Source organism: Paenibacillus sp. NMA1017, assembly GCF_058895805.1.
Map to the genome: position 1 here is coordinate 403,701 of NZ_JBZXYR010000002.1, position 57,671 is coordinate 461,371.

The following is a 57,671-nucleotide window of genomic DNA, read 5'->3' on the forward strand; positions in this document are numbered from 1 at the left end:
AGTTCAGCTGTCATTGGAAGCCGCAGCTCCACACAATCGACCTGAGCGATCCAGCCCTGTCGCTCCAGTTCCTTCCACGGCATATCATACCGTTTGGGTCCAATTAAAGAGAACACATCTCGTTCACAACCATCCTCTCGAACCAGCGTGGCTGTTAACCCCAAACGACGGGTAGCCTGAATGTCAGCCGTCGCCCGGAATACTGGGGCGGGCAGCAAATGAACTTCATCATAAATAATAAGTCCCCACTTCCGCTCACTCAGCAGTTTCATATGCTCAAAATCCCCATCTTTGGTGCGGCGGTGTGTCAGAATTTGGTAGGTTGCCACCGTAATCGGGCGAACCTCTTTTTTCTGACCACTATATTCCCCGATGGAATCGGCAGGAATATCCGTCTTTTGCTTTAACTCTTCTACCCATTGCCGTACAGAAGTAGTATTAGATGTTAGAATAAGCACCTCGCACTGAAGTCGATTCATCACCGCCATGCCTATCACTGTTTTTCCGGCTCCGCATGGAAGCACCAGTACACCACTACCCCCTAAGCCGTCCGCTCCTTCAAACGCATCAGCGGCCTTTACTTGATAATCTCGAAGCTGCAACTTCGTTTGTCCCTTTCCCAAGGTAAAACTAAGCTGATTCCCTTCAAGATAGCCTGCCGTATCCACAACGGGATATCCCAAGCGCGTTAATTCCTGCTTGAGCAAGCCCCGATTTTCGGGCGGGACCGATGCGCTTACCTCATCAAGTGGAAGTAAACCAAGCTGTTTGAGCTCTTCCTTGGTCAGTAGCTCATACAGTAAAGCGGGGGTGTCTGCTGCCAAGATCAAGCGATCACCCATTGTATAGCTGTTGCCTTTCCCTGTCTTTATACCTCCGTCTGGCTTATGTTTAGCACGGTATGCGTCAGTAGTATCTGTGCTATAAGTTCGCTCTTCTTTCGTACCCTCCCGTGAAAGCGTCAACGTCCCATAACGAGAAACGAGCTGTTCAATATCCTTCAACAAATCACGTGGAATATCCCAACGAGACATGGAGTGCAAACTATTTTGAATGTCCTTAGCACTCCATCCGAGGGCAGCTGCGTTCCACAAAGACAGTGGGGTGAGATGATATGTATGAAAAGCGGACGGACTTTTAACCAGCTCCGCATAAATTTGCAACTGTGAACGAGCCCATTCTGAACCGGGCAAGCCCATTTCCAGCAGAACGGTAAAATCACGTTGTACAATACAAGGATGATCTGGATTCATAACTACCTCCTGATAATCTAACCATATATCATTTTAAAGTTGAATCAATTTCATAACTCATTAAAGTTTGGTGGTTGTAACTAGATACAGACAAATCGAATCATTTTGATCTATATCTAGTTTTGATTGAAGCAGCTAAAGGTATTATGAAATTGATTCAGTTATATAATAAATAGCTTATCCGTTTATTCGCATATCAACCAGAATAGCAAGGAGCCCAACCCATATTCGGGTTGAACTCCTGATTAGAAGCTCGGGGTAAAGGCCTCCCCAAACTAATGCCTATCTTAATTATTCTTCTAGTGGACCTGCTCGGAAATATGACTAAGCGCCTCTCCAGCGTTGTCTGCAAAAATATTACGAACAGCTAAATCCCCGATCGAGACAATCCCGATCAGACGGTCTCCTTCCGTCACGGGCAAACGACGGATTTGCTGCTCTGCCATCAGTTCAGCTGCTTGATCCACCGACATGTCCGCACTGGCTGTACGAATACCTGTCGTCATAACCGTATCGACTGAACCCGAACCCGAATTTTTAGCCGCATAACCGCGAACGACAAGATCACGGTCCGTTACTACACCGATCAACTTATCACTGCCTTCGCTTTCCACAACCGGAATAAAACCAGTATCATTGTCCTTCATTTTGACCGCAATTTCATAAATATTATCCTGCGGGGTAACCGTTACGCATTTTTTAGTCATAACTTCCTGAACTTTTTTCATGGGTACTCCCTCCTTTTCAAGAGTAGGGTACCCCATTTCATTCAGCTCATACTACAGATTGAACCGTTCCCAATTCAACTCATTTTAGCCTTTAATTGCCCCTGCTTTTCCTTCCGCAGCGTATCCCGTAGACATCGCAATAAACAAACGAACCGCGTTAATCATAGCATCCTCATCAAAATCAAATTTCGGATGATGGTGTGGATAAACTGCTCCTTTAACTGGGTTACCCGCTCCTACGAACATGAAGCAACCTGGCACACGTTCCAAATAATACGCAAAATCTTCAGCAGGCATCAGCTTCGACGCTACCTGTACATTCTCCTCGCCGAAAACAGATTTTGCTTCATTAAAGAAACGAGATGCTTCATGTGCGTCATTGACAACTGGCGGGTATCCCATAATATAGCGAACCTGTGCTGTTGTACCGTATGTTGCGGCTGTAAGCTCTGTCACCTCATGCAGTCGCTCCTTCATTACCGTTCGTGTCTCCTCATCAAACGTACGAATCGTCCCACTCAAGCGACACGTTTCTGCGATCACATTTTGCGCAGAGCCCCCTTGGATGGTTCCCACCGTAAGCACGGCAGGTCGCAAAGGGTCGACTGAACGGCTTACGACACTTTGCAGTTGCATGACAAGAGCTGAACCCGCCACCACACTATCATTAGTGGACTGGGGCATACCACCATGTCCACCCTTACCTGTGATTTCAATATAAAAATCATCCGCCGCCGCCATCAGCGGCCCTGCGCAACTCGCAGCCGTCCCGATCGGAAATGGTGTCCATAAATGGATGCCATAAATGACGTCCACACCTTCCAATATACCATCCTTTATTACACTGACCGCTCCGCCAGGCAGCAATTCCTCGGCAGGTTGAAACAACAAGCGAATTTCTCCTTGCAATTCCTCCCGGTTCAGACTAAAATAGTAAGCCGTTCCAAGCAACGCGGATGTATGTCCGTCATGGCCGCAAGCATGCATGGCTCCGTCCACGCTGGAGCGATATTCACATTCCTTTTCATCCTGAATCGGAAGAGCATCCATATCGGCGCGGAGCATGACGACAGGCCCGGGTTTAGCACCACGAATGGTACCTACAACACCGTGTCCCCCTACCTGACGGCGAATCTCGATTCCCCAACTCTCCAACTTAGCCGCTACAAAAGCTGCGGTTTTGCTTTCCTGAAAAGAAATTTCGGGATTCTTATGTAAATGTCTACGCCATTCCACCATGTTTTCTTGCAAACGATCAAACCAGGTCTCGTCTATCACATGTTGTGTCATTCTGCTCCACCTCTCCTTTTAAAGCATCGGGCAAGTTCCCGATTCATCATGCAGCGTCACCACGTATGCACCGCTGCTCTCAAGTCTTCATTTTTATCCTATTGTAGCAGATATGGAATTGTTGCGATATCTGTTGCTCCAGGGAGGTTGCAGAAGCCCAACAAACATAATATGATAAAATGGATAAACGATAAAATGATAACCGTCTGCGAGGAATATACCTTGTGGCGAATACCGGGGGAAGCTGATATGAGAAATACGAAGCCGGAGACTCGAAGAAGAGGCACACCGGATTTCCAATTGCTGATCCTCACTTTGTTACTGGTTGGATTCGGTGTAATTATGGTATTTAGCTCCAGCTCCAGCGTAGCTCTGCTGAATAAAGAATACAATTTTGACTCTTTATATTTTGTGAAGCGCCAATCTGCATTTGCTGTACTTGGACTTTTTATTATGTTGGTAGCTATGAATATTAAGATGGAAAAATATAAAAAGCTTTTTGTACCTTTATTTTTCATAACTATATTACTGCTAATCATCGTTCTTTTTACAGGCTCACTTAACGGCGCAAAAAGCTGGCTCAGGTTTGGTAGTGTTGGCTTCCAGCCAACGGAGCTTGCGAAAATTTCCATCATTCTTTACTTATCCGCACTGATTGTCAAAAAAGGAGATCGCTTTAGAGATCTGCGGACCGGCTACATACCTGTAACCGTCATTGTAGGCTGTGTTGCAGGACTCATCATGCTTCAACCTGATTTAGGCTCCTGCTTCATTTTGGTTGCTACGAGTGGTCTGATTATTTATGCCGGGGGAGCCAGTGTCAAGCATATTACAGCATCAATTGTTCTGCTCGTACTAGGCGCCTCCATTGTATTTGGTATTGGGTCGTTGTTTGGAGGAGATTCTGGAACCACAGATGGACAAGCTGCTGCCAAGCAAGATTACAAAATCGGACGCTTTCAGGCCTTTCTTAATCCCGAGAAATATAGACAAGGAACGGGATACAATCTGGTACAGTCCTTGCAAGCTATAGGTGAAGGCGGCTTAAACGGGTCAGGATTTGGTAAAGGTATTATCAAGCTTCACTATCTTCCTAATTCATTTAATGATTTTATCTTTTCTGTAATTGGTGAAGAATTCGGATTTATCGGAACAGCCATATTCCTGATGCTATATTTGTACTTCATTTGGCGAGGCATGATCATTGCTCTGCGTTGCCATGATCCGTTCGGAACGTTGGTAGGCACCGGTATCATGGGTTTGATCGCCATTCAGGCCTTCATTAATATCGGCGGTGTAACCCAAACGATTCCAATCACTGGCGTAACGCTTCCATTTATCAGCTTTGGTGGCTCCTCCCTACTTGTCATGATGTTTTCCATGGGCATTATGCTCAGTATTTCTCGTGAGAACACCAAACAAGCGGTGCAGGAACGCACCACAGGGGTAGCTGTCCGTAATGAAGTACCCAACCGCTTTCAAACTCGTAGAACCAACCGTTTTCGCTAAAAAAAGAACTTCCAAGGACCACTTACAACGGTGGCTTTGGAAGTTCTTTTGGTTATGTATAAGAGACGGGAACCCTCTTCAAAAATGGCTATACTGTTGATTCACAAAACGAAAACTGGCGATTCTATAACCACCAGTTTTCGTGTTTTTATTCGGGTTATCCCACGGAATTCCCGGCATGTATAAAGTTGGTTAAAAATGTAAATTTATCGGTTCCTGATTCTTTTACACTGTGTCGTCCTTGAACGCGACACCTTCCACTTTTACGTTCACTTCCACAACCCGCAAACCCGTCATACTTTCGACGGCTTCTCGCACATTTTGCTGAAGAATTCGGGACACCTCATGAATAGGTGTTTCGTAGATCACGATAATACGTAGATCAATGGCAGCTTCCAGCTGTCCAACCTCCACTGATACGCCTTTTTGCACATTTTTACCGCTCAGCCTTTTGGCCCAGCCTTCCGATAAGCCGCCTGACATTGCAGCAATGCCCGGTGTCTCTAATGCGGCCATCCCGGCAATTTTACCTACGACATCGTTGGAAATCTTGATGTTTCCTGCTTCCAGTTGTTGAATTTGCTCTGCCATGACCTATGTCCCCCTTCATCCATCCTTTATTTGTATTGTAAAGCCTCAGCCACTCCAAATGCAAACCCTACGTATGAAAAACAACTTTCGTTTACAACCTATATCATTTTGGGTATATTAATTTAGAAAATCCATACAAGTGAGCATTTTGCATAAATCCCAAGAGTGTTTTCCAATCAGCAATATATAGATCGAAACGCTTTAGTTCGTCTATATATTGTACTTATGAGCGTTGGGAATCAAATTATGCAAAATGCTGAAGTGACAGCTTTCACCAAAACTTGTACACATCTATTGATATCGAGGTGCTCTTCATTGAAAAAATGGTTATCTCCCGCTTTGCTTATAGCGACATTTGCTCTTAGCGCAGTCGCTCATTACACGCATTGGAACGCTATAGCCCAATTTGTCGTTTGTGCAATTTCTGTTGTATTCGTAGCCGGTTTTCTCGGTAGGGCGACCGAAAGTGTCGCGCATTATGCTGGCCAACGTTTAGGTGGATTTTTAAATGCCACCTTTGGTAACGCAGCCGAACTGATCATCGCCATCTTTCTTGTTAAAGAAGGTCTTTACGATATGGTAAAGGCCAGTCTTACCGGTTCCATCATCGGTAATCTGCTGCTGGTTCTCGGAGCAAGTCTGTTCGCAGGCGGTTTGAAGTACAAAGTGCAAAATTTCAATGTATCGCTGGCTGGATTAAGTGGTTCTCTGATGATTGTGGCTGTTATTGCCTTATTCGTTCCAGCTGTCTTTCTGAACACACACGTTATCACGGATAGCGAATCAGATACGCTCAGCCTCATTGTCGCAGGCACGCTCATTGTCGCGTATATTGCGTGGCTTATTTTTTCTATGATTACGCATAAGGACTATTTAGCTGACGTCACCGAACAAAAAGATGAAGAATTGCCACATGAGCATGCCCCTGTGTGGTCCAGAAACAAATCCATTACCTATTTGGTACTCGCTACCGTCATGGTCGCTTTTGTCAGCGAATGGCTGGTAGGTACACTGGAGGTGTTTACAACCCAATTTGGGCTCAGCGAATTGTTCGTAGGTGCCTTCCTCGTCGCTATTATTGGTAATGCAGCCGAACATAGCGCTGCTATTTTACTGGCGATGAAGAACAAAATCGGTGCATCAGTCGAAATAGCTGTCGGCAGCAGCTTGCAAATTGCGCTATTTGTTGCACCTGTGCTGATTTTTGTCAGTTACTTTATGGGAAACACGATGAATATTGTTTTCACCACTATTGAGCTGGTCGCCATTGCTGTCGCTGTATTTATCGCCAAATCCATCACCCAGGACGGCTCAACCAACTGGTATGAGGGACTCATGCTACTGGTAGTGTATGTATTGTTAGGTGTATCCTTCTTCCTTGTGTAGCTTTTAAGGTTTTAAAATGTGCATTAGGATGGTGGAAGGGCGATGCGCTTTTACCATCCTAAAAGAACATTTTTATAAAAAAAGGCATCAAAAAAAGCATGCTCTCAAACTCCGCATGCTCTCATCAATTCAACCGTCTTCCTAATTGGCCTTATTATTCATGGCCTCATATAGAATAGCCAGATTGCGTTCCAGCTCACTGACCAGCTGTTTACCTACCATTTCCGGAAGAAGTCCGGCGCGAACCGCAAAATCCACTTCCTTGGAAAATCCGTACATCTGAGTATCCAGCACTTCCTCATAGAGAGGGCAATAACGGGTTGCCAGATTCTCCATCTGTACTTCAATAAGCTTCTTTATTTTATCTGCATCTTCCTGAAGCAGATTAATAGCCTTGATATTCAATTGTTCCTGCAAATCAGATGAAGTCATGGATTCTTCCCCCCTATGTCTCAATGTCGCACAAGACGTCCTATCCTTAATATTAGACCAAATTGCAGGCTAATACAAGAACCTGACAAAAAAAGCATCCCTACAGTTACAGGTAGGGATGCTTTTGCTTCAAGAATAAAGTTAGCTGGCTACTGAAATATGAAGTCCGTGCTTCTCGAACAACTCGATGATCGCTTTCTTAGCTTCCTCCGCATCTGGTCCATGAACGTGTAGTTCATAGCTATGGCTGCTGACTAGGGTCGTAAACAAGCCCAGTATACTTTTCACATCAATATACTTATTTTCGGAATGAAGGACGATGGAAGAGGTGAACTTGCTCGCCGTCTGTGCAATTTCAACAACCGCCGCGTTATTATTGGACATAGAGATCCCTCGCTTTACTGAATTGTCATGTATCGTTACTCATCCATAATAATACATTGAAATCGCTTTCTCAGCAAGAACGGATATCGTTATTTTAAATTTTCAGGGTTTAATGGCTCCAGCTCAGGCAGTACAAAGATGCCGTCTTTACGAATCAAAACATCGTCAAAATAAATTTCACCACCGCCATATTCTGAACGCTGAATCAACACCAAATCCCAGTGGATCGATGAACGATTACCGTTATCCGCTGTTTCATAAGCTTGACCCGGTGTAAAATGTAAGCTGCCGGCGATTTTCTCATCAAACAAAATATCCTTCATTGGATGTAAGATGTGCGGATTAAACCCGATGGCAAACTCGCCAATATAACGTGCTCCCTCGTCAGAATCGAGAATATCATTCAGCCGCTTCGTATCGTTACTCGTCGCTTCCACGATCTTACCATTTTCAAAACGGAATTTAACATTTTCAAAGGTAATACCATTATACAGGGTTTGTGCATTGTAGCTGATCGTTCCGTTAACGGAATCACGTACAGGCGCGCTGTATACTTCGCCATCCGGGATATTGCATTGACCTGAACACTTGATCGCTCCGATTTGCTTAATAGAGAAATTCAAATCCGTACCCGGTCCACTGATCCGTACCTTGTCCGTCCGATTCATCAGGTCTGCCAATGCATCTTGAGCTTTGTCCATTTTTGCATAATCCAGATTACACACATCGAAATAAAAATCTTCGAACGCTTCCGTGCTGATATTCGCCAATTGAGCCATGCTGTCATTCGGATAACGCAGCACTACCCATTTGGTGTGCTTCACCCGTTGTTCGCTATGTACCGCATGCTGATAAATGGAATTATACATTTTCATTTTATCTTCCGGCACATCTGACAGATCATTTACATTTTCACCTGCACGTATTCCGATATAGCAGTGCATTTGCTTCATCCGGTTAAGGTCAATCTCAGCCCAGGTCTCCAGCATTTCCTTTGTCGCGTGGCGAAGCATGGCGCTCTGTACCTTACGGTCTGTAAGCTGTACAAAAACATTTCCACCTTTTTTACCAACTTCATGAATGATGGCGTTAAGCAAGTCGCGCTCTGTACCAATCATTTCGATCAATACATTTTCTCCAGGCTGCACTTCAACAGAGTAACCTACCAGATTTTCCGCCAGCTTAAGTATTCTAGGATCTTTCATGTAGTGTCTCTCCTTCTCTATTTCATTCTTTTTGAACAATGGTTAATTCAAAATTCATTGTATCACGCCCGCCACGTTACTTGTAGTCCTCAAAAGTAACTCTGGTTATCAAAGCCTCTTGATGCAGCTCTGCATTCGCTCCCTGTCGGGAAATCCGGCATTCCGATGAAAGCTTTAAGGGTAAACCTGTTTGGCGATCTATGGTCAAATGATACACCGTATGCACAATGGATTGCTCCAGCTGGTTGCTCATCTCCTCACAACTTTGCGCCCATATTAGGCTCAGCTTCTTTTGCAGCTCTCGATTCGTTCCTGTATGCTGCGTTTTTAATATCCCGATTTGAGGGTTTAAAGTATTCATTTCTTTTATTAAACGATCTTTCAACCAGCGCTTTGCCGAAGCAGATTCCGGTTCAATCCTCAACACCCAAGTTCCCCGGGCAGCTCCCGTTTCCATACGAATGCTCTTATTCAGTGTATTTAATTCCTCAAGCTCCTGAATCGGATTGAAGCGATTTAACATACCATTTCCAACCACAGGAGGATAACCGGATGTCAGCGCAACCCATTTCCCACTCTGACGAAGAAAACGTTCCTGTGTAACATCATGCTCGGACTTACCTTGTTTCAGAGCTGCGTAGCCACCTTGCTTACGGAAAGCCTCTGCAGAGCCCCAGTGCATGGTCAATTCATCGTGATTTTTTAGCCTACCGCGATATTCAAACTGCTTATTCGCTGGCAGACCACTGTCTGCTCTAATTGCAGTCCGTCCAGTAAACGTTACCATCTCTTTGCCAGCCATTCCTGCAACAGCTCTCTTAAAAATCTGCTCAGGCGTATATTGTCGATCCAGTGCACAACCACTTAACACACCTATTACAAGCAACACACCACAAACCTGCATCACCCATTGCTTTCTCCAATGCATCCCATCATCCGTCCTATCCTGAACATAACTGTACTCATGAGCAATAATCCTGCTTCAAGGCAGTTATGCTACCTGGTTCACTTCATCGCGTTATCCCTATAGTTCAATCATACACACGATATAGTACGTTTAGGATTTACCTGTCTGCAATGGGTTATGCAAGACAAAAAGAGAACATTCCCTAAGGAATATTCTCTACACATTGGCTACATGATCAACAACTATTCGATTGCGTCCTTCATTTTTTGCTTCGTACAAGGCCATATCAGCCCTATAAAATAAAGATTCAATACTGATCTGCTCATCCAGCCAGTTCCATTCAGCAATCCCGCAAGAAACAGTCACCTGAGGCTCGGTTTCATGCTGTACACGGTAACGTATTTTTTCTGCATATCCGAGCGCCTGCTGCACCCCCAGCTGCGGTAAATAAATGGCAAGCTCCTCGCCGCCCCATCTGGCACATACATCCTCATCGCGAGTCGCCGAACGAACGATATTGCTGACGCTTTTCAAAATTTCGTCACCCGTCTGATGCCCATGTGTATCATTCACCTGTTTGAATTGATCAATATCTACCAAAATAAGTGAGCCACAGAAATCCTTTTCCTGATGTTGCTGAATGATTTGGTCCACATAGTGACGTACATAAAGACCTGTTAACATATCCATATTAGCCAACCGCCGCACTTCAGCGTGCAGCATAGCATTGGTTACCGCCAACCCGATATGAGGGGCTAGCATTTGCAGCATTTTATAATTATCGTAAGAGAAAAAGTGTGGAAGCTTGCTGGACAATAGTATAACTCCTTTAGGAGTACCGCTGGTCTTCATAGGTACAGCCATCAAAGACTGGGAGTGCGTCGCATCCATAAAATGAGAGGATATCTTTCCATCCTTTCTATAGTCCGACACAATCACTGGTTCTCCTGTTAAACGTATTAGTCCAGCAAATCCATCTTCAAGAGGGTAACTTTCCAGTCTTAAGCTTTCCACATTACTCGACATAACCTTAAAACAGTTTCCATCCTGATCAAGCTGTACAATACAACAAAAGTCCGCCATGAACATTTTCAATAACTCCTGAACGGCAAATTCAAATATTTCATTTAACTTCAGGCTCTGATTCAAGCGCTGAACCAGTTCATTAATGAGACGCAATTCATGGATAAGTACATTCGATTGCTCAAGCAGCTTTGCATTTTCAAATGCAGTGCCAGCCGTATCCGCCATCATGGCAATCAGCTCTACATCCACTTTTTTCATACTATCCGCACCCGATGGAAGAATCATATGGAAAACACCGTATACACCCTGCTTGCCACGTAATGGGATGCCGATTTCAGTCATCTCATCTTGTGTACCGACTGGCTCATTCACAGCCATTTGCCCTTTCATAAATGCACGTACGCATACATCTTCGTCCCGTTCATGCAGCAGCAAAGGTTTGACCTGCGGATTGCGACTATGTCGATCCTGACTCATGTACAGGGTGATATCTACATGGGGAAACAAATAGGCGATGCTTCCGAATACCTCATCTAGCACGCCTTCCACGTCAATTTTGTCATGCATCCGTTTTACAATCTGAAATAAAATAGAACGGCGGCTACCTTCACGATCGCTTCGATTCTGCATCCCAAGGATATCTTCCATAAATATGTACTCAAACTTCGAGTAAAAGCTGGATTTAAAATGTAAAGCAGCTGCTAACAATGTGTCCTGATTTGAGACAGAATGTTGAGCAGGCCGTGTAAAACGAAGAGCGGCAAAGGGCTCCCTCTTGTAGTTACGGCATAGTATGGGAACCATATACACAAACGCAAGGCTTCCATCACGAAGTTTGCGCTGGCTCACTTCCATCTCTCTAGATATGCAACAACGTTCGACCAAATCCAAATCCTCGTCATCATCTTCTTCCCTACCAGCAACACGAACACCTATAAAATTAAACACTGCAGTATATTCTTCGTTAATCCAGGATATACCATTGCTCTGCTGTAACCAACTCCGATATCCTTGTACAAGCAGCTGGTTAATATAGGGGAAATCATAGGGTGTCATATCCATGTTCTGGAGCCAGGCAAAAGACGTATATCCTTTATCATCAAACAGCGGAGCACCGCTAGCCTGGACCGTTTTACTGTCAAGCATTTGCTGATCCGTTGTTGAAAATTCCGACATATTAAGGCGCTCCTTCACAGCAAAATTAGCTGTACCAAGACAGCGGCTATACACCACTATAGCTCATAATATGATCTATTTTACTCCCAACTCTAGAAATTTGCATCCATTTTCCAGAAATTCGTCCCACTTTTTTAGTTCTAAAGCCCTATCGACAAAATTTGACGATTTCATTCTTTTTCTCTTCTTGACATTGACCTACTCTTACATATAGTATATATTATTGAAAAAGACTGTACGGCAGAACTATCTACTGTGCGGATCTTAAATTTTGGGCGTAACAGTTTGTGTCACCCTCATCTTTTTTGTTGCTGACAGGACAGCGGCTGAACTTTTCTGTCAGTAGTGCGTCTCACCTTAATAGGTAGCGCCGAACAAATTGGAGCGCAAAGAGAGCCCCAACTCAAATTTTAATTATGAAGGAGTTAACTCTATAATGGCACGTTACACTGGTCCTAAATTTAAATTGAGCCGTCGTCTTGGTATTTCCCTGAGCGGCACAGGTAAAGAATTGAAACGCCCTTTCCCTCCGGGACAACATGGTGCAAACCAACGGAGAAAAATCAGCAACTACGGTATGCAGCTTCAAGAGAAACAAAAGCTGCGTCACATGTACGGCTTGGGTGAAAAACAATTCCGTACCCTGTTTAACAAAGCTCAACACATGCACGGTATCGCTGGTGAAAACTTTATGTTCTTGCTGGAAAGCCGCCTGGACAACCTTGTATTCCGTCTTGGCTTTGCTAATTCCCGTGCAGGCGCACGTCAATTGGTAGCTCACGGTCACGTTACTGTGAACGGTAAAAAAGTTGACATCGCTTCTTACCAAGTAAGCCCTGGCGACGTGATCGGTCTTCGTGAAAGAAGTCGTTCCCTGTCTTCCATCAAAGAAGCTTTGGAAAACCGCAACCACTTGGTAGCTTACCTGGAGTACAATGACGCAGCTCTGGAAGGTAAATTCATTCGTTTGCCTGAGCGTGGCGAATTGTCCCAAGATATCGATGAAAAACAAATCGTCGAATTCTACAACCGCTAATCCTTGTATTAGCACCAAAAAGCACCCGAATTTATTCGGGTGCTTTTTTTATACTCCCTATGCACGAGGCTGAGAGTTTTATTCAATGGGGATGTACACCTTCATACTCAAATGATCTGGATAGGAGGAATTCATCACGTCCGTAATTTCAAAATCCGGCCCCTCCCTCCGTTCAAAATTAGAATTAGGAAGCCATGTGCCATAGATAAAGTCTCGTATATTCTGAACTCGTCCATCTAAACCCGAAGCGTCAAACTCAGCATACTTCCCTGCTGGAATCTCCATATATATGAAACCCTCTGCCAGTTCTTTTGACTCTTTTCCAACTGCCTCGCCCACCACAAATGAAAATGCACCGTTGTCTTCAAATCGACAGGCAACCCCATATGACATTCCCGGTGCAATCTTGTTCGGGATACACATAAAATATTCATTGGCTCCAAAGTGCCCATAAAATTCTGGGATTTCTTTATAGTGCAGCTCATTATTCAAATTTGTTTTATATTCATATCCTATAATTTTGGTCGTTTCGAGCTGCAATATCACCGGCTTGTTCACATCCAAATCCCCCTTCGTATTTTTTTGGTAATCCAGAAAATTGATTTTACTTTGCCTAGGAAGCTCAATATCACCATTACGATACTTCCCAGGGGGGATCCCAAAATTCTTTTCAAAAGCGCGGGTAAAAGCTTCTTGTGAGTTGTACTGATACTCAATAGCAATATCCAACACTTTTTGATTGGATTGTTTCAGCTGTTCAGCCGCCTCGGACAATCTTCTCCTTCTTATATATTGTTGAACCGTAAAACCCGAAATAGCCTGAAAAACCCGCTGGAAATGAAAAGCTGAAAAGCATGCCTGTGAAGCAATCTCGGCAATTTTTAAATCCTCCCGCAGATTCAATTCAATAAACTCAATCGCACACTGAATTCGTTTAAAATAGTCCATATAATCCTTCCCCACACTCGTAATTGTTCTAGTTATCTATCCTACACCCAAATTGTGCAACCCACGTTTTCATTATGTATAACTCTTTACCTACTTGTTTGATTATTTGTGCTAAGTTTACCATGACTTTTCACTTGGCAGAAACAAAAAAGCAACGCTGAGATCGATACAATCTCAGCGCTGCTTTCGAATATATTTTCATTATCCAAGCTTTATTTTAGCAAATTTCCGTTTACCTACCTGCACAATGTCGCCTTCCTTCGGCGTGTATGCTTCGTTCACATCGGTCCATTTCTCTTCGTTAATTTTGACTGAGCCCTGCTGAATACTGCGTTTGGCTTCACCGTTAGATGCTGCAAAGCCCAGATGAGTCAGCAACTGGATCACACGAATGCCACCTTCTTCTAACTGATCAGCCGTCAAGGTGAACTCTTCAATATCGTCAGGCAGCGCACGTTGCTGAAATACGGTCACAAAATGCTGCTTCGCTGCTTCCTCTGCTTCTTCACCGTGGTACATGCGCACTAACGTTCCAGCCAGCTTCATTTTGGCATCACGTGGATGTACTGAGCCGTCCTTAACACCTTTCGCCAGCTCTGCCAGCTCCTCGTTGTTGATATCCGTTGCAAGCTCAAAATATTTCAGCATCAGCTCGTCAGGAACGGACATGGATTTCCCGTATATTTCGTTCGGCTCCTCATCAACACCAATGTAGTTCCCCAAACTTTTGCTCATCTTCTGGACGCCATCCAGGCCTTCAAGCAATGGTAATGTAATCGTAGCCTGCGGCTCAACTCCGTATTCCTTTTGCAAGGTTCTGCCCATCAGCAGATTAAACTTCTGATCCGTTCCCCCCAATTCAATATCGCTTTGGAGAGCCACGGAATCCATGCCCTGCATCAGTGGGTAAAAGAACTCATGGATGCTGATCGGCAATCCGTTCTGGTACCTTTTTGTAAAATCATCCCGTTCCAACATGCGGGCAACCGTTACTTTGGCCGACAGGGTTACTACATCAGCAAAAGACATTGGCCCTAACCATTCGGAATTGTAGAATACCTTTGTTTTTTCAGGATCAAGAATTTTAAAAATTTGTTCCTTGTACGTTTGTGCATTACGCTGCACATCTTCCTCAGTCAGTTGCTTACGAGTCTCTGATTTACCTGTCGGATCACCAATTCTGCCTGTAAAATCTCCGATAATCAGTTGCACTTGATGGCCTAATTCCTGGAACTGGCGCAGTTTGTGCATAACAACCGTATGTCCGATGTGAATGTCGGGCGCAGAGGGATCAAGACCCAGCTTAATTTTAAGCGGCTCGCCGCTAACGACCGATTTGATAACCTTACGCTTCAGCTCATCCTCCGGTACAATTTCCGCCACACCCCGCTGTATCACCTCTAGCTGTCGCTCTACCTCTACCTGTTGCTCTGGCTTCAATTCTTCCCACTTCATCCTGTATACCCCCTATTTTTATCCAAAATATTATATATTAGACAAACCAAAAAGCCCCTTTCATCCCAAGGGACGAGAAGGAGCTGCTCGCGTTACCACCCTAATTAAAGAAACGCATGTCAAAGACGGACATTTCTTTCACTTCATTCCTATAACGGGCCTACACCCGGTACCGGATTACTACGTTAGCTTCGCAAACCTGCAAAGTTTTCCATTCATCCAGACAGCTCCAGACGGTAATTCAAAGGAGGGACGCTACCGATTTACACCACCCATCGGCTCTCTGCACAACGTGATTCCGCCTTCTACTGAAGTCTTTCTCAGCTTTTCACGATATTTACTTTGACCTATTTATAACACATTGCTTTTATGTAGTCAACGACACCAAAAGACAGGCTTTTTAGCATATGGGTTCATTTTGTAATTTTATGCTATAATAATGGCTGTTATAAAGGAGGAAGACTTAATGGTTGAAGAAAAAAACAATGTATCAGAGCCAAAGCCTTCCCGCTTGCGGATAACCATGCGAAGGCTCGGCCGTGTCATAAAGTGGGTCGTCATCATCGGTTTTATGGGGGCACTATTTGCAGGAGGGGCCGCCGCCGGCTATGTTGCTTCTATTGTAAAAAGCGAACCCGTGCGTTCCAGATCCATGATCCTACAGGAAGTAGATAAGAATGCAATTACAGGCTTCGCTTATTTCAATGACGGCTCTCCCATCGGACAACTCCGGACAGAAGAAGATCGAAGACCTGTCACGTTTAAGGAGATTCCACAACTCGTCATTGACGCAGTCATTGCCATTGAAGATAATCATTTTTACGAGCATAAAGGTGTCGATCTGTCGGGAACGCTGCGTGCTGTGAAGCAAAAGGCGCTGCATGAATCCGTACAAACCGGGGGGAGCACCCTCACCCAGCAGCTCGCGCGTCGTGTCTTTCTAAATCTCGATCGCACGGATGACCGCAAGGTCAAAGAAATTTTGCTGTCTCTGCGCCTTGAGCGCTTCCTGAGCAAGCAACAAATTATTACGGCCTATCTCAATAAAGTACCTTTTGGTAACGGTTCAAGCGGTTACAACGTCTTTGGCATTAAAGCCGCGGCCAAAGGTATTTTTAATGAGAATGATCTGAACGAGATTAATGTAGCCCAGGCCGCCTATCTGGCAGGTTTGCCACAGCTTCCTTCTTCTTATTCTGCTTACAACGGTAAGGGCGAGTTTAATGAAGCTGGTTTTAAAAGAGCCATCAACCGCCAGCACCTGGTGCTCAGTCGAATGCTGGAGGAGAACAAAATCAATAAAGCACAGTATGATGAAGCGATGGCTTTTGATATCAAAAAATCTCTCTCACCACGCACTGTTAAAGCTTATAACACCTATCCATATCTTATGATGGAAACAGAACGACAGGCTGCGCAGGCACTCATGTCTGTCACCAATCCGGGTCAAGCAGCTAATGCCAGTGCAGATACCAAAACCAAGGACGATAACGATTTACTCAAAGAAGCAGAACAGCAGCTTCGCACAGGCGGTTATATGGTGTACACCACCATTGATAAGAGCGTATACAAATCTATGCGTCAAGTTGCAGAAAATAAAAACAACTTCTCTGCCACTAGTAAAACCAAGGGTGACGAACAAGCAGCAGCTATTCTGATTCAGCATAAAACAGGCGCCATTCTAGGAATGATGGAAGGTCGGGACTTCCAAAAGGAGCAGATGAATTATGCCACCCAGATGGTTCGTCAGCCGGGTTCGGCAATGAAACCGATTGCTGCCTATCTCCCTGCATTGGACAGCGGTCTTGTGCAGCCTGGTAGTATCGTGGATGATGCCCCTATTATTTTGAAAGATGGCAGTAATGGGTATCACATTCCGAAAAATTCTAACAACCGCTATCAAGGATTGGTCACGGCGCGTTATGCACTGAATCAATCGCTCAATACGATAGCACTCAAGCTGTTTAACGAAAAAGTAGGGATCAGCAAAGCCTGGGCTTTTGCCAAGAAGCTGGGCATCACCACCTTGGAATCCAGTGATAACAACGCCCAAACGGGTGTACTTGGCGGCTTGGCCCACGGGGTGACCGTCGAGGAGCTCACGAATGCATATGGAGCCATTCCAAATGGCGGTGTGTTTAATGACGCCTATATGATCGAAAAGATTGTGGATTCGCAAGGCAATATTGTATATAAGCATCAGGCTAATCCTGTGCAGGCCTTCTCACCTCAAACCGCCTACCTGATGACAGATATGTTGCGTACCGCCGTGTCAGAAGGCACTGGCAGACTGGTGAAGCGGAACTTTGATCAATCAGGCAAGATTCCGATTGCCGGCAAGACAGGCACTACGCAATCCTACACTGATGTTTGGTTCGAGGGCTTTACGCCTGACGTCACGCTGGGTGTATGGGTTGGTTACAAGCAACCTGTCAATAAGCTTGAAACGAAAGTCCAAAAAGAGCGGGCTCGTCGCCTGTGGGCTCTAATCATGAATGAAGTAACAGCTCAAGATGCTCAACTGTTCCAAACGGACAGTTTCAATAGACCTGACGGCATTGTAAGCCGTACAGCATCCGCGTATGGTTCGGACATTTATAACAGCAAGTATCCACCTAAAAACAGTGAAAATGGTGTGACCCGTGCGAAATATATTACCTACCAAGGTGTGAATTATATTCCACGCGATGGTACACCGGATGATATGTTGTATGAACGGACCGTTAGGAAACGGGAAAAGCCAATCTCAGAATTGATTAAAGAGCTTCAGCAAGCCTTTAAGGTGATGAGACGACATAATTCGTTGTCCTACTATCTGCCTCAGGATGCAGATAAGGAAGCTCCTACTCAGATTGATCCACGCAAGGACGATGGAGCAGCTCCTAGCGCTCCATCCAGCGTCAACGTAAGCTATAGTGACGGTAAAGCCATAATCAGCTTTAGCCCAAGCGGAAACAGCGACGTCGTAGGATACCGTCTGTATCGTTCTACAGATGGGGGTAGCTTCCAACGACTTGGCAAGGTCGTTATGGCTGACGGCTCCAAGGTGTTCTCTGACAGCCCTGGGGGCAGCAGCTCCAGCTACTACGTGACCGCCGTTGATGTAGGCGGCCATGAGTCCGGCCCAAGCACGAAAGCAAGCGCAGCACCTGTGGTACCACCTGCAGATTCTGAGTCTCCAGCCGTTCCGGGCGAAGGAGATGGAACAGGTGCGCAGCCTACTGAGGTTCCTACTGCCCCTGGACAGCCTCAAGCTAAAGCCGCTGGCTCGTCCGTAGCGCTCCAATGGAGCGCAGGTAAGTCGGCGGACGCCATTACAGGCTATAACGTGTATTACAGTGAAAGCGGTGCGGAGCCTTTTACAAACATAGGCTCTACCGCATCTACCAGCTTTGAATATAAGTCGGGGAAAAAGCCAAAAGGCTGGTTTCGTGTCACTTCCATGAATGCCATAGGGGAATCGGCTCCTTCCGGAGCCGTCCGTCCATAACTGAAGACAAAAGCAGAAAGTGATAGGTTGGGTGAAGGTGAGGTTCACCCTAACAAAAAGGGAATCCCCTTAGCCATTAAGGCTTTGGAGACTCCCTTTTTTAATTCTAATATGCACAGCACTTCAATCCTCTATGGTAGATAAGTCACCTGTAGGAAGGTTAAGCTCCCAGGCTTTCAACACGCGTCTCATAATTTTACCGGAACGGGTTTTGGGTAACTTTTCCTTAAATTCAATTTCGCGTGGAGCAGCATGAGCAGACAGCCCTTCCTTAACGAAGCGATAGATGTCCTGCTGTAAAGCTTCAGACGGTGCATAGCCTTCACGCAGTGCAACAAAAGCTTTGATAATCTCTCCCCGCACGGTATCTGGTTTTCCAATGACTCCGGCTTCCGCTACAGCAGGATGCTCCAGAAGCTTGCTCTCCACCTCAAAAGGGCCGATTCGCTCCCCAGAGGAGTTAATGACATCATCAATCCTACCCTGAAACCAGAAATATCCGTCCTCATCCATGTAAGCTGAATCACCCGATACATACCAACCGGGAAAACGGAAATATTCCTGAAACTTGTTCGGATTGTTCCATATACGATTCATCATGGATGGCCATGGTGTACGGATCGCCAAGTGACCCATCCGGTTAGGAGGCAACACCTGCCCTCTGTCGTCCAAAATAGCAGCTTGAATACCTGGGAGTGGCTTACCCATCGAACCCGGTTTAATCGGCAGCTCAGGGTAATTACAGATCAACTGTGCTCCTGTTTCCGTCATCCACCAAGTATCATGAATGCGCTGTGTATACACTTGCCATCCCCATCGCACCACTTCGGGATTCAGCGGTTCCCCAACGGATAATACATGCCGCAGACTACTGAGATCATATTTGGAAACAACCTGCTCCCCTGCGCTCATCAGCATCCGAAACGCTGTAGGAGCACTATACCATATGGTCACTTCGTGACGCTCAATCGTGCGGTACCAGTCTTCCGGGCTGAAACGCCCCCCACGAATGACATTCGTCGCTCCATTTAGCCATGGAGCAAACATACCGTATGACGTTCCCGTGACCCAGCCAGGATCAGCAGTACACCAATACACATCATCTTCCCGCAAATCCAGCACCATTTTGCCAGTATAGTAGTGTTGAATCATTGCATTTTGAACATGATACACGCCTTTGGGCTTACCTGTTGAGCCTGATGTATAGTGAATAATTAATCCATCTTCACGATTCAACCATTCTGGCTCAAGTTCCTCTGAGGACGTAAGCATTTCTGTCTCGAAATCGATAATTCCCTGCTCGCGTTCATCCATATCGCCAACCACAAAAATATGTCGCAGTTCAGGAAGCTCCTCACGTTTTACCCGTGACAGAAGCGCAGGTGTGGTCACTAATGCCACCGCCCCACTATCCTCTAATCGATCCTTAACCGCAGTTTCCATAAACGCCTCAAACAATGGACCGACAACAGCCCCTACCTTTAGAACGCCAAGTAAACTAATAACCAGTTCGGGTGAACGCGGCATGAAAATAAATACCCGCTCCCCTTTACCAATACCGTATTTGCGCAGCACATTTCCGAATCTGTTAGAGCTAGCACGAAGCTGAGAGAAGGTGTAGGTTTCATGACGGTTTGCGTCACAATACAATAGTGCTGCTTTCTCACCTCGTCCTTCCTGTACATGTCGATCAATGGCTTCATGTGCCATATTTACCTTGCCTGTTTCATACCACGTAAAATGACGCTCTGCATCTTCCCACTGAAAGTTGTTGTAAGCTTGTTCATACGGGCCCATGTTGGATGTGGGAACTACAGTCTGGAGTTCTTCAATCTTCATCCGTTCAGCCTCCTCACAATGGATTAATGAGAAACACACAGAACAAGATAACGCTTACAAAATCAATAAAGCAGATGGAACCTTTTGGTTTACTGATTGATTTAAATTGTGAACATTTTATGTCTAAAACAGTATATCATAGGTCAGGATGTGACGACCATCCTTTTCATTTAATTGTTTTTTTGCTATAAGTATGGGATATGAGGAACGAGCTCATGGCGAACAAGGAGGGCGTACGCATGCAGCATTTAAAACTGTACCACTTGGACATGCTGGATCATAACGGACAAACAATCTATGTAGAAGGCCCCGTATCCGCGGATCAACTGCGTTCATTTCAAATGCACAAGCAATTAGATGCCTTTCGCAAACCAAAGGAGCAATTCGACGCATTGGTGGATATTTCGGAACTGCCAGAAGGCAGAATTATCATTGCCCATAACGGGGAAACCCTTTTGGGATATGTTACTTTTCATTACCCAGATGAGATGGAGCGCTGGTCGGAAGCTGGCATGAAGGATTTACTGGAACTTGGAGCTGTTGAGGTAGCCGATGACTATCGTGGTCTGGGCCTGGGTAGCCGAATGATTCGGATTGCCTTTGAGGACGGACAGCTTGAATCCTATATTATTTTTACGACCGAATACTATTGGCATTGGGATTTAAAAGGCAGCGGTCTCTCCGTATGGGAATACCGCCGCATGATGGAACGTCTGATGAAAACTGTAGATATGGTCTGGTACGCCACGGATGATCCTGAAATATGCTCACATCCTGCTAACTGTCTGATGGTACGAATGGGAAAGGATGTGCCCCTCGCATCACAAGAGCAGTTTGACCATATCCGATTTGTCCGAAGATTCATGTATTAAAAAATTATACCATTAGCCCAAATGCTTGAGCATGAACTCCACAATACGATGCGAACGCTGTGAAGCTTCTACCGTAAATTCAGCATAATTCACGTGGGCCGATCCATCAGCCTTATCTGACATAGATCGTAGGACAACATAAGGCACAGCGTTCATATGAGCTGTCTGAGCCACAGCTGCACCCTCCATTTCGGTACAAGCGCCGTCCATTTCCTGATGCAATGCAGTCACTAACTCACGATTTGCAACAAATTGATCGCCAGAAAGTACCTTGCCGACAATATACCGATCGCCAAACGATTTGCAGGCTTGCTCAGCTAGACTTACAAGCTCGGGATCAGCCCCAAACTCTGAGGTGTCCTGATAAGGAATGACCCCTCTGGCATAACCCAAAGGCGTTACATCCATATCATGCTGCATACATGTTGATGAGATGACAATATCCCCAATGTTTAAATCAGGATGAACCGCCCCTGCCACTCCCGTGAATATAATCTGTTCTACACCAAAATGATCAATCAGGATTTGTGTTGTTACCGCAGCATTAACCTTGCCTACACCGGATTTACAGACGACGACTCTTTGCCCGTGAATGATTCCTGTAGTGTAAGTGATTCCAGCCTTGACCGTCTTACTCGCTTCCGTCATCGCTGCCAGCAGCAATTCAATTTCTTCATCCATAGCACCCATTAATCCATAAAGTCGACTCATTACGCATCCCTCTATTCTTGGTTTGATGATGATGTCCATAAGAAGCTTTATATCCGCGAAAAAAGCTCCATTAAAGGAGCTTTCATCGAAGGTATATCCTATTCAGCACTGCGTCTAGTCTAAATAATTAACTGACAACCGCAAAATAGTTTCATGCGGCAAAATAACGCGAGGGTTCTCCACGTTTTCCTTTTTCATCAGCTTGGTCAGCAAACGCATCGCTACGGCACCCAAATCGTACATCGGTTGCGCGACGGTTGTCAGCTGAGGACGAACCATAGAGGCCATACGAATATTGTCAACACTGATTACCGAAAAATCATCAGGAACTTTCAATCCCTCATCCTGAATACTATGGATCGCACCAATTGCCATTTCATCCGTTGCAGCAAAAATCGCACTTGGCTTCTTCTTCAGGCCGAGAAAATATTTCATTGCTTCGACACCGGATTCATAACGGTAGTTCCCGATTCGCACGAGATCCTCCTGATAATCAATTCCGGCTGCTTCCAATGCTCTCTTGTAACCTTGGAAACGTGCATACCCGTTTGCAGGGTCTTGAAGCGTACCACTGATCATGGCGATTTGACGGTGTCCATGGCGGATCAACGTGTTTACTGCATCAAAAGCAGCGGCTTCATGGTCAATATCGACCGAAGGATAGCTTCCTTTTTCATCACTCGTTGCACACAGAACGATAGGGACCGCAGCTGTATGGAACGCCTGAATATGCTCGTCCGTTACTGTACCACCCATGAACAGAAGACCATCCACTTGCTTTTCAAGCAATGTGTTGATGACACGAATCTCTTTTTCTTTTCGCTTGTCGGCATTACACAAAATAATATTATAGTGATACATATTCGCTATATCCTCAATACCGCGCGCAATTTCTGCAAAAATTGAGTTCGATATATCCGGTATAACCACGCCGACGGTCGTTGTCTTCTTGCTGGCCAGACCCCTAGCGACCGCATTTGGACGATATCCCAATTGTTCAATCGCTTCGTACACTTTCTTGCGGGTCTGAGGTTTCACATTAGGATTATTGTTAACTACGCGGGACACTGTAGCCATTGAGACACCAGCTTCGCGAGCTACATCATAGATCGTTACCGTCACATTCCTTCTCTCCATTGCCAATAAATTTTCAACCGAATCCTAGATCAACTAATTAGAACCATGATACGACAAAATACTACTTTATGCAACGACAGCACACATTCTATCTATGTGAGATGATCGTGGAGTGCACGGGCTGTAATATTCGAATGGGATGTATGCCAAACAGCCTCTCCGCCCTTGATTAGAATGGCCTGCGGGGATTCATGCTTCACCAGAAGCCTGTCCGCGGTTTCATTGGACACCGGCCGATCTTCTACTACATAAATGATACCGTATTCAATATTTTCGTTGGGAGCGCCATGCAAATAGGACTCCACTTCCTGATATGCGCCTGCACTTATCGGACAACGTGTGCTATGCTTAAAGAGAAGCAACGGCTTGTCTGATGACGCTTCCAGAGCCGTATTTAATTGTTGAACAGTAGTCATTTTTGTCATCGTCGCCATTGGATATACATTCCTTTCTGTGTCTTGTCGTATGGCCTATTCTCATCGTAACAAAAAGAACATGTAAAATCCAATGGTGACCATGAAAATTTTCATATTTTTTAGTTTTTTGTATTCGTAAATACCGAATGACTGGTAAAACCGGATAATTGAACCAATCTTTTCTCTATATCATTCATCCAATCTTCGTCTCCCAGACTTCTCGCATAGCGATAAAGATCCAGTAAGAGATTAATTCGAAGCTCCATCCGCTCCTCCAAAGCAGATTGCCAATCCACATTGGGATTGTCCGCTTCCTCCAGTACAAGCTTGCGAATGATTTCTGCCAGTTCATTGTTCCGAGCAAAAGATATTCTCCGTACCGTAGGTCTGCTCCCTAGACTTTGTAATAGTGCCTTAATGTCCTTCGTCACATGTTGCAGAACCTCACTGGAAAAGCATGACGAGCAGGAGAATACGGGGACGTGCAAAATTTCAACCTTGCCCGCATAGATTACCTTTCGCAGTTCCAGTCCCATCGGTTTGCCACATTGGCATTGCTTATGCATTTAACCACCTCATTACGTAGGATCAAACTATACGAGGATCTCATCAGAATCCAAATATATCTATCTACTAGTCTAATAAATATTTGTTAACTCCATTAAATCTATCATACCTTGTTTTATTTCGACTTTGGGACCTCAAATCCTTCCACAGATTGCAGCTATGAACAAATTACCAAAGCTTTGGCTGGTCAGAAAATGACGACAATTGCTGTCAAAGAGCAGATTACTAACATAAGAATCTACGAAGGAATGGACTTCGGGCGTTCTTTTTCTTAAGATGTAAAAGTACAGATTACAAAACAGAGGTGTCATCATGTGACGCACGAAAGGATGGTTGGATGTCAAGACTTGCCGGAAAAAAGGTCATCGCCCTAGTTGATGAGGAATTCGAGGATCTGGAGCTGTGGTATCCGATTTACCGTGTTCGTGAAGAAGGCGCAGAAGTGCATTTAGCCGGTGCGGAAAAGGGTAAAAAATATATTGGAAAATATGGCGTACCTGCTGAAGCGGAATATGCCTTTGAGGAATTGAATAGCAGTGATTATGACGGGATTCTTGTCCCTGGCGGATGGGCACCTGATAAACTGCGGCGCTATCCCAAGGTAATTCAACTCGTACAGGAGTTTCATGCTGCTCATAAACCGATTGGACAAATCTGTCATGCAGGCTGGGTACTGATCTCTGCTAAAATTTTGGATGGTGTTACGGTAACCTCCACACCAGGTATTCGTGATGATATGGAAAATGCAGGAGCTATTTGGAAGGATGAGGCCGTTGTGACGGACGGACATATTGTATCTGCTCGTCGGCCGCCTGATCTTCCACCTTACGGAAAAGCATTCTGCGATTTGTTAGCAGATAACACCTGAATTTTCCGTAATCACAACAGGCTATTAACAAGATAAAAAAAAGAACCTTCAAAACCATGAATTAAGTGGTTTTGAAGGTTCTTTTTCGTCCAAATCATGCTACGCCATTAAGGTTTGCTACGACAAGCCTAACAGTACGGAGTTCTGGCTCCTCCTGAAGGTGTATGCGGACATTACATATTACTGCCGTCCAGGCCCGGCCGGAGTGCAGCTGACATTAGCTGCAGTCAGCTTGTCTTCGATCGCTGCACCAGTGGACATGCCAAAGCAAACCTGGGCGACCGTCGTTGCCTCAGATGCAGTCGTATTCAGCACACGATGCTTGACCCGCAATAAAGATTGGGGGGACATGCTGAGCTGATGTATCCCCAGTTCCAGCCAAAGCGGAACTGATCGTTCATCTCCAGCCATCTCACCACATACACTCACATCAATTCCTGCTTGATGTGCCGCTTGTGCAGTCATGCGCAGCATTCGAAGTACAGCTGGATGGTATGGATGGTACATATGTGCAATCTGCTCATTCATACGGTCTACAGCCAGCACATACTGAACCAGATCATTCGTTCCGATACTAAAAAAATCTGTTTCAGCTGCCAATAGATCAGCGATCATCGCTGCAGCCGGTACCTCAATCATAATACCTCGCTGAATGTTCGGATTATAGGCAAGCCCTCTTGCATCCAAATCCGCCATAGCCTCCTTCAAGAGAGCATCTGCCTGGCGGACTTCCTCCACCGATGAGATCATCGGATACATTACCTTGATATTCCCCGTTGCACTGGCTCGCAAAATTGCAGTCAACTGGGTTTTAAACAATTCCTTCCAGTCCAGACTGATCCGTATAGCACGGTAACCTAGAAAAGGATTTTCTTCCTCTGGTAGTTGAAGATAGTCCAACGGCTTATCTCCACCGATATCCAAGGTCCGGATGACTACGGAGTGGTTCACTGCCTTTTCTGCTATCAGCCGATATACTTCATACTGTTCCTCTTCATCTGGAGCAGATTTGCGATCCATGTATAAAAATTCCGTGCGGAACAGTCCCACACCCTGAGCGCCATGCTTCAAGGCTGCCTCCAGCTCTTTAATTGAACTAATATTAGCCGCCAGCCTCAGGGTGGTTCCATCCTTGGTTACGGCATCTACAGAAGCAAGTACCTGAAGCTGCTCTTTTCTGCGTCGCTGCTCGTCGCGCAAAATTTTATAATGATCCGTTACCGTTTTTTCAGGATTCACATAAACTTTGCCCAGGTCTCCGTCCACAACCATCATGTCTCCCGTTTGAACGGGCAAATTCAGATTGCTCTCCAGTCCTGAAACGAGTGGAATACCAAGTGCGCGGGCCATGATCGCAGAATGCGATGTTTTACCACCATTCATAGTTACAATCCCTAAAACATAGCTAGGATTCAAGTGTGCCGATTGGGAGGGTGAGAGCTCCTTGGCTACCAGAATATAAGGCTGTGTGTCCTTGGGAAGAGTCACTTCAGGTGCACCCAACAAATGCTTGAGCAGTCGGTTCCCCACATCTTTGATATCGATTGCCCGCTCCTTCATATATTCATCATCCAGTAAATCAAACATTGTCACAAAATGATCAATGGCTTCCTTCACGGCCACCTCGGCCGCCTTGTACTGACGCTCAATAATTCCACGAATTTCATTCATGAATTCCGGATCTTCCAATATCGCAAGATGAGCATCAAAAATGCTGGATTCCTCCGGCCCCACCATCTCTCGAAACTCATCCTTAATAAACTGGATTTCACTTTTGGATGTGCGTATCCCTTCATACAACCGTTCAAATTCCTTTGCAAGATCTACCGCATCCATTTTTTGATCAGGTAAATCCCACTCCCAGCTCGGCAGGACAAATGCCTTCCCGATTGCCACACCTGCTGCGGCGCCGATGCCTTCTATCATGTTTCTACCCCTCCAACATTCCTGTCATGCAGCACAACGGACATTACCGAGGCCTGACCTTTTTTCACTGTTTTAAACGGAGCAAAGCTCCACGACTTGACGCGATCCGGATTCGTGATGACCATAGGAGTCACCAGCGATGGCGCTTGCTCTCGCAGCGCCTGCAAATCAAATTTGATCAGCAATTGCCCCGGTTCCACCGTATCGCCTGCTTCTACCATAGCAGTAAAATTCCCTTTTAGCTGTGAAGTATCAATCCCTATGTGGAGCAGAACCTCAAGTCCCTCTCGTGTGGAGATGCCTAAAGCGTGCATAGTCGGATACAAGTGCATCACAGTACCATACACTGGAGACACAAGTTCACCGCGTTCAGGAACAAAAGCAACACCGTCCCCGACCAGCTTCGTCGCAAAAATTTTGTCAGGCACTTCATGAATCGGTAGCATTTTTCCATGTACAGGAGCGTTGAACAAAATTTGAGGGAGATCACGCTCCATCAGCTTGGCGATTTCCTCACGAATCAGTTCTGAATACGTTCCGAATACAACCTGCAAATTACCCCCACCCAGATTGATAAGCCCGGCCGATCCCAAAGCCTTCATCGCTCCGGTATCAATCAGCCTGTCATTGTGGACGGTCAGCCGCAAACGTGTGATGCAGGCCTCTACCTGCACAATATTTTCCTTCCCGCCAAGTGCTTCCAAAATAAGCGGAGCACTATAAGGAATATTGCCGGCCCAATCCTCCAGAACCGAACCTTCCTCGCGCCCAGGAGTTGGAATACGAAACCGCCGGATAGCCCATCGAAACAGTACATAATACACAAGCCCGTACGCCACTCCCACTGGAATTAACAACCAGGCGTTATGTGAGAGATGAAAATTAAGGACATAATCTATAAAACCCGCCGAATAGGAAAATCCGTGATGAATATCCAGCTCAAAGGTAAGCCACATGGCCAGCCCAGACATAACCGCATGAACGAGGAACAAATAAGGTGCTGCGAACAAAAAGGCAAACTCAATCTGTTCGGACACTCCGGTAAAAAAGCAGACCAGCGCAGCCGTCAAAAATGTTTTTTGCACCTTTGGCTTCAAATCTTCACGCGCTTCCTGAATGATCGCCAGCGCAATGGCAGGGATCGCAAACATCATAATGGGGAACAACCCGGACATGAAATAGCCCGCTGTCGGATCGCCAGCAAAAAACCGGGGTAAATCTCCCTGCACAACGTTGCCAGACGGCGTTTTATATGTACCCAATTGAAACCAAAAAATATTATTAAGCAGATGGTGCAGACCAAAGGCCGCCAGCAACCGGTATAGAATACCGTAGATAAACAGTCCAAAGCCGCCCAAGCTCGATTCCAGACCTACTATAAATTGCAGCCCTCTCTGTATGAGTGGGGCAATAATTAGCATGAGTCCTGCAAACACAGCCGAGAAGAGGCCAATAAGCAGTAGAACAAATCGGGTACCTCCAAAAAATTGAAGCACCTCAGGCAATTTGATGCTTTTGAAGCGATTATAGGCCACCCCTGAAATGACCCCCAAAATGATACCAATGAGCGTCGCCGGTTGAATGAGTCCGTTTCCAAATCTCAATGTGACCTGATCGTATATAGCCATACCAGCCAATGCTGCCAATCCCGCCTGACCTGCCTGATTCGACATACCTAGGGCAACACCAACCGCAAATAAATATGGCAAAAAATAAAAAATCCCGTGTCCCGCCGCATTTGCCATATCAGACACCATAGGGAATCCCCATGTGGACCAAGGAAGGCTGCCGAGACTTAGCAATATTGCAGCGGCTGGTAGCACCATCGTCGGGAGCATGACAGCACGACCGAGCTGTTGTAAGGATCCGAGCCAATTCATGGCATTCCTCTCCTTTCTATCCCTGATGGTAAGCCGAATAAATACTTTTGTCAAAGCAATGATTCCATCTGCCAAAATATTTATTTACGCTACTACAGGTCAAAAACTTTATCATCACAACAGATAACACTAGGAATCCGTTTAGAGCAATTTCATCATCAAGGCATACATACATTATATGGATTCCTGAAAGTATAATATACTGTACCATATTCCTCATTTCGCACCAAAAACCTTCAACCCTGTGAAGCAAGGGAAGAAGGTTTTTATTCATCTGCGTATAGTACAGATCACTGATCCATGTTTATCCTTTACGTACAGCCTGAGTCACTGAGTCCTCCACCTTAATGCAACGATCCATAATAACCGTCATTCCATGCTCCTGCGCAATGTCAGCGGCTTCCTGGCTTATAATTCCCTGTTGAAGCCACAAAATCTTAGCTCCAATAGCAGTTGCTTCACGCGCAACCTCTGCACAGTATTCACTGCGGCGGAATACATTGACCAGCTCCACAGGCTCAGGTACTTCAGCAAGACTGGCATAGCAAGTCTCCCCAAGAATCGTTTGCCCTGCCGCCGCAGGGTTAACCGGAATAATCCGATATCCCCGCTTTTGCATGGCATAAGAAACCATGTATGAGGTGCGGTCCGATTTATCAGACAAACCAACAACCGCAATATTGCCTACTTGTTCCAAAATGGTTTTAATCTCTTCTCTCGACGGATTTTCAAAAGCCATCCTGTTCCCTCCTATTCGTATCTTCGTTTGCTTTTATTTTACCCATTCTACTGAAGCACCAAGCGTCGTTAGATGATCAAAATACTGTGGATACGATTTGGCAACATGATGTGCATCCTTGATCACTAACGGCTTCTGTGCGCGCAAACCTACAATCGTCAAGGCCATAATAACACGGTGATCAAAATGCGCGTTAATTTCCACGCCACCTTCGACACCCTCCGGTCTGCCATGTACGATAATTTCCGTTTGGCGTTCTTCTACCCGAGCCCCAGCCTTGGTCAGCTCATTCAAATAATCGGTAATGCGGTCACATTCCTTATAGCGTAAATTCTCCACGTTATAAAAACGGGACGTGCCTTCAGCAAATACAGCCGCAGCCACCATTGCGAGCACAGCGTCTGTTGCAGCATCACCGTCAAACTCGACAGCTTTCAATCGGCTATTGCCCTTCACAACGACGGTATCGTTCTCATGTGTCAGTGGCACTTCCATCATGCGCAGCACATCTACGATAGCACGTTCTCCCTGTTTGCTCTGCTCTTTAAGACGATGGATGGTAACATCGGAATTCGTTACTGCAGCCGCCGCCAGCACCGCTGCACTCCCTGGATAGTCACCCTGAACAGTATACGTACGTGGCTGATAGGATTGCCGCCCCGGGACACGAAAAGACATGTAATCATCGCTTGCATGAATGATGATACCAGCCTCTTGCAATACCTCCAGGGTCTGCCCAATGACCACTTTGGATTTCAAATCATGAAGCACTTCGATTTCACTGTCTTCCTCCAGTAAAGGCGTAAGGAATAGCAGGGCGCTCAAATATTGTGAGCTAACCGAGCCGGACACCTGAATTTTACCGCCTTTCGCCTGACCACCCTGAATACGAATTGGCAACTTACCTTCACGATGATCTACTTTCACACCCAATTGCCCCAGTGCATCGATTAGATCATCATGTGGCCTCTTGCCCAATGAGTCGGGATAGGTATTAACAAATGTAACATCCGGACATAGAGATGCAATACCCATCAAAAAACGGAGCACCGCTCCTGCGTTTCCCACATTCAATTCCTTCACAGCTTGAGGATGGCTACCAAAACCTGTAATAACTATTTTTTCATCATCCTCTTCCAGTACTGCACCCAGATCGGCGATACAACGACGCATAGCATCACTGTCTTCACTGTGGGCTGGATAATAAATGGTACTTTGTCCCTCAGCAAGTGCCGCAGTGAGCAGATAACGAGTAGTGTAGTTTTTGGAGGACAGGGCCCCAATCTCTCCTTGCAAGGAAGGGGTAGGTCTAACGATAACATCCATAATGTACATGCTCCTTTTCAGTTCAAACCATCCTATTTTACGTTAATTATACAAGTTGTAGCATTCATTTCTCCACCCAAAAAATAAGAAATATTAATCTAGGTCGCCCGAGTTTAATCCCGTCGGTTAATTAATCTATACCTGCCTTCAGGATTAAGCCGATTGACAGCCTAGAGCTAGCTTAGCTATCATACATAGAGTGTGTGTGATATTTTGCACACGTAAAAACATACGTAGCACCCAATTATATATCAGAAAAGAGGTCCGGCCATGACGCAAATCGCCCTGATTGAACCTTCTGAGTTGCGCGCACGCCTGCAAGCAGGAGAGCAATTGCAATTAATCGACGTCCGCGAAGCGGAAGAAGTAGCGGAAGGCATGATTGAAGGTGCCAAGCACATTCCGCTCGGACAGCTTCCGGGTCGTCTTGAAGAAATTGAACGCACCGATGAAATTATTTTTATTTGCCGGAGCGGTTATCGCAGTGAACGAGCCTGCGAATATCTACAGCAGCTAGGTTATGAAGGCTGTACTAACATGACCGGCGGCATGCTGCAATGGTCACAAGAGCAATAAAAAACCTACTTAACAAAAGAGACGGGAACTTCCCGTCTCTTTTGTTTCAACTCAAAGCTTAGACGCGGTAATGCATTAAAATATTCTGTCCCTATCATACCATAGCGTCAAAAGGTTACACAATCTCTACTACCATAGAATGATACCCATAATTAAAAATTAAAAAACGGAAGCCTCTTCTACCCATAGGGCAAAAAAGCTTCCGTTGTATTACATAATGCTATTCATGCATATCCGTACATTCATTAGAACCATTGATGATGGAATACGCCTTCTTTATCCACACGTTTGAACGTATGGGCACCGAAGTAGTCACGTTGTGCTTGCAGCAGATTTGCTGGCAAACGCTCAGTGCGGTAGCTGTCATAGTATGCAAGCGCGCTAGAGAAGCCAGGCACTGGAATACCTTGGGATACAGCCACAGAAATCACTTGACGCCATGCATCTTGATACGTTTCAACTACATTTTTGAAGTAAGAATCCAACAACAGGTTTTTCAAGGCAGGATCGCGGTCATATGCATCTTTAATGTTTTGCAGGAATTGCGAGCGGATAATGCAACCGCCGCGGAAAATCATAGCGATTTTTCCGTATTTCAAATCCCAATCATATTCATCGGAAGCTGCACGCATTTGAGCGAAACCTTGAGCATAGGACACAATTTTACTTGCAAACAGTGCTTTACGTACGCTTTCGATAAATTCTTTTTTGTCGCCGCTGAAGGACTCAGCATTAGGACCGCTCAGCACTTTGCTTGCCGCAATGCGCTCGTCTTTCATAGCAGACAAGAAACGGGAGAATACGGATTCGGTAATCATGGACAATGGCACACCCAGATCCAAAGCGCTTTGGCTTGTCCATTTACCTGTACCTTTTTGACCAGCAGCATCCAAGATAACGTCTACCATTGGCTTGCCTGTTTCAGCATCGTATTGAGAGAAGATGTCAGCTGTAATTTCGATCAGGTAGCTGTCCAGTTCCCCTTTATTCCATTCCGTGAAGATTTCATGAAGCTCTTCCGCATTCACGTTCAGGACTGATTTTAACAGGTGATACGCTTCACCGATCAATTGCATGTCGCCGTACTCAATACCGTTATGCACCATTTTTACATAGTGACCAGCACCGTCGGGACCGATATATGTACAGCATGGGTCGCCTTCCACTTTAGCAGAGATTGCCGTTAGAATCGGCTCTACCAGTTTATAGGCACTTTCTTGTCCACCCGGCATGATGGCAGGACCATTCAAGGCACCTTCTTCACCACCGGATACGCCTGTACCAATAAAGCGAAGTCCTTTTTCCTCCAGCTCCTTGCTGCGGCGCTGTGTATCAGGGAAGTAGGCATTGCCTCCGTCTATAATAATGTCGCCCTTGTCCAGATGAGGCACAAGCTGTTCAATCGTGGCATCTGTTGCTTTACCAGCTTGAACCATGATCAGGATTTTACGGGGTGATTCCAATGAGTTCACAAATTCTTCAATGGAGAAAGTACCCGTCAGTTTTTTACCTTCTGCTTCTTTGATAAGATCGTGCGTTTTTTCTGGAGAGCGATTAAAAACCGAGACAGTGAAGCCTCTGCTCTCAATATTAAGGGCTAAATTCTTACCCATTACCGCCAGGCCGATCACACCAATTTGCTGTTTTGCCATCTGGTTCCTCATCCTTTGCAACATATTTTGTCTTCTATATCGCCGCTTTACCGCATTACACTTTATGTGCATCGGAACACGTGCACTTCTATTTTAACGTTTTTGGTGTAAGAAGTGAACCCCTGTCTATTCACAGATCAAAACACCCCATTTGCATGAGGTGTTCAGATGTACTACGCTTCCATCATCAGCAGTTGGTGGGATAGCGTTTGCAGGCGTTCATGGCAATTCCCGATTTTAGCCTTATCTCCGTCTGTCATCGCTGTGAACAGCTTCTCCAATTCATCGTCCACTTCCATTTTGAGCAGCAGTAGCCGGGTTTCCCCTTCATTGGAAGCGTACATATCCTCCATCTCCTGTGCTGACAGCACCGGTCCTTTCTGATAAATGACACGCTGCTTAAAGCCAGTAACCTCGACCAGACGAATGACCTCACCGAATAAAATATTTTCTACTAAAATATGATGATCCTTAACTCTTTTGACAATGGCATGACCTCGGGTGCTTCCAATCAGCTTCTCCAACCACTCAGCCAGCTTGGCATCGCGGATTACATAATCTCCAGCCAACTTGTAGTGTCCCGTACGCAGCTGTTGAAAACGGAGCTTCACCAGCTTGCGCCCGGTTCTCACCGACAAAACCAGGTACGACTCATCCTCGCTCCAGTACAGCGAATACCCTTCCGATATCAAATCCTTGATCAGATTATGGATATGCCGACGGCTAAACCGGAGCTCTAGATTGCAATATTCTACCTCACAGCCCTTGTTCACGGCATTCCCTCCTTTTTCAAGTCCGATTCAAGAAGTCCGGCTACAGCAAGCCTGCGGCTTTCCCGCTTGATCTTCCCTTGCTCTATTTTATACTTCATTTTATGTAAGGGTACTTGGTTATTTGACCTATTTTTATGAGTAACAGCGAACAATCCTACTTTTGCCTTATATGCTTGTTTCAAACCTGGCCTAAAGTCGGCCAAGCCCGGCGGCATTATGCTATAATTGGACATATTACGCCACACGTTATGGCTTAACCCAGTTACAGGAGGAAAAGGAATGACATTTAGTGGATTTACTGCAAAGGACTTCGATGTTTTTGAAATACCGGGGTTGGAGCCTCGTATGGAAGTGCTGATTCAGCAGGTTCGGCCCAAGCTGGAAGCGATTGGAGAGGAATTAGCTCCATTTCTAACGGACTTATGTGGGGAGCCTATGCACGTTCACGTTGCCAAGCATGCACGACGCAAAGTCAATCCCCCCAAAGATACTTGGGTTGCCTGGGCGGCAAACAAGCGCGGATACAAGGCGCTGCCGCATTTTGAGGTAGGTATGTTCGCTTCCCATCTTTTCGTCATCTTCGCAATTATTTATGAAAGCCCGAACAAAGCTACATTTGCCCAGGCGCTCGAAGCCAATCTGAGTGATGTGCGTTCTAACCTCCCGAATCATTTTTACTGGTCTATGGATCATATGGCTCCGGAAGGCACAGAACAACAACATATGGATAATCAAGATTTTCAAACGATCATCCATAAGCTGCAACAGGTAAAAAAAGCGGAGGTCATGTGTGGAATCCGTATTGAACGAGAAGATCCACTCGCCAGCGACGGGGCTGCATTATTACAGGCAGTGCGTTCTACCTTTGAGCATTTGCTGCCGCTGTACCGGATGTCTTTTCCGAAGGAATAGCTTCCGATAAATGCGGCCTTGTCCGCTTCTAAGAGCACCGTTCAAGCCTTAACGACGGTTTTTCTCCGTGGATTGCGCGCCAGAGCCAAGTGGCAGCCAAACATAAGCAGCATCACGACCCCACTGATGATAAATGGAGCTGTGTGTCCAGCACGGTCCCATAGCACTCCTGAAACGAGCGGGCCTATAACCATGCCGGAGCCTTGAAGTGTTAAAAAAAAGCCCCATACCGTTGCTCGCTCGCTTTCCGGAATCAGTCGGGCAAGAAACGTGTTCCATGCAGGCAAAATGAGCGCATATCCCAAACCAATAAGCGCTACGGATACAAACACCAGCGGAATAGATCGAACGATTGAGAAGAAAAACAGCGTAATTCCGGCTAGTAAAAATCCAATATGTAGAAAATACTCCGTTCCAAGTCGGTCGACCAACTTGCCGCAAGGAATCAGTGCCAGCACAGTCACCCCACCGCCTGCAATCAGGAGCATGCTGTACAGGTTCGGTGAAATCCCGAGGTCCGTCCGAGCGTATAGCGTCAGTACCGGGCTGATCAAACCGATAACAAAAGACTGCAAAAACAGCGCCGGGTAAATTAACGGATTGACGTTAAGCTTTGTTTTGAGCACGCCGATCGTCTCCTGGATTCCCCTCAGAACCCCCCGCTTCTGCTTTGTGTACCCATCAGACGATACTAGAGCGCTCTGTTCGAGGTCACCTTTGTCAGCAAACCTTTTCGGTCCTGGCAGCATGAGAGCAACCAACAACAATACAACACTGCATCCTATCAAAATCATGAACACCATGCCGTAAGAATGCCCATAGTGGGATATGGCGAAGTTCATAATGAGCGGACCCAATCCCGTTCCACCCATAGACGCAATTTCCAATGTGCCCATCGCCGCGCCATTGCTGTTATTAGGCCCGGACATTTCGGTCGTTCCGGTCATAACACAAGGCCAGAGCGGAGAAGTACCCAAACCGAGCAGCAGACACGCGACGACGAGCCACACGGGCTCTGTCAATACGCTCAGCATAATAATCGCTACAAGCGTAAACAACAACGCGGTCGACATCGTTCCACGGTAGCCGAGCCGTTCAGCCATCCAACCCGCCGGTGCCCGAAACGCATTGTCTCCAAAATACTGAAGCGAAAAGGCCAAACCAATAATCCCGGCCGACAAACCAAGCGTTTCTCCCATATATACCGGCAGGATGGATACCAGAAGAGATCCTTTCATAAATTCGACCAAAAATACCAAAACCCACAATTTAGTAAAAAAAGGAGTCCACAGCTGCGGCGAAGCTTTTTTTCGTCCTTTTTGCCCCATCTAATCCACATCCTCCACCTTCGTTTTTTGGCTATAAAGACCGCGTTCTCCGCCTACTTCACTCTTTCGCAAATAAATGCGCCCTCAATCGCTTGCATTCCTACTTCAAACTGCTATACTCAATTTTGTTCTATTATCACTTGCACAGGATTGTCGAAATCCTGCACGAAAGGTTGTGACAACACTAATGAATCAAAGCAACACCCCGCTTTTTACTGCTTTGAAAAAGCATGCTCAGAGCAACCCGGTTCAATTTCACATCCCAGGTCATAAAAAGGGAGTGGGAGCAGATTCGGAATTTCGCGAATTTATGGGGGATAATGCCTTTTCCATAGATATGATCAACATCGCTCCATTGGACGATCTGCATCAGCCATCAGGCGTAATCGAAGAAGCTCAAAAGCTTGCAGCAGAGGCCTTCGGAGCTGATTATACGTATTACAGTGTACAGGGGACAAGCGGAGCCATCATCACCATGATTATGTCCATTTGCTTGCCAGGTGATAAAATTATTGTACCCAGAAACGTACACAAATCTATAATGTCTGCCATTATATTTGCTGGTGCAAAACCAGTATTTATTTCTCCAGTCAGTGATGAGAATCTCGGTATTCACCACGGGGTTACAACCAAGTCCGTACGCCGGGCATTGGAACGCCACCCTGACGCCAAGGGCGTCCTTGTTATCAACCCGACATATTACGGTGTGTGCGCCGATTTGAAGGAAATTGTAGATCTCGCTCACAGCTATAATGTGCCGGTCCTGGTCGATGAGGCTCATGGAGTATTGATTCATTTTCACTCTGATCTACCGATGTCCGCCATGGAGGCGGGAGCAGACATGTCAGCTACAAGCGTTCACAAGCTGGGTGGTTCCTTGACTCAAAGCTCAATTTTGAATGTAAATACGAAAAACGGATTCGTGAATCCGCAGCGTGTACAAACGATTTTCAGTATGCTGACAACAACGTCGACTTCGTATATTCTGCTGGCTTCGTTGGACACATCCCGACGTAATCTGGCACTTAACGGTCATGAAATAGCACAACGTGCTCTGGAATTGGCTGAATATTGTCGTTCAGAGGTCAACAAGATCGAAGGGCTATATTGTTTTGGCAGCGAAATTCTCGGCACAGAAGCTACCTATGATTATGATCCAACCAAAATTACGGTTCATATCCGCCATTTGGGTCTTACCGGATACGACGTGGAAAATTGGCTGAGAGATCACTACAATATCGAGGTTGAGCTTAGCGATATGTACAATATTCTCTGTTTGGTGACCCCTGGTGATACCAAAGAGGAAATTGAAATTTTGTTGAAAGCTCTGCGTGAGCTGGCTTCTCTGCACTATTCCACAGGTCAGGAGCATGAGCTGGTTGTAAAGATACCGGATATCCCTCAGCTCTCCCTCATTCCAAGAGACGCTTTTTATGGAGATACGGAAATCGTGCCTTTCAAGGAATCTGCTGGCCGCATTATTGCAGAATTCATTTATGTGTATCCACCTGGTATTCCGATCTTACTGCCAGGAGAAGTTATTTCGCAGGATAATATTGATTATATTGTTGATCATGTAGAAGTAGGCCTGCCTGTTAAAGGACCTGAGGACCGAACAGTACATCAGGTGAAGGTTATCGTCGAAACTGACGCTATTTCATAATATTGATCTGACAACACATGCTAACAAAATATGTTGATAGTCAAGAAAAAAAGCCCCTATTTGGGGGCTTTTTTTCTTGAAGAGCTATAACAGCTGCTACATCCAATTCTATTCGTATTGGGCAACAAGCTCGCTATATGCAGCTTCTACACGTTTCCACTCATCTTCGTCCTCAATATTGTAAAGCACCATTTCTTCGTTTTCTTCTTCCATACGAAGAATAATGCCATCCGCTTCGGGATTGCCTCGCTCAAGCAGAAGAGCATAAACGTGATCTTCTACATCAAAGGTCTCTACTAGCACCATTTCTACATCTTTACCATTTTCATCAGTTAGCGTAAGAACCATTTCTTCATGTTCGTGGTCATGATCGTGGTTGCAGGCTTCACCGTGTTCATGTTTGTGATCACTCATGGAAATACCTACCTTCAAATTGTTTTATTTTCCCCCGTATCGTAACATGATCAAGGGTGCAGGTCAATTTGTGGTATGCCTAATTTATCGCTGTAATGACTTTTTCGGACACCAAGGTATAGCTGCCGTCTTTGCTCTCTTTAATGTAGAAACCAACCCGGTAATTCCCTGCTGTTTTGAAATCATACGTAAAGTCGTTCGTACGGAACCAGAAGTTATCCTTTTGTGCTCCTTTGATATCTTGGGACTGAATATCCTTTACGTTGCCCGAAGGGTCGGTGATCGCTACCTTCACTCCGGAGATATCTGTTTTCAAGGTATCAATTTGACTAAATACATTAAATTTCACTTTATTGCCTTTATTCACGTTACCAAACACAGTATCTCCCTTGAACAGGAACATATGCACGTTAGGCTGGTCGAAAACAACTTTTCCACCGGATGGATCAAAATTTACAAGTCCGTTAAAATCACGAATGGGCACATAGGTTTTCCCATCAATGACAACCGCACCATCTTTTGACACTTCTCCATTAATAATCAACTGCACTTGGTCCTTGGCGGATTCCGCCGAAATGGCGGTCCCTCCCATTATTGAAAAGGCCATCACTAGGGCCATCACTTTTCTCCATTTCATCACTACTAATCCCTCCATCGTCATCTGTTTAAAACCTTCTGTCGTACATTTATACCTAGCTCAGCCGCACAAGTTGCGCTGTGTTTCACAAATTGTCCAAAGTTTTTACATAAGGAGCCAAATCTTTAGTTCCGGCAGTATAGGTGATAAAATACGACTGTAGAATATCCTAGTACACAAAAGTCTGGAGGATAAATCCATAATGAGCCTAACGATACAAATGCTTGGCACAGGCAGTGCCTTTGCCAAGCATTATTACAACAACAACGCGCTGCTTGACAGCGGAGAAGGCAAACTGCTGATCGATTGCGGTACAACCGCTTCTTTAGCATTACATCAAATGGGCGTCCCTTTGCCTGATATTGACGCAATTTTAATTACACATATTCACGCAGATCATGTCGGAGGTTTGGAGGAATTCGGTTTTCAAATGAACATTCTCCATCGTCGTAAGCCTCTACTTTATATCGCCGAACCACTAATACACCCTTTATGGGAGCATACACTCAAGGGTGGGATGTCACAGCAGGGTATGATTGACAAGCTTGAAGATGTATTCGAGGTAAACGTAATAACGCCTGGTGTACCCACTACATTAGTATCCGGTATCCAGGTGGAGCTAATCCCTACAAGGCATATTCCTGGTAAAAACAGTTACTCCATATTCATTAATGATCGCCTTTTTTATAGTGCAGATATGGTTTTTGATCCTGATTTGCTTCATCATCTGGTGCATAAACGAGGATGTCGGAGTATTCTACACGAGGTTCAATTACAAGGCGCTGGAGAAGTCCATACGACGTTGGACGAGCTGCTAAGCTTGGCGCCATCTCTTCAAGAGCAGATTCATTTGATGCACTATAGTGATGATATGGAACAATTCAGGGAGAAGGCCGGAGCCATGTCCTTTCTGGAGCAGCAACGGGTATATCACCTTGCAGAATTGGAACGCGCATAGTAGCATGCTAAATACAGCTTGAACAATGAACAAAAAGCCGCCTGGCTTTCCTACAAAGGATAGCCAGGCGGCTTGCTGTTCTTGAATATAATGATGAACTTGCATTCTAATGTTGCGAGTTAAGGTCAGAACAATGGCAGTTGATCCAGGTTATTAGAAGGATCTCCATCGGCATCTCCCCGAATTCGTTTACTTCCATCCTTGGCTTTGAAAACGTTAACGCCTGCAATTGAGCCTGCTTCAATCTCGTTCAATGCTTGGCTGTAATCTAAGATCCGACCGGTAGATGTCTGAAAAGACGTAAGGTCGCCATCCCCGTTTTTACGTACTGCAGTAATTTGCTCCCGTTCTGTGTTAGCCATGCTGTATCGCTCCTTATCCATAGTATAGTGGAGGAACTTTTACTAGCATGCACATTGTACAGATTTGTATGCACCTTACGCTGTCGACTACAACTTTTTACGCATACGTACATGCGGTATTCCCGCATCGTCAAAAGGTTCATCGGAGATCGTCTCGTAACCGAGCTTTTCGTAAAACTTCTCGGCTTGACATTGGGCATCTAGCAGCGAGTATCTTAACCCCAATTCACGCGCACGTTCCTCCAGTGCTAGCAGTAATACACGTCCATAGCCTGCGGCACGATGCTCCTTGAGAACGGCAATACGTTGCAATTTAGCTGTATCTTCCTCATAGTATGTCAACCGACCAGTGGCCACCATTTCACCATGTTCACAAATTAGCAAATGATGGGCCGTATCTCCCAGCTTGTCATAATGATCAACTTCTAAATCGAGAGGAACCTTTTGCTCTTCGACAAACACTTTGGTACGGATCGATATTGCCTCCCGTAGCTGCTCTTCTGTTGTTACACTTATAATTTCTGCGGCCAACATCTGTTCCCCCTATCATTAATTACAAATCTGCAAACTCACTAAATTCGAATTATATATATAAATGATCATGAAGTACAGGCTGACTTCTATTTTTCCACTTTACATATATGGTTAATACATGATATTATCTAGTAACCGCAGGACGGTAGCTCAGCGGGAGAGCATTATCTTGACAGGGTAAGGGTCATGGGTTCGATCCCCATCCGTCCTATACGTCAAAAGCCTTGATACTCAAGGCTTTTTTGTTTGTCTAGAGATAAATCTAGTTATCCTGTGAAAAGAAAATAGGTCATTGACTAAGATTTAGTCAATGACCTATTTTTTAATCAAAATGATACTTATAAGATAAAAAATCCGTCTGGAAAAGTAGGATCGACTTTTCTGTATACTTAAATCACTGCACTTTAACAACACCACTTCTTCAACAAAGCTTTTCACCTTAATCCTTCTATTATTTAGAAGAAAAAAAGCAGGACCTCAGCACAAGACGCATAGAATTCTTAGATTACGATATAAACCGCCCCGCTCTCACCGTCAATCTCCGTCGGGTAAGCAGTCACACATCCAGTATCCGGCTCTTGCACCCGGCCAGTGGAAAGGTCAACTTTCCAGTCATGGAGCGGACAATGGATTGCTGAGCCACATATCATTCCTTCGGATAACCGTCCCCCTTTGTGCGGACAACGATTCTCAAGCGCATGCACGCTGCCATCGCTCAGACGGAATACAGCTATCTCTGTATTATGAATGCGAACTGTCCTTGCTCCACGTCGGTCAATTTCGTTCAGATCAGCTATTCTGATTCTGTTGGTTGTCGTATTGGTCTCCATTTTGTCAGCCCCCTATTCCATTACTGGCTAAGTTCCGGCAGTTGCACAAAATTTTTGCGCAGCTCTTCGTTGTGAATAATTTCGTGCCACGGATCAGTCGTCGTGCTCAACGTCTCCTCAATTCTGGTCACCAGTTGCTTCCTCGTCTCTGCATTCGCGAGTGCCTGTTTAATGGATTCAACTCCGACCCGTTCCACCCAATGGGCTGTGCGTTCGTTCCAATTGGCCTGCTCACGATAATACTGCAGATAGGCACCGGTCCATTCCATCACTTCATCCTCGGTTTTAACGGTACAAAGCAGTTCAGCTGCCCGGACCTTGATACCGCCGTTACCTCCAACGTAGATCCCCCAGCCACCGTCAATAGCAACGACGCCCAAATCCTTGATCGTCGCTTCAGCACAGTTACGCGGGCAACCGGATACAGCCAGTTTGACTTTGGATGGTGCATTCAGACGTTCAAATACCTTTTCCAACCGGATGCCCATACCCATAGCATCCTGAGTGCCAAAGCGGCAAAAGGTGTTACCGACGCATGTCTTAACCGTTCGCAGCGTCTTTCCATAGGCGTATCCAGACGGCATATCCAACTCGGCCCAGATCCCCGGCAAATCCTCCTTCTTCACACCAAGCAGGTCAAGACGTTGGCCACCCGTAAATTTAACCAGAGGCACATTGTATTTCTCTGCGACAGCAGCAATTTTTTTCAGGTCGGCAGGTGAAGTAACTCCTCCATAAATGCGGGGTACGACAGAATAGGTGCCATCTTTCTGTATATTGGCATGGTACCGTTCATTCGTAAATCTGGATTCCTTCTCATCCTCATAATCCAGTGGCCATAGCATACCTAGATAATAATTGAGGGCCGGCCGACATTTGGTGCAACCTTCCGGTTCGTTCCATCCCAGCACATTCATCACTTCTTTAACGCTCTTCAATCCCATCTCCCGAATGCCATCAATGATCGCTTCCCGGTCAAGCGTCGTACAACTACAAATCCCCTCTTTCATTGTTTCTCCGGCTTCTGCGCCTGCGTATAGCTGTAAGAGTCCCTCCACTAATGGCTTGCAGCCGCCACATGATGCCGATGCCTTCGTGCATGCCTTAATCTCCCCGACACTCCGGCAGCCAGCCGCAACCGCCTCTCCAATGTCACCCTTGGATACACCATTACATCCGCATACAATTTCGTCATCAGGCATCTGCTCTAGCATCATGGCGCCACTAGCTTCAGGTTGACCGGGATTGAAGCCAAGTAATAACTCTTTCTCTCGGCCAACCACCGACTCGCCACTTTTGATCAAAGAAAATAGCATGGCTCCGTCAGACGTATCCCCAAACAGAACGGCTCCGATCAGTTTTTCTTCCTTGATTACGATTTTTTTGTAGACGCCACCAATATCATCCTGATACCGCAGAGAACGTGTTCCCGGTTCATCCTTGTAATCCCCTGCTGAAAATACGTCGACACCCGATACCTTCAACCTTGTCGAGGTAACAGAACCACTGTAGCCGGGAGTCTCCACTCCCGCGAGCCGCTGAGCCAGTACACCACCCTGCTCATATAATGGAGCAACCAGCCCGTAAGTGATTCCCCGGTGTTCTGCACATTCGCCAACGGCGTAGATGCCAGGGATATTCGTTTCCATGTAATCATTTACGATGATGCCACGGTTTACAGGAATTCCCGCCGACGCCGCCAGTTCAATGTCTGGTTTGATGCCTACCGCCATAACGATCAGATCCGCTTCCAGCTCGCTGCCATCGGCAAATTTCAACCCTTCCACGCGGCGACGCCCTGTTATAGCCGCCGTCCGCTTATTGACCAGAAATGTCATTCCCTGCTCCTCCAGCTCGCGCCGTAGCATAAGGGAAGCAGCCTCATCCAGCTGCCGATCCATAATATATCCGTTAATATGAATAACTGTGACGTCCATCCCCAAGTTAAGCAGCCCCCTAGCTGCCTCTAGCCCAAGCAATCCGCCGCCGATGACGGCTGCTTTTTTGTGCGTCTTCGCCGTCTCCATCATCGTTTCACAGTCACGAATATCCCGGAAACCGATAACACCATCCTTGTCGGCCCCTGGAAGCGGCAGAATAAAGGCTTTAGAACCCGTTGCCAACAACAATAAATCATAAGAGATGCATACGCCGGAGCGTGATGTCACCTGCTGCTTTTCCGTGTCGATAGCTGTGACAGGATCATCGGTATACAATCGAATATTATTATCTTCATACCAACTCCAGTCGTTGATGACAATATCCTGCAAACCTGCCCCTCCCGCCAGAACGGAAGACAGCATGATCCGGTTATAGTTTGGATGGGGCTCGGCCCCGAATACCGTAATCTCATAGCTACCTGGTGCAAGCTTCAGCAAATGTTCGAGAGTGCGTATTCCCGCCATTCCGTTGCCGATCAACACTAACTTTTGGATATTGTTCATCAGGTCACTCCCCTTCCATTTGTATTCTCAAAACATAAAAAGCCTGCTTCACATATGGGGATTCAAAATATCCCCCACATGAGAAAACAGGCTCCATTGCCGTTTCATCGAATACGCCGTTGTATCCATCAGAGTATGGAATTAAAAAGTATTGTAGCTAATATATAATGGTTCAAATGATATGTCAACATTCCTTACGCATTAACTTATAAAAAATTATATTTTATCACCATGTAACATGTCTATGACGTATAAAATATCACTTCCCTACAAAATTAGGATTGATTTTCAGACCAAAACACGCCAAAATGGTTTAAAAGTCCGTTTTAGCTTGATGATGGTGGAAAAATAAGCAAACGGATAAAATCACATGTCATATTTGTTATCAACAAATACCATCTCCATCGCTAACTACCCTTCATATTACAGAGAGGAGGAGCCCGCTTGCGTTCCTTGTTGGTAATTCACTTACATTCTGACCATGTATCTGAGCAGACACGCGCCGTTTCCTCATGGCAGGCAGGACCTGAACACCTTTTAGAGTCCAACGGATACCTAACTCTGCCCTGCCGCAATGAATCTGAAATCAAACAGCTAATCCTTAATGCAGATGCGGCGGTACTAAACATACCTGTCGGCATGATCAGCATATGGGGTGACAGGCTGGAGCAAGCCAAAGCGGTCCCATTGCTCTGGTGGTGCAGCGCAGAATCAGCGCTATCATCGACAGAGGCTTGTGAAGCTGATGTCACTGTTGATGGCATTCTAACCCCTTCTATGGCAGCCCATGAGCTGAATTGGGCTCTTCATTTTAGTGCCAAACGCTTTTTTGAACGCCAGCACTGGCAAAGTGAACGCAAGCAACTGACCGCTCGGCTGGAAGAACGCAAATGGATTGATATGGCGAAAGGAATACTCGGGGAAGTAAACGGTATCCCGGAAGCGGAAGCATATGATGTGCTACGAAAAAAAGCAATGAACGAGCGCAAACGTATCGTTGATGTGGCCATCTCCATCGTCAAAGCACAGCAAATGCTAAAAGCATAAATCTGAAAGGGGCCTGAACATGAATATCATTGAAATATTAAAAGAAGTTGGTCGTGGCAAAAGGGGCGCCCGGGATCTGAATTACGCCGAAGCCGAAGCTGCTGCCGAACTTATTATGACCCAGTCAGCAACCCCTGCTCAAATCGGAGCTTTCTTTGCCGCGGAGCGCATTAAAATGGAGAGTGTTGGCGAGCTGGAAGCATTCGTAAACGTCTGCCGTAAATATACCCATCGCTTCCCGATGCAGGAAGGTATTGATTTCGCCGGTCCGTATGATGGCAGGAAATCTTCATTTATTGCTACCTTCGCAACGGCCTTTCTACTCGCCTCATGCGGAATTCCTGTAACGATGCATGGCAGTACACCTCTCCCTCCCAAATGGGGTGTTACGCTCCCGCTTTTATTGCAGGAAATGGGGGTAACACCCCGGAACATGACGCGCGAAACCGCCATTCATGCCGCGAAGCTGACCGGTGTACTGTTCGTAGCCTCCGAAAAGTGGTGCGCGCCCCTGCGAGATCTGCGGCCCATTCGCGAAGAGCTGGGGCTTCGCACAGTGCTGAATACAGCCGAGAAACTGGTTGATTACGGTTCTTCCCCGTATATTGTATTCGGCGTTTTCCACAATACGGTGTTCGAAAAGACGGCGAAACTCATGCAAAATCTGAATTACCACAGGGCTCTGATCATCCAAGGGAGCGAAGGATCGGAGGATTTGTTCATCGATCGGCCGACCCGGACTTACCTGCTTGCTAACGGCGAGGTATCACTACAGGTTATTGATCCGGAAATGTACGGGCTGGATTCGGTGGTACCAGAGCATAACTGGACCCCCGCTGAACAGCTGCGCATTACGGAGGAAGTGCTACAAGGCACAGCTTCTATAGCCTTCTCGAATCAGGTGTTACTCAACAGCGCGGTCCGACTGTTCGTTGCAGGGCGAGTCGACTCCATAGAGGAAGGTTTGTATACCTGCAAACCGCTGCTAGAAAACGGGGACGCCTGGGGTTTGTATTGTCACTGGCGAGAAGCTATGCTCAGAGACGAAATAAAAACAGGAGCAAGCAGATCCGAAACCTAATTACATTAATAATTATTGGCGTCACGCAGTCTAGTGATTGCGGGCCCTAAACTGTCCAATCCAAAAGGCCAGCTCCCTTACTCATACCAAGGGGGCTGGCCTTTTATGCAAAGAAAAAGTCACTTACTCAGTCCTGCTCTAGAACTCAGACCACTCCCCGTTATCTGCACTGGTTGCGGCTACAGCCAGGTGAAGGGGACGGATGCGTACAGCAGCCGTTTTGAAGCCAGGCATCCGACAGAACGGATCAAGATCCGGTCGGGTCGCCCGATTTACATTTTGTATCCCTCCCCAATGCATGGGCACGAAGAGCGTATCTTCGCGGATATGTGGTTTGATCCGGCTGCGGACAGTGAAGCTGCCGCGCTGTGATGCTATTTCTACCCACTCCCCGTCCCTGATGTGCCAGCGTCGCGCTGTCTGCGGATGAATTTCCACATAATTTTCAATCTCTCGCGCGGCCAGCGACGGACTTCTGCGCGTTTGTGCACCGGTCAAATAGTGAGCAAGTACACGGCCGTTCGTCAAAACAAGCGGGTACTCCTCTGAAATCTCCTCTCCTGCTCCACAGCTTTCAACCACCGTAAAAACAGCCTTTTGATCGAAATGGGCAAAGGTTTCCCGAAACATCGTATCCATACCGGCTCTGTCCGTAGACGGGCATGGCCAATAAACTCCTTCTTCACGACGCAGCCTGTCGTATGTGATCCCGTAGTAATCGGCAGGACCGCCCCGGCTGGCGAGCCGCAGTTCTTCAAAGATATGCTCAGCATCCCTGTAAGAGAAATAGCTGCCCTTGTTTAGCTTTGCAGCCACCTGACACAAAATGTTCCAGTCATCTCTAGCCTCGCCCGGTGCGGGCCTCGCCGCTTCCCGTAGCAGAACGCGACCCTCCAGATTGGTCATCGTCCCCGTATTCTCCAAATAAGATGTCACAGGCAAAACAACGTCAGCCATTCGCGCGGTTTCCGTGAGAAACATATCCGCCACAACCAGCAGATTCAGCTTTTTGAGGGCTTCCTCCACCAGCCGGACATTCGGGTTAGATACAACAGGATTAGAGCCCATCACGAACAAAGCTTGGATTTCTTTCTGATGCACAAGCTCCATCATTTCATAGGCGGACACTCCTTTACCCGGCAAGCTGCTTGGTTTCACTCCCCACACGGATGCCACATAGGCTCGATCTTCTTCATCCTCAATTGATCTGTAACCAGGAAGCTGGTCAGCTTTTTGGCCGTGCTCTCGCCCCCCTTGCCCGTTTCCCTGACCTGTGATAGCCCCATAACCGCATCCTTCCCTTCCAATCTTGCCAGTGGCCAGCACCAGATTAAGAAATGCACGCACCGCCATATGTCCATCTGTCTGCTGTTCAACACCCCTGGCCGTAAAAACGATGCCAGTCTCCACACTGCCAAAGGCACGTGCTGCCTGCTGGATCATTTCTACCTCAATTCCGCACAACGCAGCCGATTCTCTCAGATCCACACCCTTCAAATGAGTCAACAGCTGGTCATAGCCGTTGGTCCGCTTGCGGATAAACTCTTCATTCGCAAATCCTTCGTCCACGATGACCTTTAGCATGGCATTGGCCAGCACAGCATCCATACCCGGCTTGATTTGCAGGTGCAAATCGGCGGCCGACGCCGTTGGTGTCGCGCGCGGGTCAATTACGATGACAAATGCGCCGTTTTCCTTCGCCTGGTGAAAATAAGGCATTAAGGTCGGCTGACATTCAGCGATATTCGTACCTGCGAGCACAATACAACGAGCCAACGGAATATCAGCCAGTCTACAGGTCAGTCCGCGATCAACACCAAACACTTTACTGCCAGCGGATGCCGCTGCCGACATACAGAAGCGCCCGTTATAATCGATATATCGCGTACCTACAGCCACTCTTGCAAATTTACCGAGTAAATAAGCCGTTTCATTGGAGAGTGAACCTCCACCGTAAATTCCGATTGCATCAGGACCCTGTGTGGACAGTAGCGTAGAGAAACTGCTAGCTATAGTATCCAACGCCTCCTCCCACTTGACGGGAACAAGTTTGCCCTCTTTGCGAATGAGAGGCTGTACCAGTCTTTCCGCATGAGTTGCATGCTGATGCGCATTCATTCCCTTGATGCACAGCCTACCCTGCGAGGCTGCATTAGGCTTCCCTTCCGCCTTATACACTGTACGGATGGTACCCGCAAGTGTCTCCGTATCCGTACTAACGGTCATCTTACATTGCACGCTGCAAAACGGGCACTGTGTATCCATTACTGACGATACATGTAGCCCAGCTGCCGGTTTGCCTTCTCCTGACTGACACATCAAAGTCACCTCCCCTTCGCCACTTTTCGTAATTTTATTGTCTGCACACGCTAGATATATCGCCACAACTCCAACTCAACCCGTCATCCTGTCAGCATTGTGGTCCGTAGGCTGCCCGCCAGTTCACTTCGAAGAGCAGCATCAAGTACACTTTCCCGTAGCGCCAGAACGCCAGTCCTTTCCATCCACTCCCACACTTTCTCCCCATACCGGGCACTATGTCGGTATATTTGCAAGCAGGCTACAGCCATCAGGACTGCTTCTGCCGGGTCTTCCTCCAAGCCAAGCAGCTGCCCCTGGCGAACCGGATGCTCTGCATGGCCACCGGCATATACCTCCCAGCCTGCCGGAGATCGAGATATTCCAATATCGTGGACAAGTACACCTCCGGGATACGCCGATCCAGGACAAATAGCAACTGTAACCAACGCGGGCAATGCGAGACTTCCCCATAAAGTTGCCAACCGCTCTCTTAGCCAGGCTACTTCTACAAAAGCCTGATCCATCAGGTCCGACTTAACAAAAGTTCGATCCTCGGCATTTAGGTTCGTAAAGCGCAGACCCGCAGAGGGCGCCCCTCCTCCGTACTGCGGTGCGACCTGAACCGCAACGCCAGCCCCTAGTGGATTTGTCGCAGATCTGTCGCGCAACCCGAGAGATTCCAAGTAATAACGTACAGCCGGACGACACAATTCACACCCCTGCTGTCTGGTCCAACCGAGACGGGACACTACTTCCTCTGGAGTCTGACAGGCTGCGTCCACCATAGCTGTTTTAAGCGAATCATGATCGTAATGTGTACATCCACACACAGGGACAACTTCTTGGGCGGTCGGAGTAACTACAGGCCCGGAAACTGTCGATCGGGACAAACTATTTTTGACCAGTGCAGCCACCAGCGGCCGACAGCCCCCACAGGAACCGGATGCTTTGGTCCGGCTCTTCACCTCTTCCACCGTCTTCAGCTTATCCGTGGCAATCGCTCGCAAAATAGCCCCCTTACTCACACCGTTGCACGCACATACCGTTTCCTCTTCTGGCAGTGCGGCTGCCGCATCCTCTGCTTTGCTCCCACTGTTATCCCGGGATGTAAGCTCTGTAGCGGCCGCTCCGCGCCGCACCATTCCGAGCAGCGAGGTACTTTCCGCCGTATCTCCGAACAAAATGGCGCCAGTGACAGCACCGGCGTGCATCATCACTTTTTTATAAACCTCCTGCATCCCGTTATATTCCATGACCGCTGTCTCGTTACCCTCATCGCGAATGTCTCCTGCGGAAAACACATGAACCCCCGCTACCTTGAGCTGCGCATACGGAACCGTCCCTTCATAGGGAGCCGTTTCACGCCCACAAATAACTTTTGCCAGCACTTTTCCCTGCTCATATAGCGGCGCCACTAGCCCGTATGAAATCCCGCGATGCTCAGCACATTCGCCGACGGCATAAATACCGGGAATATTCGTGCGCATATAATCATCCACGACAATCGCACGGTTTACGATCAGACCGCTGTCCTGAGCTAATTCGATATTCGGTCGGATACCAACCGCCAGCACAACCAAATCCGTTTCCAACCTGTTCCCGTCCGCAAACATCAATCCTTGCGCCCTGTTTTGGCCTATGATGTTGACCGTTTCCTTTGCCAAATGAAACCTCATGCCCTGTTGCTCCAGCTTTCGCTGCAGAAGCACAGCCGCCGTCCGGTCAAGCTGACGGTTCATAAGATACTGCGCATTATGAACAACCTCAGTTTCCATCCCTAGATTCAGCAGGCCTTGAGCAGCTTCAAGTCCTAACAGCCCCCCTCCGATAACCGTGGCCTTGCGGTATGTTTTGGCATATCTCGCCATGGTTTCACAATCATTCACATCACGAAAAGCGATTACTCCCTGTTTTCGAGCTCCGGGAATGGGCGGCATGAAAGGCAATGAGCCCGTTGCCAATATGAGCATGTCATAAGGTTCTTTGATGCCGGATTCCGTTTCCACCATCCCGGCTGCAACATCAATACGACAGACGCGTTCACCCGCGTACAGCTTTACCCCGTTCTCTTCATACCAGGCCCAGTCATGGGTAACGATATGTTTAAATGAGCTCTCCTCCTGAAGCATTTTGGACAGGAGCACTCGGTTGTACCCGGGACGGGGCTCTGCACCAAATATCGTGATTTGGAACCGCTCTGGCTCCAAATTGAGTATTTCCTCCACACATTTGATGCCTGCCATACCGTTGCCGACGACGACCAGTTTTTTCATCATATTAAAACCAGCCCCATTCTCCGAATAAAATAAGACAGAAAAAGCCCTTCTCCATTCAATGGAAAAGGGCACCGTTGCCGTAAATGTCGGCACATCGTTGTACCGATATGTATCTAAGATTACTGAATTGTGAATGTCATGTCAATATTCAATACATGAAAACTATATTTTTCCCTTGTATTTAATTATTTCATAATTTTGTGTTATGTATATTGACATATAGCAGATCCCTTTTTATAATTTGAATTAAAATCACTCCAACGTGATCATACCAAGTCGACTCACAATGAAGTGTGTCAACCACGGCAATGAAGCCGCAAATCGTTTCCTAGATACCATGTAGGGGCGATTTGCGGCTTTTCATGTTCAAATTACATTTTGCAGACAAAGAACAACAATTAGAACAGGAGAGATGGAGAATGAACAAAAAAAGTTTCTGGAAAAGCGGACACAAGCCCACCTTATTTGGCTCTTTTCTGTATTTTGATATCAGTTTTATGATATGGGGGATGATCGGACCGTTGGCCGTTGTAATTGCCAATGATTATCCGATGGACCCTGTACAAAAAGCCAATCTTGTCGCTCTACCCATACTCGGTGGTTCCCTGCTGCGGCTCGTGCTCGGATTCATGTCGGATTATATCGGTCCCAAGCTCACAGGACAGATTGGTATGCTTGTCACGATAATCCCGCTCTTGCTCGGCTGGCTGTGGGTTGATTCGCTAGAGCAATTATATGTTGTTGCCCTGCTCCTGGGCGTAGCCGGAGCCTCATTTGCAGCTGCGCTGCCGTTGGCCGGTCAATGGTACCCCAAAGAGCATCAAGGCTTGGCTATGGGAATTGCCGGTGCCGGTAATAGCGGTACCGTCCTTGCGACTTTGTTCGCCAACCGCATTGCTCAACATTTTGGCAGTTGGGAAGCCGTTTTCGGATTGGCCATCCTCCCCATCTTAACCGTCTTCGTTCTGTTCAGTATTTTTGCCCGCAACAGCCCTCACCGCCCAGCACCAAAAAGTCTGTCGCAATATGCTTCGGTGCTCAAACAGAGGGATGCCTGGGTATTCTGTGCCTTTTACTGCGTGACGTTTGGCGGATTCGTTGGCCTTTCTAATTATTTGACTATTTTCTTCAATACCCAATATGGCCTCTCTGCGGTACATGCCGCCGATTTTGCAACCGTTTGTGTGATTGCCGGAAGCTTCTTTCGTCCTGTAGGTGGCTTTTTGTCTGATCGGATTGGTGGTTCACGCATGTTAATGTACTTGTATGCGGGAGCCGGGATTATGCTTGCTGGCATTGCGTTTTTACCGCCACTTACCGTGGTAGTTGTGCTGCTGTTCGTAGGCATGATGTGCCTTGGCGCTGGCAACGGCTCTGTATTCCAGCTCGTTCCGCAGCGGTTCGGCAACGAAATCGGGCTCATGACCGGCATCGTCGGCGCTGCTGGTGGCATAGGCGGGTACTTTCTCCCTCTTATACTGGGTCATCTGTACAAATCAACGGGTTCCTATATGCCAGGCTTCATCTCTCTGAGCCTAATCACGTTCTGTGCCTTTACCCTCGTCATCATAATGCAATTGAAATGGCGTAATAGCTGGATGCGACGCCCTGCTACAGTTACTGATGAAGCCGTCAATCGTATTGGAGAATTAAATGCCTGATATTCATTAAATATAAAGCTGCGAAGCATTGAATTTCGACCCTCAAACCTCCTTATAGCCAAAGAAATAGCTTAACTTCGTTTATATAAAATGAAGTTTAAGCTATTTTTTATGCGTACTTAATCGAAACACACCTCAAAAAAAACTATGATAATCGTCACATTTAATCAGGATTTTCCGAAATTATCATGAAAATTAAATGAAATTTTCATTTGAAAAACATTGAAAATCGCTTTCATTTTCATAATTTTTCTTATGTAAACACTTATATAACCATTTTTCACACAACATACTTGTTCACTTGGTTTAAAATAAGGCGTATACTTGTTCACGAATTGTTCAAGGATGAACTAAATGTAATTTTCTAGAAAGAAGGAATTGAAAATGCGTGCTTTTCATTTTACGGAAGACGGATCTATCGAAACCAAATTAACCGGAAAAGATCTACTTGCCAACCCACTGCTGAATAAAGGAGTGGCTTTTACCCTGGAAGAACGGAAACAACTTGGACTTGACGGTCTCCTTCCTCCTACGATATTAACTATTGAGGAGCAGGTTCAACGGGTTTACGAGCAATTTCAGAGCCAACCGGATAATTTGCGTAAAAACGTTGCCTTAAATGATCTTTTTAATCGGAATACCGTTCTTTATTATCGTTTGCTCTCTGAGCACCTAAGCGAAATGCTCCCGATTGTTTATACACCAACAGTAGGCCAGGCTATACAGGAATACAGTCATGAATATCACAAGCCTGGTGGTATGTATTTATCTATTGATAATCTTGCGGGTATTGAAGAGGCTTTTAAGAATTTGAATCTAGACCCTGATGATATCGACCTGATCGTAGCCACAGATTCCGAGAGTATTTTGGGAATCGGGGACTGGGGAGTCGGAGGTATTAATATCTCTATTGGTAAGCTTGCTGTGTATACAGCTGCTGCTGGTATAGATCCTAGCCGGGTACTGGCAGTTGTTCTTGATGCAGGTACAAACAACGAGAAGCTATTGGAAGATCCTTTATATATGGGGAATCGTCACAAACGTGTACGTGGAGAACAATATGACCAATTTATTGACACTTATGTTCAAACTGCACTCTCCTTTTTCCCGAATGCCCTGCTGCACTGGGAAGATCTAGGCAATGTCAACGCACGGAACATTATCAATAAATACGGAAATAGTATTTTGACTTTTAATGACGATATTCAAGGTACTGGAGCGGTTACGCTCGCAGGTGTGATGTCTGGTGTTCAATTGTCCGGAATCCCACTGAGCAAGCATCGGGTTCTAGTCTTTGGTCCAGGAGCTGCCGGAATCGGCAATGCAGACCAAATTAGCGCCGCCATGATGCTGGAAGGACTGTCAGAAGCAGAAGCAAGACGTAACTTCTGGGCTTATGATTACCGTGGTCTGCTTACCAACGAAACAGAAGGACTTTTTCCATTTCAGGTCCCTTATGTACGTGATGCTGCAGAATGCCGTGACTGGGAACACGCTGAAGATGGCAAAATCCCTCTGCTTGAAGTCATTCGCCGCGTGAAACCGACGATTATGATCGGTACTTCCGGTGTTAGTGGGGCATTTAGTGAGGAAATCGTTAAAGAGATGGCCAAGCATACAGAACGTCCTATTATTATGCCTATGTCTAACCCGACTCCACTGGCAGAAGCAACTCCGCAAGATTTGATTCACTGGACTGAAGGAAAAGCCCTCATTGCAACAGGAAGTCCTTTTGAGCCGGTGATCTATAACAATATTAAGTTTGAAATTGGGCAATCTAACAATGCTTTCGTGTTCCCGGGTCTTGGTCTTGGCGCAATCGTGGTAAAATCCAAAATTATAACAGACAGCATGTTTGCAGCAGCTGCCCATGCAGTAGCTCAAATGGTTGATTTGTCGCAGCCTGGCGCTTCCCTGCTGCCAAAAATCAATGAATTACGCGAAGTATCTGAAGCGGTAGCCGTGGCTGTGGCCAAGGCAGCAGTTCAGGATGGAGTAGCGCGTCATCAACCGGACGATATCGCACAAGCAGTTCGAGATGCGATGTGGGACTGCAAATATAAACCAATCAAACAATATGGTCAGGAAGCGGTCCTGGTTTAAAAAATAGCGAACAACATCAAATTTGTACTTGCATATGCAAAGTGATTATTTAACTGATGTCCGCCATTTTTGGCGGACATCTTCATTGGAGGCGACATCATGGCTACAGGTCATATTTTTATTATCTTAATTCCTATTTTCTTTGTCATTTTAATTGGTTATTTCGCAGGATTGTTTAAGGCTTTTAACCCTGCTTCTTCTAAGGGATTAAATACACTCGTGACGAAGTTTGCTCTACCTGCACACTTGTTTATTGGCATTACGACGACACCAAGAGAGACGTTGATTCAAAAGTGGCCCTTTCTTGTGGCTTTGCTACTTGGTGTAATCGGCTTTTATATTGTATTGCTCATTGTTTATCGCTTAATTGCCAAAAAAGGCCTGACTGAATCCTCCATGTTCGCATTGAATTCAACACAGCCTTCTTTTGCATTCATGGGAATCCCGGTTCTGGGAAGCTTGTTCGGAAGTGCGGCAGTCGCCATCCCGATTGCTATTACTGGGATCGTCGTTAATGCCATTCTTGATCCGCTTGCAAGTATTTTGGGAACGGTCGGTCAGCGCAAAACAACAGAATCCGACGGCACTAAAGGCAACTTATTTAAAGTCACTATGAAATCAGTCCTTCATGGACTCAGCGAGCCGCTTGCCTGCGTACCTTTGTTTGGTGTCATATTGACTCTATGTGGATTCCACGCTCCAAAACTTTTGCAATCCATGTTTGATCAAATCGGCAATATTACTGCTGGTACAGCCCTATTTGCCATCGGGGTAACCATTGGTATCAAAAAGATTACGTTCAGTCCAAAAGCACTTAGCATCGCTGTGCTGAAAGCCATCGTGATGCCTATTGTTATGCTCGGTATTGCTGTTCTGATAGGACTATCCCATGAAGATGTAACCAAAGCCGTACTGCTTGTCGCTTTTCCCGGCTCGGCTGTGGCCGCTATGATTGCTACCCGTTATGAAACACTGGAAACGGAAGCTGCATCTGCATTTGTTATTAGCTCAGTCTTATCGCTCATTTCACTACCCTTGCTCATTTCACTTCTTTTATAAGGGACAAAAACTTAAGAACCCTCAATGCAATCCAGGTATTTATAGGTGCAAAGCATACCCGTTTGTTCTCATTTATCTTATTTTTTAAATATTGTTAGAACAATAAAGTGATTTAGTAAGAATTGAGTTGGAAAAACAACATAAAACCAGTTTTGCCGACAAACGGCGGTCCCATCGTTTCATTCACTAGGGGGCCGTCGTTCTTTTTGAATAACCTTCTACTCTCCCTTTTAATAAATACCTAACATTTAGAAAGCAAATTGTCGAAATATATATATGGGGTAGGTTGTATATGAAACTAAATTGCTAATTCAAAGGAGAAGAAAACGTGAAAAACTTGAAGTGGAGAACTATGTCCTTTTTTGGTAAAAATCTATTAATCTCTTTTCTTAACATCGTATTAATAGGAGCTATTCTCATCACATCCAGCTATATACTTCAAAAGAACATTCTCACCACGCAGCTGCAAGACCAAGTTAAGGTATTGACTAAAAAATGGGCAGAAGATGTTGATAAAACAAAAGTACAACAAGCATTGAATGAAAAAGATTATAACGGCTCTGTTCAACAAGATTTACGCGAATTTCTCGATTCTATTCACACACTTTATCCTAACGTTGCCCAAGCTTACATATTCGGCACAGAACTAAAAGAAGGAAATCAAACTTCCATTATTGGCGTTCCCACAAATTTAGTCCAAGCTTTCCAAGACTCGAAGATGAATATTGGCGATATGTACACTCTTCCAGACGAAAATGTACAAGGTGTAAATAAAATGCTTCAATCTAAAGACTCAGCGTTTAGCAGCTTTTATACTGACGATTTTGGTACATGGACTACCATTATTTATCCAATTACAGATGAAAGCGGTAAAATCACAAGTGCGATTTACTTTGACGTAGACGCGAGCTCTGTACCTACCGGACTTCATAAATTGCTTGTATACGGTGTTTCATTGCTCATTCTGTTCCTTGCGATCTTCTTAACGATCCAATACTTATTGGTAAAACGGACCCTCTCCCCGATTCGTAGCCTTATGAAGGGAATCGAGGAAGTCAGCGAGGGTAACCTGAATGTAAAAATCAAGACAGGCGAGGACGACCTAGGCATTATCAACCAAAAATTTAATTCTATGATCAAACGCCTTAACGATACAATGGTGAAAGTACAGGATACGACGCAAGAAGTTACGGGATCTGCCCAGGAATTGTTAAGCATTAGCGAGAAAAACAGTACGAATACGAACGTCATTAACAGCAATATTCAGGAAATAACCCAGGGGCTTGAAGCTCAGGATCACGCAGCACTTGAAAGCTCCAGATCTATGAATGAAATGTCGACAGTTATCCAAACGATTGCAGAAAGCTCCTCTTCCGTAGCCGATCAAGCTTATTCTATGGAAAAACGCTCCGTTGAAGGCAATCAGGTAGCCCAAAAGCTTTCCGCTCAAATGGACTCCATCTCCACTACAATGGAAAGTACAGCTGATTCCGTTAATGCGCTGCAGAACCGTTCTAACGAAATCAGCAATATCGTCAGCATCATTACAGGCATTGCCAGTCAAACGAATCTGCTTGCACTGAACGCTTCTATTGAAGCTGCCAGAGTCGGTGAAGAAGGCAAAGGTTTTGCAGTAGTAGCGGGAGAAGTGCGTAATTTGGCTGAGCAGTCTCAAGAGTCTGCCAAACAAATCGCAGAGCTTATTGAAGAAATCCAAAAAGAAATTGAGCAAACTGTAAAAGGCATCAGCCTTGGTACAAAAGAAGTTCACGTCGGGCTGGAAGTTACAAAGCAGACAGGCGAAATGTTCTCTGAAATTTTAGATGCGTCTAATAAAGTGTCGTCACAAATCCAGGAGGTATCCAGTGCAACGGAGCAGATCTCTGCCAGCACGCAGGAAATGTCAGCCACCTCTGACGAGCTGTCTTCCACAGTTAGCAAAACAGTGGACAGCAGCAAACAA

Annotated in this window: 47 protein-coding genes, 1 tRNA gene and 1 other annotated feature (2 of these 49 cut by a window edge); of the genes, 17 read left to right on the plus strand and 31 right to left on the minus strand. The window is 46.0% G+C overall.

Going from position 1 to position 57,671, the window contains the following annotated elements:
• The 3 genes from AC5ELV_RS06885 to AC5ELV_RS06895 form a co-directional block, all read right to left on the minus strand.
• Nucleotides 1-1,253, minus strand: the 5' portion of a protein-coding gene (locus AC5ELV_RS06885; protein ID WP_493429611.1) for a DNA repair helicase XPB. The gene continues 571 nt to the left of window position 1, outside the view; only the first 1,253 of its 1,824 coding nucleotides appear in the window; its start codon is at nucleotides 1,251-1,253; its stop codon lies beyond the left edge, outside the window.
• A 299-nt stretch (nucleotides 1,254-1,552) separates the two neighbouring features.
• Complete coding sequence (locus tag AC5ELV_RS06890) at nucleotides 1,553-1,981, minus strand: CBS domain-containing protein (protein WP_023989320.1); 429 nt, start codon at nucleotides 1,979-1,981, stop codon at nucleotides 1,553-1,555.
• 84 nt (nucleotides 1,982-2,065) lie between these two features.
• On the minus strand, nucleotides 2,066-3,271 hold the full coding sequence (locus AC5ELV_RS06895) for a M20 metallopeptidase family protein (RefSeq protein ID WP_493429612.1): 1,206 nt from the start codon (nucleotides 3,269-3,271) through the stop codon (nucleotides 2,066-2,068).
• Between the two features lie 249 nt (nucleotides 3,272-3,520).
• On the opposite strand from AC5ELV_RS06895, the gene ftsW reads away from it, so the two are divergent.
• Nucleotides 3,521-4,780: a putative lipid II flippase FtsW gene (gene ftsW / locus AC5ELV_RS06900; RefSeq protein ID WP_029517642.1), complete on the plus strand. Its 1,260-nt coding sequence runs from the start codon at nucleotides 3,521-3,523 to the stop codon at nucleotides 4,778-4,780.
• Between the two features lie 225 nt (nucleotides 4,781-5,005).
• On the opposite strand, the gene AC5ELV_RS06905 is transcribed toward ftsW, so the two are convergent.
• A complete protein-coding gene (locus AC5ELV_RS06905) occupies nucleotides 5,006-5,371 on the minus strand; it encodes an Asp23/Gls24 family envelope stress response protein (RefSeq protein ID WP_493429613.1) in 366 nt (121 codons plus the stop codon).
• Between the two features lie 315 nt (nucleotides 5,372-5,686).
• On the opposite strand from AC5ELV_RS06905, the gene cax reads away from it, so the two are divergent.
• Nucleotides 5,687-6,757, plus strand: coding sequence for a calcium/proton exchanger (gene cax / locus AC5ELV_RS06910; protein ID WP_493429614.1), 1,071 nt, complete (start codon nucleotides 5,687-5,689; stop codon nucleotides 6,755-6,757).
• Nucleotides 6,758-6,898: 141 nt separating this feature from the next.
• On the opposite strand, the gene AC5ELV_RS06915 is transcribed toward cax, so the two are convergent.
• From AC5ELV_RS06915 to AC5ELV_RS06935, 5 genes are all read right to left on the minus strand, one after another.
• Nucleotides 6,899-7,189 carry an Fpa/YlaN family protein gene (locus AC5ELV_RS06915; protein ID WP_007431028.1) on the minus strand — a complete coding sequence of 97 codons (291 nt, stop codon included), beginning with the start codon at nucleotides 7,187-7,189 and terminating at the stop codon, nucleotides 6,899-6,901.
• A 141-nt stretch (nucleotides 7,190-7,330) separates the two neighbouring features.
• Nucleotides 7,331-7,573, minus strand: a complete 243-nt coding sequence (locus tag AC5ELV_RS06920) for an HPr family phosphocarrier protein (protein WP_493429615.1) — start codon at nucleotides 7,571-7,573, stop codon at nucleotides 7,331-7,333.
• A gap of 89 nt (nucleotides 7,574-7,662) precedes the next feature.
• Nucleotides 7,663-8,778, minus strand: a complete 1,116-nt coding sequence (locus AC5ELV_RS06925) for an aminopeptidase (protein ID WP_493429616.1) — start codon at nucleotides 8,776-8,778, stop codon at nucleotides 7,663-7,665.
• A 76-nt stretch (nucleotides 8,779-8,854) separates the two neighbouring features.
• A complete protein-coding gene (locus AC5ELV_RS06930) occupies nucleotides 8,855-9,706 on the minus strand; it encodes a hypothetical protein (RefSeq protein WP_493429617.1) in 852 nt (283 codons plus the stop codon).
• Between the two features lie 195 nt (nucleotides 9,707-9,901).
• Complete coding sequence (locus AC5ELV_RS06935; protein ID WP_493429618.1) at nucleotides 9,902-11,887, minus strand: sensor domain-containing diguanylate cyclase; 1,986 nt, start codon at nucleotides 11,885-11,887, stop codon at nucleotides 9,902-9,904.
• Nucleotides 11,888-12,323: 436 nt separating this feature from the next.
• Between AC5ELV_RS06935 and rpsD the strand changes: the two genes are divergently transcribed.
• On the plus strand, nucleotides 12,324-12,923 hold the full coding sequence (rpsD, locus tag AC5ELV_RS06940) for a 30S ribosomal protein S4 (protein WP_013310919.1): 600 nt from the start codon (nucleotides 12,324-12,326) through the stop codon (nucleotides 12,921-12,923).
• Between the two features lie 78 nt (nucleotides 12,924-13,001).
• Here the strand turns inward: rpsD and AC5ELV_RS06945 are convergent, their stop codons facing one another.
• Together AC5ELV_RS06945 and tyrS are read right to left on the minus strand one after the other, a co-directional pair.
• Entirely contained in the window at nucleotides 13,002-13,871 is an 870-nt protein-coding gene (locus AC5ELV_RS06945; RefSeq protein WP_493429619.1) for an AraC family transcriptional regulator, read from the minus strand.
• A gap of 201 nt (nucleotides 13,872-14,072) precedes the next feature.
• The gene (tyrS, locus tag AC5ELV_RS06950; protein ID WP_013310921.1) at nucleotides 14,073-15,326 is read right to left on the minus strand and encodes a tyrosine--tRNA ligase; all 1,254 of its coding nucleotides are present in this window, start codon (nucleotides 15,324-15,326) and stop codon (nucleotides 14,073-14,075) included.
• 65 nt (nucleotides 15,327-15,391) lie between these two features.
• Nucleotides 15,392-15,657, minus strand: a binding site (T-box leader).
• Nucleotides 15,658-15,792: 135 nt separating this feature from the next.
• Between tyrS and AC5ELV_RS06955 the strand changes: the two genes are divergently transcribed.
• Nucleotides 15,793-18,816, plus strand: a complete 3,024-nt coding sequence (locus tag AC5ELV_RS06955; protein ID WP_493429620.1) for a transglycosylase domain-containing protein — start codon at nucleotides 15,793-15,795, stop codon at nucleotides 18,814-18,816.
• A 123-nt stretch (nucleotides 18,817-18,939) separates the two neighbouring features.
• Here AC5ELV_RS06955 and acsA read toward each other — a convergent pair whose 3' ends face one another.
• Entirely contained in the window at nucleotides 18,940-20,655 is a 1,716-nt protein-coding gene (gene acsA, locus AC5ELV_RS06960; RefSeq protein WP_493429621.1) for an acetate--CoA ligase, read from the minus strand.
• 239 nt (nucleotides 20,656-20,894) lie between these two features.
• Here acsA and AC5ELV_RS06965 point away from each other — a divergent pair, with 239 nt between their 5' ends.
• Nucleotides 20,895-21,527 carry a GNAT family N-acetyltransferase gene (locus AC5ELV_RS06965; protein WP_493429622.1) on the plus strand — a complete coding sequence of 211 codons (633 nt, stop codon included), beginning with the start codon at nucleotides 20,895-20,897 and terminating at the stop codon, nucleotides 21,525-21,527.
• Nucleotides 21,528-21,539: 12 nt separating this feature from the next.
• Here the strand turns inward: AC5ELV_RS06965 and AC5ELV_RS06970 are convergent, their stop codons facing one another.
• The 4 genes from AC5ELV_RS06970 to AC5ELV_RS06985 all read right to left on the minus strand — a co-directional run bounded on the left by AC5ELV_RS06970 (nucleotide 21,540) and on the right by AC5ELV_RS06985 (nucleotide 24,357).
• Nucleotides 21,540-22,238, minus strand: a complete 699-nt coding sequence (locus tag AC5ELV_RS06970) for a 5'-methylthioadenosine/adenosylhomocysteine nucleosidase (RefSeq protein WP_493429623.1) — start codon at nucleotides 22,236-22,238, stop codon at nucleotides 21,540-21,542.
• Between the two features lie 114 nt (nucleotides 22,239-22,352).
• Nucleotides 22,353-23,360, minus strand: a complete 1,008-nt coding sequence (ccpA, locus tag AC5ELV_RS06975; RefSeq protein ID WP_029517652.1) for a catabolite control protein A — start codon at nucleotides 23,358-23,360, stop codon at nucleotides 22,353-22,355.
• Between the two features lie 107 nt (nucleotides 23,361-23,467).
• Complete coding sequence (gene ytxJ / locus AC5ELV_RS06980) at nucleotides 23,468-23,809, minus strand: bacillithiol system redox-active protein YtxJ (protein ID WP_493429624.1); 342 nt, start codon at nucleotides 23,807-23,809, stop codon at nucleotides 23,468-23,470.
• 101 nt (nucleotides 23,810-23,910) lie between these two features.
• A complete protein-coding gene (locus AC5ELV_RS06985; protein ID WP_493429625.1) occupies nucleotides 23,911-24,357 on the minus strand; it encodes a hypothetical protein in 447 nt (148 codons plus the stop codon).
• A 338-nt stretch (nucleotides 24,358-24,695) separates the two neighbouring features.
• Between AC5ELV_RS06985 and AC5ELV_RS06990 the strand changes: the two genes are divergently transcribed.
• Nucleotides 24,696-25,226 (plus strand): type 1 glutamine amidotransferase domain-containing protein, encoded by a 531-nt coding sequence (locus tag AC5ELV_RS06990; RefSeq protein WP_250239420.1) that lies wholly within the window; start codon nucleotides 24,696-24,698, stop codon nucleotides 25,224-25,226.
• A gap of 180 nt (nucleotides 25,227-25,406) precedes the next feature.
• Here the strand turns inward: AC5ELV_RS06990 and ptsP are convergent, their stop codons facing one another.
• The 4 genes from ptsP to aroA form a co-directional block, all read right to left on the minus strand.
• On the minus strand, nucleotides 25,407-27,152 hold the full coding sequence (gene ptsP, locus AC5ELV_RS06995) for a phosphoenolpyruvate--protein phosphotransferase (RefSeq protein WP_493429626.1): 1,746 nt from the start codon (nucleotides 27,150-27,152) through the stop codon (nucleotides 25,407-25,409).
• On the minus strand, nucleotides 27,149-29,032 hold the full coding sequence (locus AC5ELV_RS07000; protein ID WP_023989337.1) for a glucose PTS transporter subunit IIA: 1,884 nt from the start codon (nucleotides 29,030-29,032) through the stop codon (nucleotides 27,149-27,151). Before AC5ELV_RS07000 ends, ptsP begins: the two co-directional genes overlap by 4 nt.
• Before the next feature lie 304 nt (nucleotides 29,033-29,336).
• Nucleotides 29,337-29,771, minus strand: a complete 435-nt coding sequence (locus AC5ELV_RS07005; protein WP_493429627.1) for a CoA-binding protein — start codon at nucleotides 29,769-29,771, stop codon at nucleotides 29,337-29,339.
• A gap of 33 nt (nucleotides 29,772-29,804) precedes the next feature.
• Nucleotides 29,805-31,097 (minus strand): 3-phosphoshikimate 1-carboxyvinyltransferase, encoded by a 1,293-nt coding sequence (aroA, locus tag AC5ELV_RS07010; RefSeq protein ID WP_493429628.1) that lies wholly within the window; start codon nucleotides 31,095-31,097, stop codon nucleotides 29,805-29,807.
• A gap of 270 nt (nucleotides 31,098-31,367) precedes the next feature.
• On the opposite strand from aroA, the gene AC5ELV_RS07015 reads away from it, so the two are divergent.
• Complete coding sequence (locus AC5ELV_RS07015) at nucleotides 31,368-31,673, plus strand: rhodanese-like domain-containing protein (protein ID WP_190297554.1); 306 nt, start codon at nucleotides 31,368-31,370, stop codon at nucleotides 31,671-31,673.
• A 245-nt stretch (nucleotides 31,674-31,918) separates the two neighbouring features.
• Here AC5ELV_RS07015 and gnd read toward each other — a convergent pair whose 3' ends face one another.
• Nucleotides 31,919-33,325: an NADP-dependent phosphogluconate dehydrogenase gene (gene gnd, locus AC5ELV_RS07020; protein ID WP_013310934.1), complete on the minus strand. Its 1,407-nt coding sequence runs from the start codon at nucleotides 33,323-33,325 to the stop codon at nucleotides 31,919-31,921.
• Between the two features lie 173 nt (nucleotides 33,326-33,498).
• Nucleotides 33,499-34,098, minus strand: a complete 600-nt coding sequence (locus AC5ELV_RS07025; protein WP_190297555.1) for a YkzI domain-containing protein — start codon at nucleotides 34,096-34,098, stop codon at nucleotides 33,499-33,501.
• A gap of 279 nt (nucleotides 34,099-34,377) precedes the next feature.
• Here AC5ELV_RS07025 and AC5ELV_RS07030 point away from each other — a divergent pair, with 279 nt between their 5' ends.
• Nucleotides 34,378-35,010, plus strand: a complete 633-nt coding sequence (locus AC5ELV_RS07030; protein WP_493429629.1) for a YktB family protein — start codon at nucleotides 34,378-34,380, stop codon at nucleotides 35,008-35,010.
• Nucleotides 35,011-35,051: 41 nt separating this feature from the next.
• Here AC5ELV_RS07030 and AC5ELV_RS07035 read toward each other — a convergent pair whose 3' ends face one another.
• Nucleotides 35,052-36,338 carry an MFS transporter gene (locus AC5ELV_RS07035; RefSeq protein WP_493429630.1) on the minus strand — a complete coding sequence of 429 codons (1,287 nt, stop codon included), beginning with the start codon at nucleotides 36,336-36,338 and terminating at the stop codon, nucleotides 35,052-35,054.
• Nucleotides 36,339-36,525: 187 nt separating this feature from the next.
• On the opposite strand from AC5ELV_RS07035, the gene AC5ELV_RS07040 reads away from it, so the two are divergent.
• Nucleotides 36,526-38,001: an aminotransferase class I/II-fold pyridoxal phosphate-dependent enzyme gene (locus tag AC5ELV_RS07040; RefSeq protein ID WP_493429631.1), complete on the plus strand. Its 1,476-nt coding sequence runs from the start codon at nucleotides 36,526-36,528 to the stop codon at nucleotides 37,999-38,001.
• A 108-nt stretch (nucleotides 38,002-38,109) separates the two neighbouring features.
• Here the strand turns inward: AC5ELV_RS07040 and AC5ELV_RS07045 are convergent, their stop codons facing one another.
• On the minus strand, nucleotides 38,110-38,415 hold the full coding sequence (locus AC5ELV_RS07045) for a DUF1292 domain-containing protein (protein WP_007431055.1): 306 nt from the start codon (nucleotides 38,413-38,415) through the stop codon (nucleotides 38,110-38,112).
• A 79-nt stretch (nucleotides 38,416-38,494) separates the two neighbouring features.
• Nucleotides 38,495-39,052 carry a hypothetical protein gene (locus AC5ELV_RS07050; RefSeq protein WP_023989343.1) on the minus strand — a complete coding sequence of 186 codons (558 nt, stop codon included), beginning with the start codon at nucleotides 39,050-39,052 and terminating at the stop codon, nucleotides 38,495-38,497.
• A gap of 202 nt (nucleotides 39,053-39,254) precedes the next feature.
• Here AC5ELV_RS07050 and AC5ELV_RS07055 point away from each other — a divergent pair, with 202 nt between their 5' ends.
• Nucleotides 39,255-40,010 (plus strand): MBL fold metallo-hydrolase, encoded by a 756-nt coding sequence (locus AC5ELV_RS07055; protein ID WP_493429632.1) that lies wholly within the window; start codon nucleotides 39,255-39,257, stop codon nucleotides 40,008-40,010.
• A gap of 125 nt (nucleotides 40,011-40,135) precedes the next feature.
• Here AC5ELV_RS07055 and AC5ELV_RS07060 read toward each other — a convergent pair whose 3' ends face one another.
• Together AC5ELV_RS07060 and AC5ELV_RS07065 are read right to left on the minus strand one after the other, a co-directional pair.
• On the minus strand, nucleotides 40,136-40,372 hold the full coding sequence (locus AC5ELV_RS07060) for a DUF3892 domain-containing protein (protein ID WP_013371899.1): 237 nt from the start codon (nucleotides 40,370-40,372) through the stop codon (nucleotides 40,136-40,138).
• A gap of 87 nt (nucleotides 40,373-40,459) precedes the next feature.
• Entirely contained in the window at nucleotides 40,460-40,906 is a 447-nt protein-coding gene (locus AC5ELV_RS07065; RefSeq protein WP_493429633.1) for a GNAT family N-acetyltransferase, read from the minus strand.
• Nucleotides 40,907-41,045: 139 nt separating this feature from the next.
• Here AC5ELV_RS07065 and AC5ELV_RS07070 point away from each other — a divergent pair.
• Nucleotides 41,046-41,117, plus strand: a tRNA-Val gene (locus AC5ELV_RS07070).
• A gap of 289 nt (nucleotides 41,118-41,406) precedes the next feature.
• Here AC5ELV_RS07070 and nirD read toward each other — a convergent pair.
• Both nirD and nirB (AC5ELV_RS07080) read right to left on the minus strand, forming a co-directional pair.
• Nucleotides 41,407-41,736 carry a nitrite reductase small subunit NirD gene (gene nirD / locus AC5ELV_RS07075; protein ID WP_493429634.1) on the minus strand — a complete coding sequence of 110 codons (330 nt, stop codon included), beginning with the start codon at nucleotides 41,734-41,736 and terminating at the stop codon, nucleotides 41,407-41,409.
• Between the two features lie 20 nt (nucleotides 41,737-41,756).
• Nucleotides 41,757-44,180: a nitrite reductase large subunit NirB gene (gene nirB / locus AC5ELV_RS07080; RefSeq protein WP_493429635.1), complete on the minus strand. Its 2,424-nt coding sequence runs from the start codon at nucleotides 44,178-44,180 to the stop codon at nucleotides 41,757-41,759.
• Nucleotides 44,181-44,624: 444 nt separating this feature from the next.
• On the opposite strand from nirB (AC5ELV_RS07080), the gene AC5ELV_RS07085 reads away from it, so the two are divergent.
• On the plus strand, nucleotides 44,625-45,227 hold the full coding sequence (locus tag AC5ELV_RS07085) for an ANTAR domain-containing response regulator (protein ID WP_493429636.1): 603 nt from the start codon (nucleotides 44,625-44,627) through the stop codon (nucleotides 45,225-45,227).
• A gap of 19 nt (nucleotides 45,228-45,246) precedes the next feature.
• A complete protein-coding gene (locus tag AC5ELV_RS07090; RefSeq protein ID WP_493429637.1) occupies nucleotides 45,247-46,308 on the plus strand; it encodes an anthranilate phosphoribosyltransferase in 1,062 nt (353 codons plus the stop codon).
• Nucleotides 46,309-46,446: 138 nt separating this feature from the next.
• Here the strand turns inward: AC5ELV_RS07090 and nasC are convergent, their stop codons facing one another.
• Together nasC and nirB (AC5ELV_RS07100) are read right to left on the minus strand one after the other, a co-directional pair.
• Nucleotides 46,447-48,627 carry an assimilatory nitrate reductase catalytic subunit NasC gene (gene nasC / locus AC5ELV_RS07095; protein WP_493429638.1) on the minus strand — a complete coding sequence of 727 codons (2,181 nt, stop codon included), beginning with the start codon at nucleotides 48,625-48,627 and terminating at the stop codon, nucleotides 46,447-46,449.
• Nucleotides 48,628-48,710: 83 nt separating this feature from the next.
• Nucleotides 48,711-50,885: a nitrite reductase large subunit NirB gene (gene nirB, locus AC5ELV_RS07100; RefSeq protein ID WP_493429639.1), complete on the minus strand. Its 2,175-nt coding sequence runs from the start codon at nucleotides 50,883-50,885 to the stop codon at nucleotides 48,711-48,713.
• Nucleotides 50,886-51,304: 419 nt separating this feature from the next.
• Here nirB (AC5ELV_RS07100) and AC5ELV_RS07105 point away from each other — a divergent pair, with 419 nt between their 5' ends.
• The 4 genes from AC5ELV_RS07105 to AC5ELV_RS07120 form a co-directional block, all read left to right on the plus strand.
• Complete coding sequence (locus tag AC5ELV_RS07105; protein ID WP_493429640.1) at nucleotides 51,305-52,546, plus strand: nitrate/nitrite transporter; 1,242 nt, start codon at nucleotides 51,305-51,307, stop codon at nucleotides 52,544-52,546.
• A 384-nt stretch (nucleotides 52,547-52,930) separates the two neighbouring features.
• Nucleotides 52,931-54,649, plus strand: coding sequence for an NAD-dependent malic enzyme (locus tag AC5ELV_RS07110; protein ID WP_493429641.1), 1,719 nt, complete (start codon nucleotides 52,931-52,933; stop codon nucleotides 54,647-54,649).
• Nucleotides 54,650-54,748: 99 nt separating this feature from the next.
• Complete coding sequence (locus tag AC5ELV_RS07115) at nucleotides 54,749-55,708, plus strand: AEC family transporter (protein WP_235309483.1); 960 nt, start codon at nucleotides 54,749-54,751, stop codon at nucleotides 55,706-55,708.
• Between the two features lie 328 nt (nucleotides 55,709-56,036).
• Nucleotides 56,037-57,671 carry the 5' portion of a methyl-accepting chemotaxis protein gene (locus AC5ELV_RS07120; RefSeq protein WP_493429642.1) on the plus strand. 129 nt of this gene lie beyond the right edge of the window, so 1,635 of the gene's 1,764 nt are visible here — the first part of the coding sequence; its start codon is at nucleotides 56,037-56,039; the stop codon falls past the right edge of the window.

Coding starts and splice junctions, on each gene's coding strand:
- AC5ELV_RS07015 (WP_190297554.1), top strand. CDS start 31,368: ATGACGCAAATCGCCCTGATTGAACCTTCTGAGTTGCGCGCACGCCTG.
- AC5ELV_RS07105 (WP_493429640.1), top strand. CDS start 51,305: ATGAACAAAAAAAGTTTCTGGAAAAGCGGACACAAGCCCACCTTATTT.
- AC5ELV_RS06890 (WP_023989320.1), bottom strand. CDS start 1,981: ATGAAAAAAGTTCAGGAAGTTATGACTAAAAAATGCGTAACGGTTACC.
- AC5ELV_RS06985 (WP_493429625.1), bottom strand. CDS start 24,357: ATGCATAAGCAATGCCAATGTGGCAAACCGATGGGACTGGAACTGCGA.
- AC5ELV_RS06915 (WP_007431028.1), bottom strand. CDS start 7,189: ATGACTTCATCTGATTTGCAGGAACAATTGAATATCAAGGCTATTAAT.
- AC5ELV_RS06955 (WP_493429620.1), top strand. CDS start 15,793: ATGGTTGAAGAAAAAAACAATGTATCAGAGCCAAAGCCTTCCCGCTTG.
- AC5ELV_RS06990 (WP_250239420.1), top strand. CDS start 24,696: ATGTCAAGACTTGCCGGAAAAAAGGTCATCGCCCTAGTTGATGAGGAA.
- nirB (WP_493429635.1), bottom strand. CDS start 44,180: ATGAACAATATCCAAAAGTTAGTGTTGATCGGCAACGGAATGGCGGGA.
- AC5ELV_RS07005 (WP_493429627.1), bottom strand. CDS start 29,771: ATGGCTTTTGAAAATCCGTCGAGAGAAGAGATTAAAACCATTTTGGAA.
- ytxJ (WP_493429624.1), bottom strand. CDS start 23,809: ATGGCGACGATGACAAAAATGACTACTGTTCAACAATTAAATACGGCT.
- AC5ELV_RS06935 (WP_493429618.1), bottom strand. CDS start 11,887: ATGTCGGAATTTTCAACAACGGATCAGCAAATGCTTGACAGTAAAACG.
- AC5ELV_RS07065 (WP_493429633.1), bottom strand. CDS start 40,906: ATGTTGGCCGCAGAAATTATAAGTGTAACAACAGAAGAGCAGCTACGG.
- AC5ELV_RS07115 (WP_235309483.1), top strand. CDS start 54,749: ATGGCTACAGGTCATATTTTTATTATCTTAATTCCTATTTTCTTTGTC.
- AC5ELV_RS06925 (WP_493429616.1), bottom strand. CDS start 8,778: ATGAAAGATCCTAGAATACTTAAGCTGGCGGAAAATCTGGTAGGTTAC.
- AC5ELV_RS06945 (WP_493429619.1), bottom strand. CDS start 13,871: ATGGACTATTTTAAACGAATTCAGTGTGCGATTGAGTTTATTGAATTG.
- nasC (WP_493429638.1), bottom strand. CDS start 48,627: ATGTGTCAGTCAGGAGAAGGCAAACCGGCAGCTGGGCTACATGTATCG.
- AC5ELV_RS07090 (WP_493429637.1), top strand. CDS start 45,247: ATGAATATCATTGAAATATTAAAAGAAGTTGGTCGTGGCAAAAGGGGC.
- nirD (WP_493429634.1), bottom strand. CDS start 41,736: ATGGAGACCAATACGACAACCAACAGAATCAGAATAGCTGATCTGAAC.
- nirB (WP_493429639.1), bottom strand. CDS start 50,885: ATGATGAAAAAACTGGTCGTCGTCGGCAACGGTATGGCAGGCATCAAA.
- AC5ELV_RS06965 (WP_493429622.1), top strand. CDS start 20,895: ATGCAGCATTTAAAACTGTACCACTTGGACATGCTGGATCATAACGGA.
- AC5ELV_RS07110 (WP_493429641.1), top strand. CDS start 52,931: ATGCGTGCTTTTCATTTTACGGAAGACGGATCTATCGAAACCAAATTA.
- AC5ELV_RS07055 (WP_493429632.1), top strand. CDS start 39,255: ATGAGCCTAACGATACAAATGCTTGGCACAGGCAGTGCCTTTGCCAAG.
- AC5ELV_RS06920 (WP_493429615.1), bottom strand. CDS start 7,573: ATGTCCAATAATAACGCGGCGGTTGTTGAAATTGCACAGACGGCGAGC.
- gnd (WP_013310934.1), bottom strand. CDS start 33,325: ATGGCAAAACAGCAAATTGGTGTGATCGGCCTGGCGGTAATGGGTAAG.
- AC5ELV_RS06930 (WP_493429617.1), bottom strand. CDS start 9,706: ATGCATTGGAGAAAGCAATGGGTGATGCAGGTTTGTGGTGTGTTGCTT.
- AC5ELV_RS06895 (WP_493429612.1), bottom strand. CDS start 3,271: ATGACACAACATGTGATAGACGAGACCTGGTTTGATCGTTTGCAAGAA.
- AC5ELV_RS07050 (WP_023989343.1), bottom strand. CDS start 39,052: ATGAAATGGAGAAAAGTGATGGCCCTAGTGATGGCCTTTTCAATAATG.
- AC5ELV_RS07060 (WP_013371899.1), bottom strand. CDS start 40,372: ATGGCTAACACAGAACGGGAGCAAATTACTGCAGTACGTAAAAACGGG.
- ptsP (WP_493429626.1), bottom strand. CDS start 27,152: ATGATAGAAGGCATCGGCGCCGCAGCAGGTGTGGCAATCGGGAAGGCA.
- acsA (WP_493429621.1), bottom strand. CDS start 20,655: ATGAAGATTGAAGAACTCCAGACTGTAGTTCCCACATCCAACATGGGC.
- AC5ELV_RS07030 (WP_493429629.1), top strand. CDS start 34,378: ATGACATTTAGTGGATTTACTGCAAAGGACTTCGATGTTTTTGAAATA.
- ftsW (WP_029517642.1), top strand. CDS start 3,521: ATGAGAAATACGAAGCCGGAGACTCGAAGAAGAGGCACACCGGATTTC.
- AC5ELV_RS07000 (WP_023989337.1), bottom strand. CDS start 29,032: ATGAATTGGCTCGGATCCTTACAACAGCTCGGTCGTGCTGTCATGCTC.
- aroA (WP_493429628.1), bottom strand. CDS start 31,097: ATGGATGTTATCGTTAGACCTACCCCTTCCTTGCAAGGAGAGATTGGG.
- AC5ELV_RS07040 (WP_493429631.1), top strand. CDS start 36,526: ATGAATCAAAGCAACACCCCGCTTTTTACTGCTTTGAAAAAGCATGCT.
- AC5ELV_RS06905 (WP_493429613.1), bottom strand. CDS start 5,371: ATGGCAGAGCAAATTCAACAACTGGAAGCAGGAAACATCAAGATTTCC.
- tyrS (WP_013310921.1), bottom strand. CDS start 15,326: ATGAAGTGGGAAGAATTGAAGCCAGAGCAACAGGTAGAGGTAGAGCGA.
- AC5ELV_RS07035 (WP_493429630.1), bottom strand. CDS start 36,338: ATGGGGCAAAAAGGACGAAAAAAAGCTTCGCCGCAGCTGTGGACTCCT.
- rpsD (WP_013310919.1), top strand. CDS start 12,324: ATGGCACGTTACACTGGTCCTAAATTTAAATTGAGCCGTCGTCTTGGT.
- AC5ELV_RS07045 (WP_007431055.1), bottom strand. CDS start 38,415: ATGAGTGATCACAAACATGAACACGGTGAAGCCTGCAACCACGATCAT.
- AC5ELV_RS06970 (WP_493429623.1), bottom strand. CDS start 22,238: ATGAGTCGACTTTATGGATTAATGGGTGCTATGGATGAAGAAATTGAA.